Below are 55,155 nucleotides of genomic sequence, written 5' to 3'. Positions count from 1 at the left end.
AAAGCCTGGGTTGTCATTACTTCGAAGGCTCCTTATTACCCCCTAGTACTTGACTTTAAACTGAGACCTTTCGCTTTGTAACACAATTGTAATATTAAAACTTATTGCCTATTCATTTGATAGAATATACAATTAACTACACACAAAGGATTCAGGATTTTTTTACTATATTCAGACAAATAATGTTCTAAAAGGAGATAATAATGAAGAAGATTGCTTTCTCGCTACTCGCCACCAGTTCTTTAGCCTTATTTATTGGAGTTTCAGATGTTGATGCAAGTTCATACACGATTAAACCTGGTGATACGCTTTGGAAGGTCGCTTCAACGAATAACGTTTCGGTGGCCAATATTAAAAAGTGGAATAACTTAACATCTGATACTATCCGCCCAAACCAAGTTTTAAAATTAACAGCTCAGGCGCCGGCAAAAAGTTCCACTTCCATCAGCAAACCAAGCACTTCTTCACCAACTGCGAGTGCCGCGAATTCTTACATAGTGAAATCCGGAGATACACTAACCCGAATTGCAACTTTACATAAGACCACTGTGAAAAATCTTCAAAAACTAAATGGCCTTTCAAATTTCTTGATTTTCCCAGGCCAAAAGTTAAAAGTAAGCGGAACAGCGACAGCGCCAGCTGCTTCAAAAACGCCGGCTCCCGCAAAAACAGCAGCTCCTGCAGCACCCGGCGGCACATACAAAGTAGCAAGCGGCGATACACTGACCAATATTGCACATCGCCATGGCATCTCAGTTACACAAATCATGAATTGGAATAACTTGAGTTCAAGTTTGATTCGCGTTGGCCAAGTGCTGAAAGTGAATAATTCTTTGGTAGCAGCACAGCCAAAAACGACCCCTGTTTCCAAACCGACCGTAACGGCAACAGGAGCGGCAGGGAAAGTGGTTTCTACAGCTACTTCATTGATCGGTATACCATATGTCTGGGGCGGCGCTACAACTAGCGGTTTCGACTGCAGCGGATTTATCTATTATGTATACAACAAAGCTGGCATCAACCTTCCCCGGACTAATACAACCGGCTATGATGCCCGTTCATATGATGTCAGCAACCCGAAAGTCGGCGATTTGGTGTTCTTCAGCAATACTTACCGTGCAGGCATCTCCCACATGGGAATTTACTTGGGAGACAATAAATTCATCCATGCCGGTGGAGACCGTGTGCAAATTACAAGCTTGAGCGACAAGTATTGGGGCAAGCATTTCGACGGCTTCAAGCGCTTGTATGCAATGGATTAACAGTTTCCCCCGCACTTCTTTCCTTAAACGCAAAGAAACAACACCAGACAAGTAATCTGGTGTTGTTTCTTTGTTTTTTATCGGGTTGATCGGAAGAAGCCGGGCACCTTTAGTAAATGTGCCTTAATCGGTTCATCCAAGGCTTGCCGCACTTTCCTCATACTCCGCTATTAAAGTTTCAACAATTTCTTTGGTAGTTTCTCTTTTTGTAATTGTTGTGACACCATGTCCTGCTGACCAGATATCCCGCCATGCTTTGGCATCAACCAAATGAGACAAATCGATGTCTTCTCTTGGCTTGAGGGTTTTTGGATCGATGCCTTCCTTAACAAGGCTTGGCACCAGCACATTCACCGGCACACCGCTAAACGAATCCGTGTAGAGCACATCTTCAATCGTTGAATCGATGACCATTTGCTTGTATTCTTCCGGCGCGTCGCTTTCTTCTGCAGCCAAAAACCGTGTTCCCATATAGGCATAATCGGCACCCATTAATTTTGCCGCCGCAACATCTGCTCCTGTTGAAAGTGCTCCCGACAAGATAATTGTCCCGTTGTAGAACTTTTTTACCGCTGCAATAAACGCAAATGGATTTAATGTACCACCATGTCCGCCGGCTCCGGCACTCACCAGCACAAGACCATCAACGCCGCTAGCGGCAGCTTTTTTCGCATGGCGCACATTCGCCACATCTGAATAAACGAGGCCTCCATAGGCATGGACAATATCAATGACATCCGCCGGCGACCCTAAAGAAGTAATGACAATCGGAGGTTCGTATCGGCGAATCATTTCCAAGTCGTCGCTGTATCGTTTATTGGAACCTCTGTGGTAGATAAAATTGACTGCCCAAGGTTTATCTGCAAGTGCCTCTTTTACTTCAAGCAGCCAATCAGCACAAACTTCAATCGGCCGCGCATTCAATAACGGAAATGAACCAATGACCCCTGCATTGCCTGCTTCGATCACCATTTTCGGTGTAGATACCAGGAACATAGGAGAAATGATGACGGGCAGTTTAAGCATATGAAATTTCCTCCCTTAACTTTTCGCCGAATGGCTCACAATTCTCATTTTCCAGATACGCATTGTTCATTCTTTATGATCTCCTCTCTTTTAGCTTCTTAAATTTTCCGATACACGCAGCGTATGTTTCAGCACTTTGCCAGAAGCATTGCGCGGCAATTCTTCCATAAACTCCACTTCCAGCGGCACTTTGTATTTCGCCAGTTTTGTAGCACAGTACGCTTGGATCTGTTCTTCTGAAACATCCTGCCCCGGCTTTTTGACGGCATATGCTTTCGGCACTTCTCCGTAAACTTCATGGGGCACACCGACAACAGCCGCTTCAAGCAATTCCGGGATTTGATACAGCACTTCTTCCACTTCCACCGGATAGACATTTTCTCCGCCGCGAATAATCATATCTTTTTTCCGGTCCACGATATACAACAAGCCGTCTTCATCGAACTTTCCAAGGTCTCCGCTGTATAACCAGCCATTTTTAATAGCTTGGCATGTTGCTTCTTCGTTTCTCAAATAGCCTTTCATCACTTGCGGGCCTTTAACGACGATTTCGCCGACTTGACCGGTTGGCAGCGGCTCTCCGAATTCATCCACTACCCGGATTTCTGTCTGAGGCAGCACTTCGCCGACTGAACCAATTTTATCCAGCGCAAAATGATCTTTTAACGACGAAGCAGCAGGCGCATTTTCAGTTTGCCCATAGCAGTTTTGGACACTTACATTCGGAAATGTCTCTTTCAATTTCTTCACAAGCTCATATGGCATCGGTGCTGCACCATAACAGAACAGGCGCAGAGACGGCAATTGAACTCTCTGGATATCTGGAAGGTTCAAAATGATACTGTACATCGCCGGCACGCCGAAAAACATTGTCGGCTTGGCAGATTCGAGCATCTTCATGGTCTTATCGGGCGAAAAAGCTTCTTCTATAACTAAAGATCCCCCTTTATGCGTAACCGGTACTACGAAGACATGGGCTGCAGCACAATGAAATAGCGGAGTGGAAATCAGCATACGGTCTTGTTCTGTAATGGCCATCGCTTCGGACCAGATTTCGGCGCACGCTTGGACATTGGCATGGGTCAGCATAACTCCTTTCGGCTTTCCAGTTGTCCCGGAAGTATACATGACAACAGCCGTGTCTTCTCCTTCTAATGACACCGGAGCAAACTTCAATAATTCATCGGCAATTATCTGACCGACTGCATCTTCTCCGCCAATCGTTAAGATATCTTGAAATTCATAGGATGTGCCGTTGATCACTTCTTCAATCCGCACATCATAGATTAAAGCTTTCGCCTTTGAATTCGAAAAAATATATTCTACTTCAGGCGTAGCTAGTTTAGTATTGACCGGCATCACCGTGAAACCGCCCAATTGAATGCCGAAATAACAAACAAGGAATGTATCAGAGTTCAGGGCATATAAAGCAATGACATCATCTTTTTTATAGCCTTTCTGCTGAAAGTAAGCAGCAATCCGCTTGGCTTTTCCATAGAACTCACTGTACGTCCAGTCTCGTCCTTGGTAAGAGGTATACATTTTCCCCGGCTGATTCTTCGCGTAATTGCTTATGCTTTCCGTTATCAACATTTCTCTCTCCCCTTTTCAGTATTTTGCTTTTATTAAAATGCTTTACCTTTAAAAACTGAGAACAATCAAAAGCTCCATTCAGCTGCTTAAGTTTGAAACCACCTTTTAAAAGTTTTACTTTTCAGAAAATTTATAATTAAATTTTATATTATCCATTTTTATTTTTAAATGCAATCTCTTTCTATATAAGGTTCAAAATTCAAACGAAAGTTTAAAATTGAATTCTGCCTCCTTTTCCTTCAAAGTAAAAATAAAGATCTTTCGTTTCTTCTTTCCAATTGAGAAAGTCTAATAAATACAAAAATATTTTATCTCTACTCCTTATTGATCTTTCTCTTATTTATAATGATTATCATTAAGTATTGATTTTAATTTGATAACTGTTATGATAGTGAATGTAGTCTTTTACATAAATAATGAAAATGAGGTGTTCGATTAATGAGTACAGACAAAAAATCTCTAACAACAAGTTGGGGTGCCCCGGTAAGTGACAACCAGAACTCACAGACAGCTGGACAGCGCGGACCCGTATTGCTTCAAGATGTTCATCTTCTTGAGAAATTAGCGCATTTCAACAGAGAACGTATTCCTGAACGCGTGGTTCATGCTAAGGGCGGTGGCGCTCACGGTTACTTTGAAGTCACACAAGATGTCACCAAATATACCAAAGCTGCTTTCTTATCAGAAGTTGGCAAGAAAACTGATATGTTCGCACGCTTCTCTACAGTTGCCGGCGAACTTGGATCTGCGGATACACTTCGCGACCCACGCGGTTTTTCTTTGAAATTCTATACTGAAGAAGGAAACTATGACTTAGTCGGAAACAACACACCAATTTTCTTCATTCGCGATGCAATCAAGTTCCCTGATTTTATCCATACACAAAAACGCGACCCAAAAACCCACTTGAAAAACCCTAACGCAGTGTGGGACTTCTGGTCGTTATCACCCGAATCACTGCACCAGGTTACCTACTTGATGGGCGACCGCGGTATCCCTGCAACATGGCGCCATATGCACGGATTTGGAAGCCACACTTTCAAATGGACAAACGCTGAAGGCGAATCTGTTTGGGTGAAATATCATTTCCTGACTGAACAAGGCATCAAAAACATCACACAGGAAGTAGCTGACAAGATTGCCGGTGAAAATCCGGACTTCCACACAGAAGATCTTTTCAACGCAATCGAAGAAGGCGACTTCCCAGCTTGGAAATTATACGTTCAAATCATGCCATTGGAAGATGCGAACACATACCGCTTTGACCCATTCGATGTAACAAAAACATGGTCTCACAAAGACTATCCATTGATCGAAGTTGGACGTATGGTGCTTAACCGCAATCCCGAAAACTATTTTGCAGAAGTTGAGCAAGCTACATTCTCGCCTGGCACATTGGTTCCTGGTATCGACGTGTCTCCGGACAAAATGCTTCAAGGCCGTTTGTTCGCCTACCATGATGCACATCGCTACCGCGTAGGCGCTAATCACCAAATGCTGCCGATCAACGCAGCGAAAAACCAAGTCAACAACTACCAGCGCGATGGCCACATGAACTTTGGCAATAACGGCGGCGGTTCTGTTTACTACGAACCGAACAGCTACGGCGGCCCTATTGAAACTCCTGCTGCGAAACCGGCTCCGCTTGCAGTTGAAGGCTTCACGGATGCCGTTCCTTACCGTGAAGAAGATCATTACACACAACCAGGTGACCTTTACCGACTGCAATCTGCAGAAGAACAAGAACGCCTGGTAGCAACTTTCGTCGGCGGCTTGAGCGGGGTTACGAAAGAAGATATCAAACTTCGCCAAATCGCTCATTTGTATAAAGCGGATGCTGATTTCGGAACACGTGTCGCAGAAGGCCTCGGCCTTCCAGTTCCAGGCCTTACTGAAGTTAAATAAACAATTTTAAACAGCCGCTCCTTTGGGGACGGCTGTTTTTTCATTAATCTTGTGAGTTGGGCATATCCGAGGGGAAGTTAGGTATAAATTGTTGTGAGTTGGGCATATTCGCAGTCCAGTTGGGCATATCCACGGGCGAGTTGGGCATAAAGGCTAATTGCCCGAAAACAAAAAAACAGGAAAGCGGCCCATCAGCCGCTCTCCTGTTTTTCATTTACTTTTTCGCTAATAGCTGTTCTGCAATCTTTTCCGCTAAATCTTTGCCGTTTTGGATACAGGCACCGATGCCGACGCCGTAATAAGAAGCGCCGGCCAGTTGGATTCCGGGAACAAGCTCAGCCATTTTCACTTCTAATGCATTAACCGCTGATTTATGCTGCATCGTGTAATTCGGCATCAGGTTTTTCCAGCCCGTCACTTCAACTGACGTTGGGTCAGCCTTGATTCCCAGGCTCTTCTCGATATCGTGTAAAGCAACCTTTGCCAATTCCGCTTCCGATAAATCCTTCAGCTGTTCATAGGACGGATTCGTACTCTTGTAGAACAACCGGACCAGCAAATTGTTATTGCGGGAAGTATGGCTCCACTTCCGGCTTGTCCAAGTGCAAGCGTTGCACAATAAATCACTTTCCTGAGAAACGATGAAGCCGGTGCCGTCTTCCGGCAATTGTGCATCCGGCAATTCAAAGCCGATATAGACGCTGATTAACGAAGAATTTAGCAGCCGTTCAAATTCTCGATCGAGCTCTTTTTCATTCAGCAATTTCTGCGCCGTTTCGTGCGGCGTTGCCAGTATGACAACATCAGCCATCACCATTTCCCCATTGGCCAACTCCACTTCATATTGGCCATCTTTTTTCTGGAGCTCTGTCGTTTCCACGCCTTTGAAGATGGTGACTTCGTCCAACTCTTCTTCCAAGCGATCGATCAGCACCGACATGCCTTCATCGAAAGAAATGAATTTTTTATTGGCAGCGCCTTGGAAATGCGCTTTATTGTCCTCGAGGCCCTTGATAATGCTGCCATACTTGTTTTTATACTCGACCAAGTAAGGCAAAGTCGAAGAAAGTGTCAATTCATGCAAGTTCCCAGAATATACACCCGATAATACGGGGGCAATCTGGTTGTTCACCAGTTCTTTTCCAAGAAACGCTTCAAGAAACTCACCAATTGAACTGTCACGCGTAAAGGTCTCGTTCTTAGTGTCAAAATCCCGCAGAGCCGCTTTTTTTCCTTCTTCTGAGACAAGCGTCGAACTGAACAAAGCTTCTTCACTCATAGGAATGCCGAAAATCGTATCCGCCGGAATGGCATGCAGCTTATTATTGGCATATAAATAGGAAATGCCGGTTCCGTTATAAACCACTCGGTCCTTCAAGTGCAAGTCTTCGATTAAAGGCATCACACTGGCATGGCGGGCTACAATCGAATCCGCTCCGGTTTCCATGATGAACTCAGCATCTTTTACCGTCCGGATTTTGCCACCCAGCATCTCGTCTTTCTCAATCAATACCAATTCCAAATCAAGGCCCTGTTCTTTTTTCAGCTTCTGCAAATAATGCAATGCAGAAAGACCAGTAATGCCCCCGCCTACTACTGCCACTGTCGTCATTGTATATCCACTCCTTATTATTACTTTCATTTTACCAACATTTCACCGTTAAATCAGAGTAGAATATGTCATTTTTTATACGCTTCGGCCAATGTACCAAGGATTATTTCCCGGGGAATAAAAGCTCCAATGATTGCGTTTCATTGTCGGGTCTGGTTTGATAAAGAGAGAAGCAATATTGTGTGATAAAAGGAGAGAATATAGATGCAGAATCCAATAGATCAAAACATCATGGAACGCCGGACCATTAAGAAATTCAAGAAAGATCCGGTTGATGTAGAAGAAATTATCGAGTTGTTGAATATTGCGAAATGGGCACCGAACCACAAAGTGAATCAGCCTTGGCGTTTTCAGCTGTATACGGGCGCCGGCAAAGAGAAATTTGTTCAAGCTTTTATCGATTCCATGCCAAAAATAGATGGGGCGATTTCACCGAAAGTATTAAATAAAGCCCAGTACTTCCGTGACATTCCCTTGCATTTGGTTGTCATCATGCCGGAAGATCCTCGGCAAAGACGATGGGACGAGGATTACGGCGCGATTTCTTCGCTCCTCCAGAATTTCCAGCTTGCTGCTTGGGCCCGAGGCATCGGCATGATTTGGCGTTCTAATGACTGGATTTATGATCCGGTATTCCGGGAAGCCATCGGAGTAGCACCTGGAGAAAAAATTGTTGCCACCATGATGATCGGCTATCCAGATCATATTCCGGAAAAACGCGAACGCATAGACATCCGGGAAAAACTTGATATTATCAGTGAGTAAACGTAAAAAAGATGGCGCATGGTGCGCCATCTTTTTTATTTTAAGCTGATCATCGCGCCAACTGCACCTGAGAATTCTCCATTCTCGAGGAACAATGGTTTTGAACCTCTTAAAATTGTATAGGTCTCCACCACTTCTTTTAATAACGGATTGTGGATAAAAGACGAGCCAATATAAATAACAGTCGAACTCTGGCACTGGCGAGCTGCTATGACACTTAAAGTACTCACAGTTTCCCCGACAAGCCCGACAACCGTTGCTAGCAGTTCTTCTTTGGATAACTCTCCGGCAACAGAAAATAAATCATTGCCAAAATTGCTGGCGGTCAGATCGCCCGGTATCGGCGGTTCTTTGTCTTCATAAATGTGTTTTACTTTCAAATCGATACGATCTCTCGAACCTTTGCTTGCCAATTCCACAATTTCTTCAAAATCAGTTATACCTGTCAGCAAATGGCTCAGCCCGACTAACGTTCCACCGCCGACTCCAGTGCCTCCAAGGCGCTCCTGTGCGTTGTTTTGGATGCAATGGATGGATGTTCCTGTGCCAACGTTTGTGACTACGTAGACCGCTTCCTCGCGGCCCATTTGGTCAAGCAGGAATTGGACGCCTTGGTGTGTAGCTTCAAACTCCACCATTTCCTTTGCTTCTTTAGTTAAAAGGGAACGCAATACACCAGATTTCCCTCCAGTTAAACAAACTTCTGGATTATCCAACGCATTAACCCAAGCGGCAACCTGCTCAATTTCTGCAATTGGATACTTTGTAAATTGCGACGAGCCGTTCTCCGTGTACGCCACTTTAATCAAAGTTCCGCCTGCATCTATACCGACAATCATCTTTGCACCTGCTCTTTCTAAATAAAAGCTCGTATTAAACGCATATGAAGAAATTCTACCATAATATTTTATTGAATGGGCTGATTTTATATCAGTTCACCTTGGAGAAAGTTAAGAGATATACTGCCATTACCAAATATTTTATCCTGGAGGAAGAATTAGGGCTAAAGGAACGATTATTTTATAAAATGGATATACAGCTCCGGTAAAACGACTTTATCAAAAGAGCTGATTCTGCAACTGCCAAACTATTTTGCTTTAAGCACCGATGATTTTGACTGGGTTGTCAAGCAGCTGGAAGACCTTCAGAACGTCAGCTTGCCCCCCTTCCCCAACAGAACATTATTTCCATAGAGTGATTGCGATGTTTTCAGGCAGCGCCATTAAATTTGCCGAACCTCTAGCTGATGCTGGCTTTTAAGCAATCGTTTTGTTTCGAAACTTCAATAGACGGGGTATAAACTTGTACCACCCGTAAAGTGGCTTAATAAGCCTGTCTTTCAATCATTCCGCTTATGCCTTTACCCTATTTTATAATAGAACGGAGCCTGCCAATGCCATATGCCACAATTGAAGACTCAGTGTCCTTGTACTACCGTATACAAGGCGAAGGAGTGCCCATTGTTTTCATCCATCCGCCTGTGCTGGGTTATAAAGTTTTTAAACACCAGGAAAAACTGGCACATTCCTGGCAAACCATTTTTTATGACCTTCGGGGCCATGGCCAAAGTTCACGTGGAAATATGCCGCTGTCGATTGATCTTTTAGCTAATGATTTAAAGAAATTGCTAGATAAAATCGGCATCTCCAAAGCGGTGATTTGCGGATTTTCCAATGGCGGGACGATTGCCCAGGAATTCGCTTTGCTTTATCCGGAGCGTACCTCTGCCTTGATTTTGTCCGGAGGCTATCCAAAAGTCGATCACCTGAGCTTAAAAAGCAAAGTTTATTTTGGAATGGTGATGGCGAAACTTCGCCGAATTCCGACAGTCGCTAAAATGCAGGCAAAAACTCATAAATACTTTGAAAGGGATGAACAAGAACTTTTTGATTATGCCAAAAATGCGGATGGTGAGAAAGTATATGAATACTGCAAAGCCGGGTTGCATTACAATGCCACGCCTTTCCTCCATCGTTTGACTATGCCGATTCTACTCATATACGGCGATTTGGAAAAGACGATGCATCGCCATCGCAAACCTTATCTCAAAGCGGCTCGCAACGTCGAAGTTATCTATGTCAAAGGGATATCCCATGAAGTACCCCCAAAGAAATTTCCGGAATTTAATGAAATCGTCCATAATTTTCTGCAAAAAAATAAACAAGCCGGCTTCCTGGATTAACAGGAAACCGGCTTGTTTTTTATTAAAGCTGTCTAAAGCCGCCTGTATTGGCACGGACTTTAACTTCTGCAAATCTCTTGATGTCGCTTTCTTTAGAGACAAGCGTGCCGACCAAGCCGCCGATAAAGCCAAGCGGGATTGAGACAATCGCCGGATTCGTCAATGGGAAAATCGGGTTGCCAGTCAGAATTGCAGCTCCTGCTTCCGGACTCATAACGCTCGGGCTGATTGATACTAGAACCAGCGCTGAAATCAAGCCAGTTAGGATGGCAGAAACAGCTCCAGTAGTATTGAATCTCTTCCAGAAAATCGTGTAGACAATAACCGGCAAGTTTGCGCTCGCTGCAATACAAAATGCCAATGAAACTAAAAACGCCACATTCAAACTTTGCGCAAAAATCGCCAGCAAAATGGATAAAACCGCCACTCCAACTGATGCATAGCGGGCAGCCAGCATTTGCTGGCGCTCGGTCGCTTTTCCTTTTTTAATAATCTGGCCGTAAATATCGTGAGCAAATGCTGAAGCACCCGATAGTACTAACCCGGCTACAACCGCTAAGATGGTAGCAAATGCAACCGCTGAAATAAAGGACATCAAAATGTCTCCGCCTAATGCTTGGGCCAGCAGCGGTGCCGCCATATTTCCGGCAGCATTTGTGCTGATGATCTTTTCTGACCCTACAAAAGCAGCAGCACCGAATCCAAGGAAAATCGTCATAACGTAGAAGATTCCGACAATCCAAGTTGCCCACATAACGGAACTTCTGGCAGTTTTCGCATCCCTAACGGTAAAGAAGCGCATTAGGATATGCGGCAAGCCTGCTGTACCAAGCACCAAAGCCAGCATTAGAGAAATCGTGTCTAACGGAATTTTGTATTTTACTCCAGGATTTAAGAAAGCTTCTCCATGCGGAGTTGCCGTTTTCACTTGAGCAAACATTTCCAGGATACTGAAGTCGAAGCGCTGCAGCACCAAGAACGACAGGATGACCGTACCAACCATCAAAAGGACAGCTTTAATAATTTGAACCCAGCTTGTAGCTGTCATACCTCCGAAAAGGACATAGATTGTCATCATAATACCAACGAGCAGGACCGCCCATAAATAATCGATTCCAAACAACAATTGAATAAGTGCACCGGCCCCTACAAGTTGGGCGATCATATAGAAAATAACAATGGTAATTGAACTTAATGCAGCAGCGCCGCGAACTTTCTTGGCATTAAAACGCGCATTGATCATATCCGCCAAAGTAAATTTCCCCAGGTTTCGAAGTGGCTCTGCCACAACGAACAAAACAACTAAATAAGCAACTAGATAACCGATAGAAAACAGGAATCCGTCAAAACCGAACAATGCAATAGACCCGGCAATCCCCAGGAATGAGGCAGCTGATAAATAATCCCCTGCAATCGCCATTCCGTTTTGCCAGCCCGTCAAGCCGCCGCCTGCCGTATAAAAGTCGCTGGTAGTGTTGGTGCGCTTTGCGGCAAAGTAAGTAATGACAAGGGTCATGCCCACGATGATTAAAAAGATAATGATTACTGTAGCATTCATCGATTTTCCTCCTTGTCATAATTGAATTCTTTTAACGTTTCCCAAGCCATTTCATCAAACTTTGCCGCTCTCTTCATGTATACGGTTACAAGAATCCAAGTCATAGCGAATAATCCAAAGGCAAATACCCACACCCAAGAAATATCGCCGATAAACTTAGCATCCAGGAGATTGGTATATGAAATAATAATATTAAATAATAGATATAGTCCTAAGAACAATATAGTGGTTGGAATAAGAAAAGCTTTTTTCTTCTTCATCAAATCTTTGAAACCTGCTGATGATTCGATTTCTTCAAAATCGGGGACATGCCCTTCCTCCCTTGCTTTTGAAGAAGCTTTCCCGTCTTTTGTCTGAGTCTTCCCTTTCGACTGAGCAATGCGGTCTTCACTTCCTGCTATCGTCTTTGCCAAATTCAACACCCCTTTGAAGTTTTATTTTTCTGAATCTAAAAACAATTAAATCATTTAAGCAAGGGAGCGTCAATACAGAACAACCATTAAGTGGTATAAAGTCCCAGATTCTGGGCGGTATTCCCCCAATATCTCCTGACACAATAAAAACTTGATCTCTCATATAGAAGAGACCAAGCTTTTCTAAGCACAATGCCAAAGAGAGAGAGGAATAGCTGTTCTTTCTTACTGCGGCTCGCAGGCTCCAAACCCTATACAAGTGAAAAACGGAACCATCAGCCGCTGTTTTTCTGATCTGCCCGAATGTTAGATGAGTTCACTTGTTTAAACAGCTGCTCAAATTTTTCCAGCGCATCCAAAGCAAGCAGCCCGTTTCCTTCGGCTGTTTTCGGATAGCCAAGCGGAACCGTCCGGCGCACAAGCTGAGCGTAAAGTTCGGCTTCCGTCAGTTTTCTGGCAAACTCTTCTTCCGCTATATTTTTAATCAAAGCCAAGGCGCCTGTCACATGGGGGGTAGCCATCGAAGTGCCTGACAGCGTGGCATACTTGCCGCCCAGAAACGTGGAATAAATACGAACGCCAGGCGCAACTAGATCGATTTCATCGTTGGAGTTGCTGAAGGAAGCAATTTTTCGGTTAAAGTCGACTGCTCCTACTTGAATCACTTCTGGGTACGCACCCGGATAGGCATATTCATCCGTCGCCGGACTATCGTCTCCTTCGTTGCCTGCTGCGCATACAATTGGGATTCCCGAATCAACCGCCCGCTTCACCGCCCTGTGGAGTTCCGCAACATCTTCCGGCCCTCCTAGCGACATGGAAATCACGCTTGTCTTTTCTCCACTCGGCCCCTCCCAATCGATTGCATAATTGATGCCGTTGATAATCCCTGCATAATCTCCACTTCCTTCGCTGTTTAATACTTTTAAAACCAATAGCTTTGCTCCAGGTGCAACTCCAGTGATACCGCCTTCCTGCCGCAAAGATGCTGCAGCGGTCCCGGCAACATGAGTGCCGTGGCCATGATTGTCTTCAAAATTCGCTGTATCGCCGCGATAATCCGGTGTAAAGTTTCTGCCATCAATAATCTGGCCCTGCAAATCCGGATGATCGCGCTGGCAGCCGGTATCTAAAATGGCAAGCACATTGCCTCTGCCATGCCTTGCCTGCTCCCAGACAGCTGGCGCTTGAATCATTTGCACTCCTTGTGGAATCTGCGCAGCCGCAATGGTGATTTCTTCAACACGGTAAGGAATTAAATGAACATTACCCATCGGTACGCCTCCTTTTGAAAAACGCCGCTTTTTATCATTAGCATGCCCCTTTTTGTTTCTTAAGAAACATTAGGCGAAAAGCTCGCAATTCCACTGGAGAAATGCCACTATATTCACTAATACGATGTCATTATTTAAGTCTTATTACGGAATACTTTTGTTGCATGCCGCTATGTGCGGGACTTTCACCTATACAAAGAAAAATATTATTAGATCAACTTAAAATAGGGAGAACATCTTTTAAGACACAAATTTGCCTGTCCGGAGAATTTTATAAACTCTGAGAAATGAAAGGCTCAAGGAGGAAAATTGGATGAAGAAAAATTGGCTGCTTTATGGAGCTTACGGTTATACTGGCGAACTGATTGCACGCGAGGCGGTAAAGCGCGGGATGAAGCCGATACTTGCCGGACGAAATCTGCAGAAGCTCAAGCCCCTGGCAGAAGAATTGAATCTTGAGATGCGCGTATTTGCAATCGACGAAAAAATCGCAGACAGCTTATCCGGCATCGATGCCGTGCTTCATTGCGCCGGCCCTTTCAGCGAAACAAGCGCTTTGATGATTGAGGGCTGTCTTTCGGCCAAGGCACATTACATGGACATCACTGGAGAAATCCCCGTGTTCGAACATACGCACGCTCAGCATGACCGGGCGAAAAGAGCCGGAATTGTCCTTTGTTCAGGCGTCGGTTTTGACGTCATTCCAACAGATTGCACAGCGCTGAAACTAAAAGAGCTGATGCCTGATGCCACCCACCTTGCTCTTGGTTTTGAATCAGACTCCGGCATTTCTCCAGGAACTTATAAAACTATGATTCAAGGGCTTGGCTCCGGCAGTGCCGAGCGCAAAGCAGGCAAACTAACAGCCGTGCCGCTCGGCAGCCAGCGCCGGACCATCGATTTTGGCAGAGGACGGCGCTCTGCGATGGGCATTCCGTGGGGAGATGTGGCAACCGCTTTTTATACCACCGGAATCCCAAATATTTCAACATGGGTGCCGTTTCCTAAAGCGCTTGCTGCTGGAGCCGGATTAACGGCTGGCCTGCAGCCGCTGCTGGCATCTTCCTTTTTGCAAAACCTACTCAAGGATTGGGTGGAACGGCGGGTAAGCGGACCGGATGAAATATTCCGTGCAAACTCACCCGCTTATATTTGGGGAGAAGTGCGAAACAAAGCGGGAATAATTAAAGTAGCCCGGATACAAACTGCCAATGTTTACGATTTAACCGTTTACGGAGCTCTTGAAGCTGTCAGTCGTTTGATGGCCGGGGAATTTCCCGGCGGCAGTTCCACCCCCGCACTGTTATTTGGATCTTCTTTGCTTGAAAAGTTGCCTGGGTCAGAAAAATTTGAAGTTGATACTTTCTTTCCTTCTTAACGATACGAAAAAAGCTGACCTGAAATTCAGGTCAGCCTTTTCTCATTTCGCTCCAGGTGGGACGCTTTTAGAGACTCTCTAAAAGTGGGACGGTTTAAGAAATTCCTCTCTTGCTTATTCCTACTCACCTAGATATGAAGCCAACCAGCGGAGACGCCTGCGGGATAGCGAGACAGCCGAGATCCTGCAGGAGCGTAAGCGACGAAGCGGCTTGGCGCTCGCCCGCGGCAAGCGCAGCTGGTTGGCTTCATATCGGTTAAGGAAAGATTACTAATACAAATATCAACTTTCTCAACAAGCTTAAAAGCTGGCCTAAAAATTCCAGGTCAGCTTTTTAAGAATTGCATGCGTTGGTTAAACAATGTCGGGTAAGACAAAAACCCAAGAAAAACACTCGTTACCGCAGCTGTCGTCAACAACAGGAACATAATCAATAATTGAAATTGTACCGCTTGAATCGGATCGGCACCCGCAATGATTTGTCCGCTCATCATACCGGGCAACTGGACGAGCCCAACGGTCTTCTGGCTTTCAATCGTAGGAATCATACTGGCTTTGATCGACTGGATCAATTGTCTATGAATCGCTTGTTTCGGTGTTCCGCCAAGAGACAAAATCAATTCAGTCTGGTCTTGATTTGCTTCTACTTCTGCAGTAAAGCGGTTCAGAAACAGGATAGACAGCACCATTGAGTTACCAATGACCATACCGCTAATCGGGATGATGTACTGGGCGGTTGGCGGTGTAATATTAAAGCCGATTAAAATGCTTTGAGTCAGCACTTCCACAAGCACTAACGTGGCTGCAATCTTTACAACAATGCCTTGTATAGCCGCTCCTTTTTTCTGTGCATTATGCGTTGCCGCGACGATCATCAATGTCACCATCAGGAAAATATAGATAAGGCTATCGGAATCGAAAACGAACTTCAATACATAACCGACTGCCAGCAATTGAATAATAGAACGAATAGTGGCGATCAGCGTATCTTTTTCGAGCCCCAGATTAAAAGTCTTGGACAGCACCAGCGGAATCAATACAAAAATCAGCGTCAGCGATAAAGTAAAATAACTCATCCCGCTTCCCCCCTAACGAAGCGTTTGACTTGGTCATTAACGGGGTTTTTCAGCAATTCACTTTCACCGGTTTCAATCACTTCTCCGGCCATCATCACCCATGTGTAATCGCCAATTTCCAGCGCTTGCTGGAGATTATGTGTAATCCAGATAATAGTCGTCTTATATTTCTGGTTGATTTTTGCAATCAGTTCTTCAATTTCCTTTAAAGAAGTACGATCCAAAGACGATGTAATTTCATCGAGCAGCAGCACTTCCGGGTTGTTTACAAGTGTGCGGGCTATTGAAACTTTCTGGCGCTGGCCGCCGGACAATTCTTTTACATTGCGGTTCAGAAATTGTTCTTCTAAACCGACATCATGCAACAAAGCCGCTGCATCTTTTTCTGCCAGCTTTTTTCCCTGCAGCTCCAGCGGCAAGTTTAAATTATCATAAACCGTTCCGCTCACCATTGGGGCCCCTTGCAAAGCCATTCCAATAAGCCGGCGCAGTTCCACCGGTTCATAATTTTCGATCGCTTTGTCTTTTATATAAATTTCTCCAGACTTGGGAGATAATAAGCCATTGCATAATTTCAATAAAGTAGTCTTTCCCGCCCCTGACGGCCCTACCAAAGTGGTGATTTTACTTTCGGGAAAAGATCCAGTAATCCCTTTTAATATATGTATATCGCCAACCGAATAATGTACATCATTAAAATGGATAGCTGGTTTGTACGGGATGGTCATACCATTCACTTCCTTTAAAAATAAAACAGCACACAGTCAGCCGTGTGCTGTTTTAAACTAATCATTCTTCCAGTCTGCGTGCTGCAAAGTCATCATTCATTTTCAAGAAGTATTCTCCGCCTTCTTCAATGTGGGTCATACGGGTGATGATGTCACGGAACATTTTTTCTTCTTCCATTTGTTCTTCAATAAACCAGTCCAGAAACGACAAAGTTGAATGTTCCTGCAGTTCGTCAGCCAACGTCACCAATGCATAAATATTGCTGGTCACGTCTTTTTCCTGAGCCAATGAACTGTGCAGAACATCCATGGCATTGACGTAATCATTTTTCGGTTCTGTTAATGCCTGCAATACCGGTTTTTCATCCATCGTCACTAAGTAATCATAAAATTTCATGGCGTGTTCATGTTCTTCTTTTGATTGCACTAAATAAAAATTGGCAAATCCGTGATATCCTTTTTTCGAAAAATACGCCGCCATTGCGGTATACGAATGAGCCGCTTGTAATTCATTGTTAAATTGATCGTTTAACGCCAAAGTGAGTTTTGGTGGCAACATCATAAATCCCTCCACTTTCTTATTTAGAATCATTCTAATGTAGACACTATACCATACCCGCATTTTAAATGCAAAACACATGAGAATACCAATAATTAATTGAGAATTAAAATCAATAAGAACTCAAAGTCTCTACCTTTAATTGATAATAATTATTGTTTAATGGATAATGGTTTTATGTTCGAATATCTTACAAACTAATTACTTACTATTAGTAACTAATTGTAGTATAATAACTTCATGATTTAAAGAAACTCTTACTATAGGGGGAATAGAAATGACATCAATTAAACTTGAGCCGAAAGTGTTCGACGTTCTAAAAGATAAAATTAATTTGATTACAATGGAAAATGAAGCGATATATGTAGTCGGCCCAATCCGGCTGCCAGTGAACTTATATGGAGAAACAGTGGTATTCCAGTGGTATAGCTGGTTAAAACAAGATGAAATAACTAGCGACTACGAGAGCATTATCGAAAAATTATCGTCTTCCAACCTAGCTGAATATCAGCAGTCCAGTGTATTGGTATATGGGGATTTTGAAAACAGCGAAGAAGCTTTGATCCGTATGCATTCCATTTGCCACACCGGGGATATTTTCGGCAGCAAGCGATGCGATTGTGGCTTCCAATTAAAGCAATCGATGCAACAGATTGCCGACCACGGAACCGGTGCGCTATTTTACTTGGCGAACCACGAAGGCCGCGGCATCGGTCTGTTCAGTAAAGCGATGGCTTATGTTCTCCAAGAGAACGGCTATGATACCGTTGAAGCCAATGAAAGCCTCGGGTTTGTTGATGATTCACGTAATTATGAAGACGCCATTGCGGTATTGAAATCATTGCGTACAAAGCCGGTTACCTTGATGACTAATAACCCGAAAAAAATAACAGCACTGGAAAATTCGGACCTTGAAATAGCCGGACGTATTTCACTTTGGGGAGATACATCCGAATACAATTCCGAGTACTTGCAAACAAAAATCAATCGCTCAGGCCACTTGAAAGACGAGGAGGATGCGGTCCATGTCAAACCATGAATTTTATATGGACTTGGCGTTGAATAATGCACGGACCATGAAAGGCCAAACAGATCCTAATCCGTTAGTCGGCTCGGTCATTGTCAATGACAATCGCATTGTCGGCATTGGCGCCCATTTGAAAGCAGGAGAGCCGCATGCAGAAATCCATGCGCTGCGCATGGCTGGAGATGCTGCACGCGGAGGGACAATTTATGTCACATTAGAGCCTTGCTCCCACCACGGCCGCACCGGCCCTTGTGCCGCTGCCATCGTTGAGGCAGGCCTCAAGAAAGTGGTCATCGCGACTCTTGACCCAAATCCGATTGTCGCTGGAAACGGCGTAAAAATGCTGGAAGCAGCCGGCATTGAAGTGGTTGTCGGAATCCGTGAAGAAGAATCTAAAAAAATGAATGAAGTCTTCAATAAATACATCGTCACGCAACTTCCTTTCGTAACCTTAAAAGCAGCCGCTACATTAGATGGCAAAATCGCATCGCATACACTCGACAGCAAATGGATCACATCGGAAGAAGCGCGTCATGATGTCCATGTGCTGCGCAGCGAAAACCGGGCCATATTGGTAGGAGTCGGCACAGTTATTGCAGATGATCCCGAATTGACTTCCCGCATCCCGAATGGCCGCAATCCGATTCGGGTTGTCCTGGATTCTACATTACGGATTCCTCTTGATGCCAAGCTGGCAACAGATGGCTTGGCGGAAACCTGGATTTTTACCAGCAAACAATACGACCAGGGAAAACGCCTCGCGTTGGAAGCATTAGGCATCAAAGTTTTTGAGACTGGCGGTGAAACCCGTGTTGATGTCCGTGATGTCGTGCGCGTCTTAGGCGAGCAATCCATCTCTTCGTTATTCATCGAAGGCGGTGGCACAATCAATGCTGCATTTTTGGAAAATGATTTGATTGATAAAGTGGTTTTGTATTTTGCACCCAAATTAATCGGCGGCAAAAATGCACCGACCTTTTTGGAAGGTTCCGGATTTGACCTGATGAAAGAAGCGGTTGAATTGGAAGACGGGGAATTCTTCAAAATGGGGAAAGATTTTAAATTCACCGGATATCCGGTGAAAAAAGGAGTTTAATCATGAGATTTGGATTTGATATTGACGATACATTGATCAACTTACGCGAATTTGCTTTTGGGCTGTACCAAAAGAAATTAGGGCGAGAAGTGGCCATCGATCTTTTCCACGCACTTGACCGCGTGGAAATCCATGAACTTTTTGATATGAGTGATGAAGAAGGCTCTGTCATGTGGAACAGCGTTTTAAATGAACTGTACTATACCGACTGCCCTACTTATCCGGGAGCCGTTGAACTCTTGCAGCAGCTTGACCGGGAAGGCCATGAAATCTTCTACATAACGGCCCGTCCAGCAATACATGCAGAAAAAACAAAAGCTTGGCTGAAGCAGCAAGGTTTCCCTGTCCATGACGATCGGTTTTACTGCGGCATGAAAGACAACGAAAAAGTGCATATTATTGAAGAATTGCACCTTGATTATTATTTCGACGATAAGCCCGCAGTGGTTGATACATTGTCACGCAAAACGCTGAAAGTGATGGTCAAAGACCAGTCCTACAACCGCCACGTGGAATTGCCGCGCATCAAACAATGGGCGGATTTAAACGAATTGATACAGAATGAAATAAAATAAAATTCACTATCAAGCCGGCCTATCATATTAGGCCGGCTTTTTTCACTCTTAAAAGAACATTGCAAATAGCAAGATGGATAGTGTGCCATCAAACTCTTTAAATTTCACCTGCTTCACGAATCTGTTGTGCAGCTTTTTTTGGATCTTCACTTTTTGTAATGGCACTTCCAACAATCGCTGCTTCAATCCGGCTATTTTTTATATTCCGGATAACTTCATTGTCAATTCCCCCGGCTATTGCTATTTTGATGGAAAGTAAATCTGAAAATATTTCTAACCCTTCTTTCCCTGCCCCTTCTCCTTGCGACTGCCTGTCCTTTCCGATGTGGAGGCAAAAAAGCGTGGCTCCTAAACCCGCTATTTCCTTTACTCTTTCCGGGTTCTTGATTTCCAACAAATCAATCATCACTTCTTTGTCATAATTATGGGCTACTTGTAAAGCGTCAAGAATCGTTTGGTTATTGGCAAATCCCATAACGGTTATTACGTCCGCTCCAGCCTTAAACGCCTGTTCAGCTTCATAGCGGCCGGCATCACAAGTTTTCATATCAGCTACAAGTACTTTCGAAGGATATGCCGCTTTCATTTCTTTGACGATAGCCATTCCATATTCTTTAATCACGCCCGTCCCCACTTCAATCCAATCAATAAATTCAAAAGTTTCATCAACAATCTGATAACACTCTTCTTTTGTTAATCTATCCAGTGCAAGCTGAATATTCATTGAGTTCCTCCTTATGAAAAAACCACATCCCAAGGAATGTGGTTTTAATTTATACGCCTGAATATGCCAGGAATCCACCGTCTACGGGTACTGTGATACCCGTAACGAATCCAGAGTAGTTTTCATCGAGCAGCCAAAGCATGGTTCCTATTAGCTCTACCGGCTTACCAAAACGCTTCATCGGCGTACTGGACATGATTTTATCGGAACGCGGCGTCAATGATCCATCCGGATGCGTCAACAGGCTTTTGTTCTGTGACGTCAAGAAAAATCCTGGGGCAATTGCATTGACGCGAAGGTTCTGTTCCGCGAAGTGAACTGCCATCCACATGGTGAAATTATTGATTGCTGATTTAGCCGCACTGTAAGCAGGAACTTTTGTCATTGGTGAATACGCGCTCATGGAAGATACATTCAAAATCACTGGGGCTTCCTGTTTCAGCAATTCCTTGCCGAATACTTGGCTTGCAAGGAAAGATCCAGTGAAATTGCTGGCGAACACACGCGAAAAACCATCCTCTTGTAGGTCAAAGAAAGTTTTTCCTTGCGCTCCGTCCTCGTGTATCTCTACATCCGTTATAGCATCCGGATGATTCCCTCCAGCGCCATTAATCAGAATATCAATGCGCCCAAAAGCTTCTACTATTTGCTCTTTCGCCTTTTCCAGAGAAGCACGATCTAAAACATCTGCCGCGACAGCAATAGCATCACCGCCTTGAGCCTGTATTTCATCTGCTACGTCTTTGCCTTTTTCGGCTGTTCGATTCAAAATAGCGACTTTTACTCCTTGCACTGCTAATTGACGCGCCATTTCGGAACACAAAACACCGCTGCCTCCGGTAATGACCGCTGTTCGTCCAGCAAGATTTTTATGAGAAGAAAACATAGCGTCCTCCTTTATTTTGATTGATGGGCATCCCATAATCCTAAAAGATACATGATACCCAGTGCCCGGTCATAGAGTCCGTAACCTGGTCTGCATTTTTCATTCCATATATGGCGTCCATGGTCTGGCCGTGCATAGCCTTTGTAATCCTGTTTTGAAAGCTCTTTAACAACGCCATTCAAATCAATCGAACCATCCTGTGTATAGTGGGAAGTTTCGATGAAATCACCGTTTTCAAATATTTTCACATTGCGCAAATGAGCAAAAGGAGAATACTTGGCAAATTTTGATGCCAAATCCACCATATCATTTTCAGGGTTTGCACCCATTGACCCTGTACAGAACGTTATACCATTAGAAGATGAACTGGAAATGGCAAGCAGCCGTTCCCAACTTTTTTCTCCTGTCATAATACGCGGCAAACCGAAAATTGACCAAGGCGGATCATCTGGATGGATAGCCATCTGTATTCCGCTAGCTTCTGCAGTCGGCAATATCGCGTTTAGGAAGTAATCAAGATTCTCCCATAGTTGCTCTTCGTCTATGCTTTCATAAGCAGCAAATAATTCCTGAATACGGGCCATTTTTTCAGGTTCCCAGCCTGGCAACGTCAAATCAGAGGCAGAAGCCACCGTTTCGATTAATTCCGCCGGATCCAGAGATTCGATTTTCTGCTTTTCAAAAAACAAGGCCGTTGAACCATCAGGCAGAGGATGATACAGGGATGTACGTGTCCAGTCAAAAATCGGCATGAAATTATAGCAGATAACTTTTACTCCTGCTTCCCCTAAATTTCGAATCGTTTCCTTATAGTTCTCGATATAATGGTCGCGTTCAGAATTTCCAAGTTTGATGGACTCATGCACATTGACGCTTTCTACTACTTCTGCATGGAAACCAAACGATTTAATATAGTCTACTTCTGACCGGATTTCTTCTTTGCTCCAAACTTCTCCAGCCGGCGTATGGTGAAGCGCCCATACAATCCCTTTCGTTCCAGGGATTTGCTTGATCTGCTCTAACTGGACACTGTCATTATCGCGCCCATACCAGCGGAACGTAATATTCATACAGATTCTCCTTCTTTAGTTAATTTACCAAGATAACTTTTAACTAATTGAATCACCTCTTCTTCACCTGAAGAACGGTAAGCCTTTGTCAAATCACTACTGATTCCGACTGCTACAGCCCCTGCGTCCAGCCAAGCATTCATATTGTTGATATTGATGCCACCCGTCGGCATTATTCGAACATTCGGCAAAGGGCCATTGACAGAGCCGATAAACGAAGGTTCGAATCCATTAGCTGGGAACAGCTTTAAAATATCACAACCCCATTCCAAAGCCTGTACCATTTCTTTGATGGTCATGCAGCCTGGCAGATAAGGTACGCTGTACCGGTTGCATATTGCCGCAATCGCTGAGTCAAAGTGAGGACTGACAACAAACTTCGCTCCGTGGAGTATCGCATGGCGCGCTGTTTCTGCATCAAGGACGGTTCCAGCCCCAATTAATGCATCCGAATCACTAAGTTGTTCAAACACTTTAGACACATTTGGCGTAGTATAAGTTAATTCGATAGTTCTTAGTCCCCCAGCAATAGCTGCTTCCGCTATTGCCGTCGCTTCCTCTGCATCTTTCCCCCGGATTACTGCAACTATTTTTGATTCGAGTAATTGTTGATAAACTTCCACTTTAGGAATCATTTTATTACTCCTCATTCAAAGACAATCAACGCTTTGCGTACTTTGTCCGGATTTTTTTCAACAAAAGTAAAGGCTTCCTGTATATCACCCAATGCAAACTTGTGAGTGATAAGCCCATCAGATTTAAGTTCTCCGCTATTCAGTAAACCAACCACTTTGCTAAATTGATCTGTTTGAAGTCTTGAACCCACAATTGTGATTTCTTTCTTCGTAATAGGCAATTGCGGAATCGCCGATGGTCGTTCATCAAATCCTAGAATGACTACATATCCTGCAGGAGAAACTAAATCAATACTCAGTTCTACCGTAGCAGGCATTCCCACTGCATCAATGACCACATTTGGTCCTTGCCCATTTGTTAGCTCCAGAATACGTTCTTTTACGGACTCTTCCCTAGCATTGATGACTTCATCCGCACCGCTTTCTTTAGCAAAAGCTATGCGTTCTTCACTTAAATCAGTCATATAGACGGTAGCTCCCGCAATTTTTGCCAGCTTTAAAATGCAAATGCCGATGGGGCCACAGCCTTGGATTAAAACAATGTCCCCAGTTTCAACGTTACCTCGCCATACTGCTTGTGCCCCAATTGTATAGGGTTCAGCTAATACTATTTCATCCCAGCTCAAGTCCTTGTTTACCGGATGCAATTGCTTCTCAGGCAATACAGCATATTCGCGCATGCCACCGTCTTCATGGACACCGAACACCGATAATTTCTCGCAGACATTAGGACGGCCTTTACGGCAGGCATAGCACTCACCGCAATAATTGATTGGCTCGATCACTACATGATCACCCTTCTGCACGCTCGTTACTGAACTGCCGGTTTCGATTACCTCACCCGCGACTTCGTGCCCCACAATCCGGGGATAAGTAGCCAGTGGGTTGGTACCGTGATAAATATGCATGTCTGAACCACAGATTCCTACACGTTTAATCTTTACTAAAACTTCATCCGCGTTCTGGATTGTTGGATGTTCTTGTTCAATTATCCGTAATTCATGTGCGTTAGGAACTTGGACAGCTTTCATTTTATAACCTCCTATTCAAATAGACTTGGCAAGAACAATGTAATTTGCGGGATGAATGCAACCATCATCAAAACTACTAAGCTTACACCGATAAATGGAACAAGCTCCCTGGCTGTTTTTCCAATGGATACTTTTCCAATTTGGGAAGCAACAAAGAGACAGACGCCCACCGGGGGAGTTACTAAGCCAATAACTAAGTTCAGCACCATCATGACCCCGAATTGGATGGGATCCATGCCGACTGTTATGGCGACCGGAAGCAATACTGGGAACAAAATAACCAAAGCCGCAATTGTTTCCATAAATGTTCCTACAAACAATAGGAGTAAATTGATCAATAAAATAACGATGATAGCATTTGTCGAAATGCCTAAAATGGATTCTGCTACTAATTGTGGGATTTGTTCACGCACCATGATCCAGCCGAATAAATTGGCAAATCCGACAAGTAACATAATAGAAGCTGTTGCTGTCATAGAAGATAGCATGATTTCTGGAATCTTTTTAACCGGCAGCTCCCTGTAAACAAAAATACCAATGACGAAAGCATAAAGAACAGCAACAATTGAAGCTTCAGTCGGTGTAAAAAATCCGCCTAAGATACCGTAAAGAATAATAAATGTCATTAAGATTGCCCAGAAAGCACCGGTAAAGCTATTCCAAATTGTTTTTACTGTTTGGCGTTCACCTTTAGGGTAATTTCTTTTCACTGAAATGATATAGGTAGGAATCATTAAACCGAGCCCTAAGAGAATTCCAGGAACAGCACCAGCTAAAAACAAATCCCCTATTGATAAGGATGCGAGCGTGCCTACGATGATCATTGGTAATGAAGGCGGGATAATTGGACCCACAGTAGAAGAAGAGGCGGTTACGGCAGCAGAAAACCCGGATCCATACCCTTCTTTTTTCATTGCAGGAATCAAAATCGATCCGATACTCGCTGTGTCAGCAAGAGCAGTGCCTGAAATCCCCGCAAATCCCATCGAAGCTCCAACATTCGCAAGGCCTAGTCCTCCACGGATATGCCCGAATAAATCATTGGCGAATTTAATGATGCGTTCTGTGATGCCGCCCGCATTCATCAAATTACCTGCCAAGATAAATCCGGGTATACATAAAAGCACAAATGAATTTAACCCCCCGAACATGCGCTGCGGAATGATATTAAGAGGAATTTCAGCAAGGAAGAGATACAGTAATGATGCCAACCCTAAGCTGAAAGCGACCGGGACACCAAGGAAAATCAGAACAATAAATGATATGAACAATAGGGCTGCCATTAGAAATCCTCACCTCCATAATGTTGGCTATAATCTTGTTTGTTCTTCACAAGATCTATTATTTTAAGAACTGCGTAAAATACTAAGAAAACACTCATAATCAGCAGCGAGGCATGTACGACTGATAATTGGAAAGGCATAGTTGCAGAAGTTTGATTATTTCCTAGCAAAGTGAAATTATAGCCTTCAATTACCATAACCATACTTAGCAAAATAATTGTTAAATATATCAGCACTTCATAAAATCTCCGGAAATTATTGGGCATTTTATTCAACAGCATGTCTACATTGATAAATTCATTACGCATTAACGCTAGAGGTGCTCCAAAGCAGATGGAGTAAAGGAATAGATAACGTGTTAATTCCTCCGTCCAGATAAATGAGAATGGGGCAAAACGTGAAATAATTTGTACCGTTACAATGATAATGACTCCCGAGAAACTGGCAATGGTCAAGAAAGCGAGTGTCCGATCTATCAATTTCCGAAACAATGACATCCTATTTTCATCCTTTCCTAATGGAAAAGCACATTTGGCCTTACAGCCAAAAGTGCCTTATTCATATATTATTCAACTACTAAGATTTGCTTATACAACTCCAATTGCTCCGGAGATAAAGAAGCTTCAACCGCAGGAGTCATCTTTTCACGGAAAGCGTCTTGGTCGACATCGACAAATTCCATGCCTGCATCTTGCAGCTCTTGTTCTATGGTTGAAATTTCAGATTCATATAATTCATCGCCCAATGCTTGCGCTTCTGCAGCAGCATCTTGTACAACTTGCTTCAATTCATCAGAAAGTGCATTGTATTGTTCATTTCCCACAAGGATGTAAATCCACGAGTAAACGTGCTCAGTACGGTTCACGTAATCTTGAACTTCTGCTAATCCACCGCTTTGAATCAAATCTACTGGATTTTCCTGGCCTTTAATAACACCTTGCTGTAGCCCTGTGAACACTTCATTGAAATCCATTACTTGCGGAGACGCTCCTGCAGCTTGCCAAACATCCAAGAACAAAGGAACGTTTGGTACACGCATACTGAACCCTTTTAGGTCCTCTGGAGTTTTGATCGGTTCATTTGACGTTAAGTTCCGTGGTGCACGTGTATGGTAATAAAGAGCAGTTAATCCCGCTTTATCACTGATTTCCTGTTTAATTTGCTCACCGATTTCACCTTCTACAACAGATTTAACATGATTTAAATCACGAAAAGCATAAGGCACTGCCATTAAAGCTGCGTTAGGAGCCCAGTTTTGCAATGTTTCCCCTGAGATAACCATATCTGCTGTTCCTGCCTGAATGGAGTTGATGGTATCCGTTTCCCCGCCAAGCGAGTTGTTTGGATAAATTGTGATTTCCATTTGCCCGTCTGAATTTGCTTCAACCAATTCTTCAAATTTCAGCGCAGTTTGGTGCCAAATATGATTTTCATCTGCCAAGTGGCCAAACCGCCATTCGATTGTTTCTCCTGACTCTGAACCGCCTCCGCCTTCACTAGCATTGTCTGAACCACATGCCCCTAAAACCAAAACCGACGCAAAAATTCCTGTTAACCATTTCTTCTTCATCTTCTTCTCCCCTTTGTTTCTTAGTTTTTTTGCTTTATCATTTCTTGAAAACTTATGCTTTCAAGTAATCATACGTTGTAGCAGCAATCTCAATGCCTTCAACTAAATTGCGTTCTTCGTTCTTCTGCTCGATTTCCCCTGGGACAAGCACTCCGGAAAAACCTTCTGCCGGTGGAATTTCCCGCACTTCTTTCATCATTTGGTCCATCTGCTCTAAAAATGTATCCATTCCTGTAAAAAATGATGGATTGATGACACAGAAATAGTGGCCCAGTTTTCTTTTCTTATCCAAATCTCCATACATTTGATTGATATGGGGACCGAACGCCATCCCAGCAAGCAAGCCAGAGAAAATGTCTACAACCATAGCCAACCCATATCCCTTCGGACCTCCAAATGGAGTCAGTGAAACCACTTTTGAGGGGTCGGTCACATAACTCCCTGTTTCGTCCACCCCCCATCCTTCCGGGATGCTCTTTCCTTCTTCTTTATGCTGCAAAACCTTTCCTAAAGCTACGTTTGAGGTAGCCATATCCAAGATAAACGGTTTCTCGTTTTTTGCTGGAATTCCATAGGCAATGGGATTCGTTCCAAGAAATGGTTCTTTTCCGCCGAACGGAACCATTATTTTATCGGTATGGGACATGGCAATTCCGATTAAATTTTGTTTAGTGGCTTTTTGGACAAAATAACTAAGTGCTCCGCAATGGCTGCTATTCATCGCTGTAACCATACCAACACCGTTTTCTTTAGCCATTTCTATAGCCTGATCCATGGCAGCATCTCCAACCAAATGACCGAACCCATCATCGCCATCGACAATCCCTGTAACAGGGCCAGTAGCTTTAAATGCAATTTCAGGACTGGGGTTAATTCCTCCTGCTTTCAAACGGTTTATATAATGTTCTGTACGAAGAGCACCATGTGAATTGACTCCCCGTAAGTCTGCATGTACAAGGATCTCTGCCACCTTTTCGGCATGCCTAATGCTTATCCCGGCTCCAGCCAATTTATTCTTGATCAGCCCTTTCACTTCTTGATGGGAAACAATAACAGCGGACACATAATCCCTCCTATTCTAAGTTTGTATGATTTTCCCTCAAGGTTTCATGAGAGTTTCCTGTATAAGGTCCATCTATTATTGCGGAATCCAGCACAAGATGAACAGCCTGATCAAACTGATTTCCGAGAGGCTGGATGGTAGACGGCTCTCCTTCAGCACGTTTCTTGGTGGCTGCCGGAATTACTAGTCCGCTGGTACACCAGTCTTCTTTAAGTTTTGCTTTGTTCGTCGTCACTAAAGCGATATGGGCACCTTGTTTTGAGGCATTTTGACAAATTCCTGTTAACTGCAAAGAACTCCCTGAACCTGAAATAATTAAAAGAATGTCGCCATTTTGAATTGATGGTGTGGTCGTTTCACCTACTACATGAACAACTTTTCCACAGTGCATCAAACGCATGGCGATTGCCTTTCCGATTAAACCGGAACGCCCTTCACCAAAAATAAAGAAGCGGGAATCTTTTTGGAGTATATTCACAAAATGTCTATATTGCTCTTCGTCAATCCCGATTATTACTTGTTCCATCTCTTTCAAAACAAGGAAAGGCGTTTTCATCTGCAAATTCCCCTTATCTTTCCACAACTTTTGTATTGCCTATAAAACCATATACTTCTTCCAAGTAAGGCAGCCCCTCGTTGTCTCCAGAAACGGTTGTCACTAAGGCTCCGACACCATTTGCGAAACGCAGCAGCTCTTCGGGCTTAAAATTATTTAAAATGCCATAAATATAACCGGCATCAAACCCATCTCCAGCACCTACTGTATCGACTGGGTTTACAGAAAAACCTTCAGCAATTGTCCACTTCTTATCACGGTATAGTCTTGATCCATTCGGGCCGTCCTTAATGACAAAATCCGTTATGCCAAATCCTTCAATATAAGAAATTAGATCTTCCATCGATTCTTTACCGGAAATCATTTGGATTTCATCTAACCCTGTCAATAAAACATCTACTTCCGGAAAGATCGACTCGTATGCCGCTCTGGCTTCTTCAATCGTCCATAACTTGAGCCGTATATTCGGATCGAATGAAACAACGATTCCTTTTTTCTTAGCAATTTCAATTATTTTCTTTGCTATTAAAAGATGCTGTTTGTTAATAGCCAGGTAAACTCCTGTAAGATGTACTGCATGAATATCATTGAACAAATCATCCTTAATGTCTTCCGCTGTCAAACTGGTAACAGGGGAAGGTTCCCTATAATAAAATGTTTTTCCGGCTCCTCCTTCATGGATTTCTTTAAAGTTTAATGATGTCGGAATGTTACTCACAAATTCGACTGCTGAAACATCAATACCCTCACCACGCGCAAAGTTGTAAATAACCCTTCCAAATTCATCTTCTCCAAGCCGGCTAATCCATTTACTGTTTAATCCAAGCCTTGCGCAGCCTATGGCGAAATTCATTTCTGCGCCTCCAACTTTTCGTTCGAATTGAGTCACGTATCTCAGCGGTCCAGTCGTACTCGGATTCATTGTAATCATCGCATCCCCTATCGTTAATACACCAAAATCTGTAGACAATTCACTACAACTCCTCTTTTGCATTAAATGGATTCTCGTTGAACTAAAACCGGTGGATATCTTTGTTCCTCGTAACTTTCTTCAAACAATTTATTTTTAATGAGGTCCAATAAGATAGTTGCAGCATCCTTTCCAATCTGGAATGTCGGTTGTTTAATCACTGTAATAGGTGTAGTGGCAATTTCAAGGAAAGGTGAATCATCAATAGAAATAACTCCGACATCCTTTGGAACTGACAAATGATTCGCTTTGATAAACCTTAATAATTCAATCAAAGCCAAATCATTGGTGGCAAAGAAAGCACTTGGCCTATTCTTCGTTCCCCAAATTTCTGCCAGTCTTTTGCCAAGCTGTTCCCGTTCATCTGCAACTATCCATTCTTCTTTAACAGCAAGGCCGTTCTTTTCCATAGCTTTTTTAAAACCCGTAATGCGCTCGATTCGCGGGGTCACTTTTTTTGCAATGGAAGTAGAGACGAGACCTATTTCTTTATATCCTTTCTCAACCAATAACTTTACCGCCATTTCTGAAGCGCTTTCATTATCAAGCAAAAGTGTCGGGAAAATAGGCTGTTTAATCTTTCTATCGACAAAGACAATTGGTAAGTTCTCGGTTTTTAACTGCTCATATAGATCGTCGTTTCCTGCTATCGGGAAGATTATTAACCCATCAACTTGTTTAGCTTTTAGCATGTCAATATATGCCCGTTCCTTTTCGGGTTGATCATCTGCATTGCAAACAAACAGATGAAAACCATTTTTTTCGCATACATCTTCTATTGCTCTAATAATTTCTGTTGAAAAAGTGTGAAGGATATTAGCCACTATTACTCCTATAGTAGCTGATTTTTTTTGCTTCAACCCTTTCGCTGCATAATTCGGAATATATCCCAGCTCTTTAATTGCTTGTTCAATTCTCAACTTTGTTGGCAATGCCATGTACTCAAAACGGTTATTGATGTACTGGGAAACTGTGCTCTTTGATACTTGAGCTCGTTCCGCTACATCTTGCATTGTTTTTTTTTTCACTCAAACACCTCATAACTAAATCGGTTTAGTGTACCGGTTTAGTAAAATTATAATTGAAAGTGTTTTCAAAATCAACATTAAATTCTGAAAACTTAAAATAAAAAAAGTTCTTATCCAAATAGGAAAAGAACCATTAATAATAATTATTTAATTATATCTTCTTCTCTCAATCCGCTGTCGCCAAATGCATCATCCAATGTGTCAAACCGGGAAATCCGCACCACTTTACCGTTTTTGACCTCCATAAATGTGAAGACTGTGACTTTGCCGTTTTGGTCTTGCCATGTGCCTTCTTGTTCAAAAACCACTTTATTGCCTTTTGCATAGCGGGTGACGGTAGTCAAATGAATGCCGGATTCCTCTGCCCACTGCTGCAATGTGTCATGTCCGACTGCCGATCCCCTTGGCCCCATCAGTTCGATATTGTGATCTGAAACTTCCAGCATGCCTTCAATGTCTTTTGCATTTACCTTGTCGACCCATGCATCTGCAGTCTTGATGGTTTCTGTCATGTTCATCGGCTCCCTTCATAAGGCAATTTTTTAAAAACAATCAGCACCAGTGTAGCAAACGGGCCCATTAAAGGAGACAACAAAAACCAGTTGAGTCCGCTCCGGTTTTCCCCTTGCGCAATGCCTGCATTAATGAGTGCCAGCTTACCCAACCGATTGCGTAATCATTATCCATTCATTCAGCCCCCTTTTTTCTAAATTTTAACACAAAAGAAGACAAGCTAAGAGCTTGTCTTCTTCAGTAATGCGCATTTTTTAATTTTTTGAAGGTCGTCACAAATCGCCCGGGATCTTCGTACACTTTATACGTCACTAAGCCTTGATGCGTGTGCAGATAAAGCAAATTAGCATCTTCGGAGAATGATTTATATGAAATATCCCACACATTCTTCAAATGGTAGTGAGTGGTGGAAGTGACCAGAGTATCTTCATATAAATGGAGGTCATACTTTGTATGGATGAGTTTCATTTCACCGGCTTCGATTGACCGTTCCGTGTCAATGTAAGTGATAGAGGACAATAAATTTTCACGGTCCATATCTATTCGCCTCCTGTCTTACGGTTGAGTAAAGTTTAACTTATTTTTAATTCAACAAGCAAAGGTTTGGTATTCCGAAAAAAGTTAGACGAAAAAACGCATCAGGTGCTACAATTTCCATATAATAGTTATATGCTTAAAGGAGGATCCATATGGACAACTGGTTTGGTGCCACGTCTACTTCAATTTTCCATCCTTTTTCGATAAGCCATTTACTCATGCTTGCGATAGCTGCTTCCGGCCTTTTTTTCCTGATTGTCCGAAAAAAACAGCTCCGAGAATCCTCTTCCTTCTTCTCACAGTTGCGCTGGGCTTTGTTTATGCTGCTGCTTTTTTCCGAAATCTCTTATCAGACTTGGGCAATCTCAAATGATGTTTGGAGTGTTAGCAGACACATTCCTCTCCATTTATGCGGCATTGCATCGATCACGGCAATGATCGGACTTGTGACACTGCACCGTACATGGATTCAAATCTCCTTTTTCATCGGCATTTTCCCAGCGTTTCTAACACTCATTACACCCGATCTCCCTTATGATTTTCAACATTACCGGTTTTGGAAATTCTTTATCCACCATATGTCCATTCCTTGGGCTTGCTTGTTTTTGGCGCTATGGAAGCCATCCTCTATCACACTTCGTTCCGTTTTTATGGTCTATTCCCTGCTTCTCCTTTATGCAATGATAATCGGCTTTATCGTCAATCCGCTTACCGGCTCTAATTATTTATATCTTTCCCGGCTGCCTAATGCCACAACACCGCTAAATTTCTTCGGCAGTGGAATCTGGTATTATCTAAACCTAGGATTTACTGCGCTTCTGCTGTTTTTAGGCCAATATTTTCTTTGGAGAAAATTTTTTATCAACCAGCAAAAAAAGGCTGCCACATAGGCAGCCTTTTTACGTCCTCGCTCTTATAGCAAAAAGAAGCTATCGCAAAGTAGAGATTTGCTTTATTCTTCTGTATCAAAGTATTCATTCGTTAAATCGCCATTCACACCGATGGCCGCTGCACTTCCTTCGCCCGCTGCAATGACCAGCTGGGCCGGAACAATGAGCGAAGCATCTCCTGCGGCATACACATTCCAAACATTGGTGCGGCCGTACTCATCGGTTTTGATGCCGCCATACTGGTTTTCTTCGCAGCCCAGCTCTTTGCCGAAGTCAGCAGCGTGGTTCCAAAGAGGCGTGACAAAGCCGCCTACCCGGTCAACCAGCGTGCCGTCTTCAAGTCTGACGCTGCGTAATTGCCCATTTTCTCCTTCCAGCCCATCTATGATATCTTCACGGACTTTAATGCCTTTAGCGATAAGCTTGTCGCGGTCTTCCAGTTCAAGCCGCCCTTCCCCGTTCGTGAAAACCACTAAATCCCGGCTCCACGTATAAACTTTTTTCGCCAGTTCAAAGACGCTTTTATCTGCGATAACCGCCAGCGGCTGGTCGCGCAATTCCCATCCATCACAATACGGGCAGCTGAACAAAGAAGTCCCATAAAACTTTTCAATATCCGGTATATTGGGCTGCTGTTCTTTTAAGCCGGTAGCCAAAATAATTTTGATGCTATGGTATGTTTTTCCGCTCGAAGTGGTTAATTCGTAATGGGTTTCCGTGATGCGATTAATTGTCATAACCCGGTCTTCCTTTATTTCAACGGAATCGTATTTTGCAATGTCTTCATGCGCCAAGCGTTTGAATTCAGCGGGTTTAATCCCGTCTCGTGTAATAAACCCATGAGATTCCCTCGTCACCAGATTCCGGCCGCTGTCATCATCAAATAGGATCACATTCCTTCTTGATCTTCCAAGTACCAATGCCGCATTCAATCCAGCTGGTCCGCCACCGATAATAGCGCAGTCATATCGCATAGTAAATCCATCCTTCATTTAGTTGTTTTTCTCCTACACCTTCCCGATTCATCACTTTAATAAACGCCTGTAATCAAGTCGAATGCGAGTAATAAAGACACTTGGACTTTTCAAAAAAAGAGCTGCTTCCATTTTTGGAAGCAGCTCTTTTTTATACTTGTTTAGCTAATAATCCTGTCAAAACTTCGATAAAAAATTCGTTTTCTTCCGGAGTTCCTACAGTGACCCGGATATATTCCGGAAGACCCCAAGTTTTTCCGTAACGGACGATGACGCCTTTGGCCATTAATGCCTTGTAAATTTCTTCGCCTTTAGGCCCTATATGAACAAGCACGAAATTCGCCATGCTCTCCGTGTAGTTCAAATCAAGCTCTTTAAAAGCTTTGTATAGCTGCTCCCGTCCAGCTTTATTGGCTTCTTGGGAAGCGCGGACATGTTCTACGTCGGTAATCGCAGCCGTCGCAGCAGCTTGCGCCAATGCATTAACGTTAAATGGCTCTTTCACTTTCAAGATCGATTGGATGACTGATTCCGGTGCTATGCCAAAACCAACGCGAATTCCTGCAATTCCATAGATTTTCGAAAAAGTCTGCAGCACTACAACTGGGTATCCCGCCTTCACAAACTCAATGCCATTTGTGTATTCAGGCGCATCGGCAAAGTGGCTGTATGCCCCGTCGATAACAATTAAAACGTCCGAAACGGCATTCAGCACTTTCTCGATGTCAGACTGCGAGATGATTGTCCCAGTCGGATTATTCGGCGTGCAAATGTAAAGAATTTTTGTTTTTTCGGTGACTGCTGCAATGATGGCATCTACATCAAACTGAAAGTTTTCTGCAAAAGGCACAGGTACAACAGTGGCTCCCATGATATGGGCGCCGAAATCGTATTCGCTGAAAGAAGGAGAAGGAACGATGATTTCATCCCCTTGTTCCAGGAACGCTTCAGAGACCAGCGTGATTAATTCGTCAGCGCCGTTTGTCGCAATCACTTGCTGTGGGTTTACATCATATGCGGAAGAAATCGCTTCTTTTAAAGCAGTTGTATCTGCATCCGGATAGCGGTTCAATTCCGTTAAGCTTGCTTGAATGGCTGCCACCGCTTTTGGAGACGGCCCAAGTGGATTCTCGTTTGATGCTAATTTAATAACACGGTCTAAGCCTAATTCTTTTTGTACTTCCCAGATTGGCTTGCCCGGAGAATAAGGTTGGATCGTATCCAAAGTTTTGCGTGGTTGAATGTTTTTATTGTTTCCCATATAGTAGTCCCTCCAACAGTTTCGTTTCAATTGCATGAATTTTTATTTAAATACATATATAACTATACCAGTCATCTTACGAAATCGGCACTTTAAATTGTTACATCTATGTTTCTTCTGTTCAATCAGACGCTTTTTTTCGTAGGAATTAAACCAGCTGCATTCGCAGGCTTGCGATTGACCAGATAAATGCTTAAGACGATCAACACCAACCCTACAGCCAGTGTGGCCGTTACCGGTTCATCCATAAATAAGGTACCGGTCAAAACCGCAACCAATGGCACAAGAAACGTAAATGCCGCCACTTTGCTTGCTTCGCCGTTGTTCAGAAGATGGAAATAGATGACAAACGCAATCGGCACTCCAAGTGTCGCTCCAAACCCTAAGCCGATCCAGTACGGAAGGTTCCATGCAATGTCGGACCAGCTTTCAAATGCACTGCCTCCTGCCAATAAAACTGCTCCTCCAATGATAAACTGCATCGCCACCATCCACATCGAATCGACTTTATTGCCCACTTTCTTCACGTAAATAACCCCAAGCGCCCAACTGAGCGCAGCAAAAAGCGCCATGACAATACCGGTTATTGAAATATTTCCGGATAAGCTATCGGCGCTGATGACCAGAATTCCCAAAAATCCTATGAGCAGCCCAGATATTTTAAAAGCGGTCATTTTCTCACCCAGCCACATCCAAGCGAATATACCGATTAGCACCGGCTGAAAATAAATCAGGACTGAAAACAGCCCACCCGGCAAATATTCCAATCCCGCAGTCTGCAATCCATAGAATAAGACGGCATTTAATAAGGCGGAAATCGTGTAAGCCTTCCAATTTTCCTGCCAGCGGATACGCCGCCACGCTGGCAGCAGCACAAGTGCAAGCAATATCCCTCCAATGAAGGAACGAAGGCCAGCAAATAATATGGGCGGTGTATAATCGAGCGCCATTTTATAAATGGACCAGCTGACTCCCCAGATGACCACTAACAAAAGCAACAATCCCATCGGCCGTGTCATATATTTATTCATTATTATCTCCTTCAATAGCTTTTGTTGTAGATACCGTTTCATTATACAGAATTGCGATATTATTGAAACAACCTCGTCGAACTATTTGTATCGGATCCTCAAGTATGGTTTACTGTAACGAGACTAACCAAAGAGGAGTTTACATATGATAAAAAAAATGAAATATGCAGCAGCCCCCCTTCTATTAGCATTGGCACTCGGAGCTTGTTCCGACAACGAAGAAGCGGCCCCAAAAGAAGAACCAGCAGAAGCGGCTGAACAAGCAACTGCAGAGCAGCAGACAAAACTTAAACTGCCAGCCGAAGAAGATGTGGTCGTCGTCGTAAACGACGAAGACATTCTAGGCAATGTCTATAATAGTGTTGCCCGCCAGTTGGAATCTTCCCTTGCTACACAAGGGAAAGATACAGCGGAAGCTGAAAATGCCGACTTGGTGAAAGAACAAGCGATCACCGTTATTGTCGGCAATAAGCTGATTTTGCAGGACGCTGCCAAAAAAGGATATGAAGCAGAGGATGCAGCAGTTGAAGAACGCCTTGAGGAGTTAAAAGGTCAATTCGAAAGCGAAGAAGCTATGAACGAAGCTCTCAAAAAAAGCGGATATACGATGGAAGATATGGAAAGTCAGCTCCGCGAACAAATCACTTATGAAAACTATGTTGCCAAAGAAGTGAAACCAGCTGAAGTGACCGACAAAGAAGTCCAAGCAGCATATGATGGTTTTGCTGAAACAGCAAAAGAAGAAGCTCCGGCTTTCGAAGAAATGGAACCTACCATCCGCCAGTCTTTGGAACAGCAAAACACACAGCAAGCAGTTGCTGACCGTATTGAAGAATTGAAAAAAACTGCCAAAATTGATGTGAAAATCTAAATAAAAATCCCAGCCGAATTCGGCTGGGATTTTTATCTTAATCACCTTATAGTTTGTCGTGGCAGAAAGCTGATACTTCCGCCTCTTCATCTTCTTCAAGGCCGAATTCCAAGGTTTGCCGAGTCGCTTTGTCAGCGAAATTATAATGGGCAATCCTTGCTCCATTTTCTTCTACTGCCAAAATAACACGCAATTCCAGGCCGCCTTCTGTGAATAGCTCGTCATCTTCATCCACTTCCACGTCCAGCAAAAATTCATAGCGGTCTCCGACTATAATGCCTGTCGGATCTTTTATTTGGTGAAAGCTAAAATTTGTAATTTTCATTGTTACACCTCCGTTTCTCCATTCTAGCCTTTCCTAAAGATTTTTGGTAGCATCTGCCTAAAATTGCTTGCACGTTTAGTCTGGAAATTAACGGGAATATTAAGTAAATCGTTACTTTAAAGGAGTGGACATGATATGAAAGTATTAGTTATCGGCGCAAACGGACAAGTTGGGCGGCGAGTCGTCCAGGAATTAGCGGAATCCCAGCACGAGGCAGTCGCCATGGTCCGCAAAGAAGAACAAGTGAATCATTTAAAAGAGCTCGGTGCCGAAAACGTGGTATTAGGTGATTTGGAACAAGATTTTAGTGAAGCTTTTGAAGGTATAGATGCAGTTATTTTTGCTGCCGGTTCCGGAGGTTCTACAGGAGCGGATAAGACCTTAACCATCGATTTATGGGGTTCTGTAAAAGCAATGAGATACGCCGAAGAAAAAGGTGTGAAACGTTTTGTGCAGCTGAGTTCCGTGGGCACTCCGGATCCCGATCGAGGAGGCGAAAAGATGAAGCCTTACCTTGTTGCAAAAAGAGTGGCAGATGATCTGCTGAAAACAACGGATCTCGATTATACAATTGTGCGCCCCGGGGCTTTATCAAATGATGGTAAATCCGGCAAAATCGAAGTCTCTGCTGAAGGCTTTGCTTCGCTAAAAGACCGGTCGATTCCAAGAGCCGACGTGGCTGCGCTTTTGGTAAAAGTCCTGGATCAGCCAAACACTTATCATAAAACCTTTGAAGTCCTGCAGGGACAAGCTTCGTTTGATGATGGGTTGGCTTCTTTATGAAAGCCATTCTTGTTCATTAACAAAAAGAGCGAATAGATTTCCGCTCTTTTTTATGGTAAGATAAGCAATACGATAATAGAGGACGTGATAAGCATGATTAATATTCAACCACCTAAAGCCGATATCACCATTACACAGCGTAAACAGGAAGTTACAGGCGATGAGGCGATCATTAAGCCATTATACGGTTTTATCGACTTGCATGAAATTCCGCGCGATAAAGGCGGCATCATTCAATTCTTCAACCATAGCGGCGAATTACTGTTTGTCGGCAAAGCTCGCAAACTTCGCCAGCGCGTGAAAAAGCATTTCGAAGATAGCGTGTCACCATTGAAAAACCACCGCGATGAAGTTCACCGCATTACGGTTTCGATTGTAGAAGATCCGATGGAGCGCGATATTTACGAAACATATTTGATTAACACGCATAAAGCAAAATACAATATCGACAAAGTATTTTATAAAGAACAGGACTGATTTAAAAAGGACGCCTTTTGGGCGCCCTTTTTTTATTGCCTTTAATCCATCAACCGTTTTTCAAAATAATGTTTGCTATGCCCTTTTGGATGATTTTCCAATACGCCGAATTCACAAAATCCTTGTTTCTTGTAAAACCCCGGCGCCTGGAAACTGAATGTCTCCACTACCATCAGGTTGTATGCCTGGCTTCGCGAATAATGTTCCAGCTGCTGCATCAGCTCTTCAGCAATCCGTCTGCCGCGGGCTTCTGGATCTACCCAGAGAAAATCGATATGCATGTGCTCCCAGTAAGCGGTGCCAGTGATTCCTCCAATTATTTCCCCTTCATCATTGCGGGCAATAAAGCTGACTTGTTCTTTCGGTGACTTCTTTTCGCCAGGCAAACTGGCCACATTATGCTCAATCACCTTATTCCGGATAAAATCGCGGTCTTCTGGAACTTCTTGTTTGACGATATTCATATGATTCCTCCTATCCCTTGAATGGACTGCAGTTTTCAGTTGCTTCTCTGTTAATTGTACTTTATCTCTATGTTTTATTCTGCCTTCCAGCAGGGAATAGGTATATAACTATGAGGTTTTTTTGGAGGAGAAAATATGACATCTTATGCAAAAGAAGCACCGTTTGCCTGGTGCAGAAGCGAATACGATACACTTCGATCGGTTTTGTTATGCTCTCCGCATTACATGGAAATCAAAGAAGTGATCAACGATGTGCAAAAACGTTATCAAAAAGAAAATATTGATACTGAAAAAGCCATGCAGCAACACGAACAGTTTGTAAAAGCTTTGCAAGAAAACGGCGTTGCAGTAGAGATGCTTGAATCGGCTGAGCATTTCCCTGAACAAGTTTTTACGCGTGATATCGGATTTACAGTAGATGATACTGTCTTTATCGGTGGAATGGCTTCAGCTATCCGGCAAGGCGAAGAAGCTGAATTGGAGAAATGGCTGGAAAGCCGGCACATCCGCTTCAAGCCGCTCGGCTCTAACCGAGTAGAAGGCGGAGACGTTATCATCGACCAAGATACGCTTTATGTCGGCATCAGCAGCCGGACATCTAAAACCGCTATTCAGGAACTGCAGGAAAAATTGCCGCGCTTTAATGTGGTGCCCATTTCATTTAACGAAAAGTATTTGCATCTTGATTGCGTTTTCAATATCCTTTCCCCGACGGAAGCGTTGATTTTTCCGGAAGCTTTGGATGCAGAAACCATAAAAATGTTAGCTAAACGCTATACTCTGATGAAAGTGAGTGCTGAGGAACAATTTGCACTCGGCACCAATGTGCTATCGATTGGAAACCGCCGGGTCTTCAGCCAGCCGCAGAACAAGAAAGTCAATCATCTGCTCAAAAAAAGTGGATTCGATGTAATTGAAGTGGATTTTTCTGAGATTATCAAATCCGGTGGGGCCTTCCGCTGTTGCACGATGCCACTCGTTAGAAAATAGAAAAAGAGAGCGGTCTGGAATCAAGTCCAGGCCGCTCTCTTTTCTTTATCGCTTATTTAACAGCAGTTTCTTGCTCAATCTCTATAAAAAAACGTTCTAACAACCGAACTCCTTCAGGGGTTCCAATTGATTCGGGATGGAATTGCATACCGTATACCGGGAAACTTTCGTGCCGGATAGCCATTATGGTATTGTCATCCGAAGCAACTGCGTCGATATTCAAGCATTCCGGAACAGTCTCCGCATCGATTACAAGCGAATGATAGCGCATAACAGGCAATGGCTTTGGCATTCCAGCAAAGATTCCTTGCTGATTATGCGTTATGGTAGAAACTTTGCCGTGCCGGATTACTGGCGCTTGGATGATATTCCCTCCAAAAGCTGCGCCAATCAATTGGTGGCCCAGGCAAATCCCAAGAATCGGAATGGTTTGGTAAACCTGTTGGATCAATCGGATTGAATCCGGCAAAGCTTCCGGATGCCCCGGTCCCGGAGACAAAATGATGGCTTCGGGGTTTTTCGCGATAATTTCTTCAAGTGATAATACACCATAGCGGACAACTTCCACGTCTTTGCCGATTTCCGCTGTTGCCTGATAAATATTATAAGTAAAAGAATCGTAATGATCGATTAAAAGAATCATCCGAACACCTCCGTAAGTGACCGTGCTTTGTGCAAAGTTTCTTCAAATTCTGCCTGGGGATCCGAATCATAGACAATTCCTGCGCCCGCTTGCACATGAACATGCTGGTCCTTGACCACAAATGTCCGGATGGCGAGAGCCACATCCAAATTCCCGTTAAAGCCGAAGTAGCCGATTGCCCCTCCATAGACTCCACGCCGCTCTTCTTCAAATTGCTGGATCAGCTGCATCGCACGCACTTTTGGAGCGCCAGAAACGGTTCCTGCGGGCAAGCATGATACCAGCGCATCTAGCGGATGCATAGTGGCATTCAACTGCCCCGTCACTTCCGACACGAGGTGCATAACATGCTGATATTTCTCAATAGCCATGTATTTCGGGATTTTCACAGAACCAATTGCTGCCACTCTGCCCACGTCGTTGCGGCTGAGGTCGACCAGCATCTGATGTTCTGCTCGTTCTTTTTCATCGTTTGCCAATTCATCCGCAAGAAACTCATCTTCTTCTTCCGTGCGTCCGCGTTTTCGTGTTCCTGCTATTGGATTTGTCACCATATGGCCATCCCGTATCGTCAATAAACTTTCAGGTGACGCCCCAACTACAGCATAGTCGCCAAAATCGATGAAAAACTGATAAGGCGAGGGATTCTGCTTGCGCAGTTTCCGGTACAACTGGAATGCATCTCCTCCATAACCAGCGGACAAGCGCTGCGACAATACCAATTGAAAAACATCGCCGTTTCGGATATGGTCTTTGGCTTGCTCTACTTGAGCACGAAACTTTTTAGCATCGGTTTTAGAAGAAAATATGAGCGGCTGTTGTTTTTCCTGCTCTGCAACAGTCTCCGGCAAGTTCAGCTGCGCTTCTACGTCTTCCAATTTATCTTCAAAGGAAATGATCGTAATATCATTCTTAACATGGTCAAAAACCACAATCGTCTCATACAGATGGAGATGGATATCGGGCATCTGAAGGCTATTCTTTACAGCTGCTTCAACCGGTTCATAAGCCTGGATGGCGTCATATCCTATGTAGCCGAGCGCTCCTCCTGTAAACGGCAGTCCTTCCACTTTTGCATCATAAACAGGCAAAAGTGATTTCAATAATTCGAGCGGTTTGCCTATATGATTCGTTTCCTGTCCAGTGCGGAAATCTACTTCTTTTAACGCATCTCCATCTCCAATAAACGTTTTCGATGGATCAGCCGCAATGAAAGAATAGCGGCCGGTAACACTTGTCTTCAAGGAACTTTCCAATAAACATTTCCGTTCGCCTTGCAGCCGGTTGAACACCATAATCGGCGTCAAGGAATCTCCATCAATTTTTCTCATCTTCATCTCTGCTCATCTCCTTTGATTTAGAAAAGCGGAAGCGCCTGTGTAGCCCCGACAGGCTTAAGGCAGAACACGCCAGAAATCCTGATTTCCAGAGTGGGCTGACTTAAGACCCCGGGGGGGCTAGGCGCTGCAGCTAGACATTTAGAAAAGCGGAAAGAGCCGTTTTGCTTCGACAGGCATAAGGCGGGTTGCCGAAGCGGCGTTTTTTGCCGCACAGGCAGAACGACTTATGACCCGAGAAGCAGGCTCTTGCAGCTAGACGCCTCTGAAAAGCGGAAGCGCCTGTGTAGCCCCTGGTACCCCAGACAATAAAAAAGCCCCCTGCAAGGAACAGAAACATTCCTTGCAGAGGACGGATTGACCGCGGTACCACCTCTTGTTAAAGCTGAAACAGCTTTCCCTTAGCCCCCTGTAACGCGGGAGAAACGGACTCCTCTACTCTTGGTTCAAGGAATCTCTCATAAGCCCATTCACGCACAATCCCCGCCAGTTTCCACCTGCCACTGGCTCTCTTTGAGAGGAACTCTATACGCTACTCTTCTTATTCATCGATTTGCTCTGCTATGCTCAGCTCTACTGTACTGTGGCGATGCCGCTCCCGACATCTTCTGCCATTTTCCGTACAAAAAGGTTGAACTTATCTTATGAGACTTTTCTTCTTTTGTCAATGAAAAAATGGCTAAAATTCGATAATTCAGTATTATTTGTGTTTATTAGTACTTTTACGGTATAACTAATAATAAGCAGTTCTATCATTATAAAAAAGGGGTGGGCACAGGGATGTCAAAAAAGTATATTTCAATGATTGCTGGAATTTTAGCCGTGTTATTAATTCTTTCGGGGTGTGCCGGTGAAAGCAATAGCAGCAACGAAAGCGGCGGAGAAAGCGGCGAGCAGACCCAAATCAGTTTTATGCATTGGCGCGGGGAAGATAAAGCCGTCTTTGATGAAATTATCACGGAGTTTGAAAAAGAAAATCCTGACATTTCTGTAGAAATGAATATTTATCCTTCCGATCAATACCTCGGCACTGCTCAGCGCATGCTGCAGGAAGGTTCTACGGGAGATGTCTTCGCTTCATTCCCTGGGGCACAATTCCAGTCACTTCAAGAAGCTGGAATTTTTGAGGATTTAAGCGGTGAAGAATTTGTTTCTAATTTTGATGACAACTTAATCAGTGTCGGCCAAGTAGACGGCAAACAGTATGCTCTTCCATATCAGCTTGTTTTCAATATGCCGGTTTACAACAAAGGCATGTTTGAAGAACTCGGGCTTGAAGTACCGAAAAGCTGGACTGAATTCCAGGAGATGTGTGACACGCTGTTGGAAAATGGCATTACGCCTATCGCCTTTCCTGGAGCGGATATTGGCCCTAACCAATTCATGAACAGCATGGTGATGAACAACGCACCTGATGAGGAGATTTTTGCCAAACTGTTAAGCGGTGAAGAAAAGCTGACGAACGAATGGTGGGTAAAAACACTGGAGGATTTCCAATTACTTGAGCAAAAAGGCTATATCCAGGAAAACGCACTCGGCACTAATCAGGATGCTGCAATGGCTATGGTAGCGAACGGTGAAGCAGCAATGCTTGCGACCGGCTCATATCATATGGCATCTTTATTGGGCTTGAACCCAGACCTTCAATTAGACTTGCTGGCGCCGATTACAGTTGAAGAAAGCGAAGCAGTATATGAGGGCATCAACACCGCTACATTCATGCTTGCCGTGAACAACAATTCAGAGAAAAAAGAGCAAGCGAAGAAATTCATTGAATACTTGAGCCAGCCGGAAGTAGCTTCAAAGTACGCCAATGAAACTGGTCAGCATTTGACTATTAATGACGTTAACTACGAATCAGAAGCTCTAAAAAATACCGCATACTGGATTGATGAAAGAAAAACGAGATTCCAGCCGCGCTATTTGATCACCAATGCGCAAGTTGAAGATGCTGTACTCAGCTCGATTGAAAATGTTTTAGGCGGAGAAGAACCGATGGCAGCTGCAGAAGCTGCACAGAAAATCGTAGACGAAAACAGGGAATGATGTTATGAAAAACTCAAAAACTATTTTTCTATTTTTTGTACCGGGATTTCTCCTGTACAGCATTTTCTTCCTCTATCCAACAATCAGTGCGTTGTTTTATTCATTCACTGATTGGGATGGATTTAGTGATGCCTTCGCATTCATCGGTTTCGACAATTTTGAACGAGCTTTTACCGGTGATTCGATTTTCAGGAAAACAATTGGCAATAACTTAAAATTCATGCTAGTAGTAGTTATCTTCCAAACACTAGTGGCGCTCGCTTTTGCAATGATTTTGTTAAAAAATACAAAGACCACCATTTTTCTGCGGGCTTTGTATTTTTTCCCTACCATTCTGTCATCTGTTTCCGTGGCGTTTATCTGGGCGTTTGTTTACGATCCGTCTTTAGGCATCCTGAATCAAATCCTGGAAGCGATCGGCCTTGGATTCATCGCGCAAAACTGGCTGGGGAATGCCAATATCGCGATCTACTCTCTAGCTATTACACAGGTTTGGTTCCATGCAGGCCAAATGCTCATCGTCTTTGTCGCCGGCCTTCAAGCCATCCCGCAGGAAATGTACGAAGTGGCTAAAATTGAAGGGGCTTCAAAATGGCAGACGTTTCGGGCGGTTACGTGGCCGTTGCTGGCTCCTTCCGCTACGATTGTTGTTGCTTATACAACCATTCAATCGTTCAAAGCGTTCGACCTGGTATTTGCGATGACAGGCGGCGGACCTAATAACTCAACAGAAATCATCGCCACTTATATCTATGACATTGCTTTTAGAAGTTACCAGTTTGGTTACGCAAGTGCCATTTCCGTCATTTTTATGGTTATTATCGCGTTTATCACGTTCCTGCAATTCAAAGCATTGCGATCGGATCGGGTTTCCTATTAATGAAAGGAGGAAAACAGTGTGCTTTTCCGAAGGTTTTCTCTAATCGTTTATGCTTTGCTTATCTTGATTCCTTTGCTGGTGGTTGTACTGACATCAATGAAGACTTTGCAGGAAACTTTTGCCAATCCACTTGGACTTCCTGCAAATGGTCTAAATATCGATAATTACGTAGCTATTTTCCAAGAGCAGACGATGGCCGGCTATTTTATGAACAGTGTAATCGTCACATTGTTTTCCGTAACATTCACTTTGCTGTTCGCTTCCATGATTGCTTTTGGCATCACACGCCTCAGCAGCTGGCTCGGAAACATCCTGTTTACATTGTTTACGCTTGGCATGATGGTGCCGGCACAAGTGATCATGGTGCCGCTTTACTCATTAATGCTGGACTTGGGGCTTACAAATAGTTTGGTTGGGCTGATTCTCGTCAATGTCTCCACCACATTGCCGATTGCCGTATTTATTTTGACCGGCTTTATGAAAACATTGCCGAAGGAATTGTTTGAAGCTTCAACAATTGATGGTGCTGGAAACTGGCAGATGTTCACGAGAGTAGCCATACCTTTGTCGTTGCCTTCCCTCTCGGCAACTGCCATTTTCCTGTTTGTGATGCATTGGAACGATTTGCTGTATCCATTGCTATTCATCACAGACAACGCGTACAAGACCTTGCCGCTCGCTTTACTCGAGTTCCAAGGCCAATATTCCACAAACTATCCAATGCTCTTCACAGGCGTCATTATCGCTTCTGCTCCAATGGTAATCGCGTACGTCTTCCTGCAGCGTTTCTTCGTTGCCGGCATGACAGCTGGTGCTGTGAAAGGTTAATAGTATAGAAAAAAGCTGATGTCTCAGGACATCAGCTTTTTTCAGGCTGTCGAGAAACTCTCGACAACCTTTAGCGCCTCTTTAAAAGTGTGACTGTTTGAGCAAGTTCTCTTCTGTTGCTTCCTGCTTTTTAGATATGGAGCCAAACGGCGGAGAAAACCGTACTGCTCCTGCAGTGCTGCGCACTTCGTCGCAAAGACTTAGCCTCGCAAGCTTCGGCTAATGTCTTGCCTGCGGGATAGCGAGACAGCCGAGACCCTGCAACGCCCTTTCATGTTTCGAAGCTAGCGCAGCGATGCAGAAACAGGAGCGTAAGCGACGAAGCGGCTTGGCGCTCGCCCGCGGCAAGCGCAGCTGTTTGGCGGAATATCAGTTAAGGGATGATAGCTAATACAAGTTTAACTTTTTCATTTTCCTTATTACCACAGCTCAGGTTTAACTACCATCAACCAAAGCATGGCCACCAGCAAGCCAATATACAGCCAGACGGATCGGTTTAATTTATTAATTAAAGCAGCCCGGTCTGCATGCGGTTCATCAAACTTTTGCAAGATGGGCTTAAAGGCACGCGCCAGGAAAAAAATCGACCCAAACATGATTACAAGTGTCATCACGATCCACGGTGTCGTCCATTGCCAGTAACTTTGCCATATCAATAACACACCAGTCGTCACCAGCACATGTCCCGCATGTTTAACGAGCCGGGTAGCTGAACGAAATGTCGAGATTTGTGATTGCAGCACTGCATCCGGAACATCCCTCATCTGTTTGACTAAGGGCACCAGGACAAAAAAAGGGCCTATGGATAAAACGGCGCTCATGATATGAAGGAATAAAATCAACGTGTACATAACTTACCTCAATATCGGAGTAAATTCATGAACCCAAACGGTCATATGCGGGAGCCAAGGCATACCTGGATGAAACTTTAGAATCGATTGCTTATATTCTTGAACACTGTCATACCCTTCTTGCCGGGCGAATTCATCGGTTAAATCGCCAAGAGTTTGCAGATAGACATTTTCCACTTTAAATTCTCTGTCTTCCAGCACCATTATTTCGCCAACATCTGCATAGCGTCCATTTCGCCGAGTTGCCGTTTTTTGTCCGGACAGCACTTTCGCTACATCCTTTTTGTTTGTCACCAATTTTTCGACGCTGCATGTTTTTGGTGGTAATTCATTGTTGTGTAATTCAGCCATTTTCATTCCGCCTTTCTGTGATTCCTTCTTCATTATATACAATGCAGTGAAACAGCATACTCTTTCTTCCAAAGGCAATTGCATCTTTTGACGCTAATTTCCACCTATTCCACAATTATACCAGCTATAAAAAAGAGTCTTGGAAAATCCCAAGACTCTTTTCTCTATTTCGCAAAATAATGTTTACCGATTTTTGTAATGACTGTACGCGAGTAAATCCACTTATCGCTGACGCCCGCTGGATTGTAGTAATACGTGGCTCCTCCAGAAGGATCCCACCCTAAGTAAGCATCACGGACCGCCTGGTAAGCGGAAGCGTTAGGTGCAAGCCAGTACTGTCCATCATTGACTGCTGTAAAAGCATTGCGCTGGAAAATGACGTTGTATGCACTGTTAGGAAATTGGTTCGAATCCATACGATTCAAAATGACTGCCGCTACCCCTACTTGGCCTTTGTAGCTTTCGCCTCTTGCTTCTCCGTGCACTACACGTGCCATCATTTTAACTTGATCAAGCTTGCTGCGTGTCAATGAACCCGTATACCCTGTAGATGGAACATTGAAATCGCGCTGGAACTGGCTCACTGCAGTTTTTGTCAAAGAACCATAATAGCCTGTTGGATTGACTTGTAAATAGCCGAGTTTCTGCAATGTTGACTGCAGTTCTGTAACTCCTTGTCCAGTAGAGCCTTCATGAAGATCAGGTGAATGTGCTTCAGCCTCTGTTTGAGAAAAACTTAAGAATAGTACAACAAACAATCCGAATGCTAATGTTTTGATGCTTTTCATGCTTTCTCTCCCTTCTATCAGCGGAATTGTTAAAACAATCCCTTCCCTTAGTATAGGTTTAGTATAGTGTACATTAAATCCAACAGACCTACTTAATTTCCATTTAATAAAAGTTCAAAAGTCGTATGTAACTTTTTTATGGAATAAAATTCTACTCTATAAGCAAAAAATATGAGAAAATATGCTTAGATCCTGCAAGGAAAAAGGGTTCAAGCCTCATTAAAGCGAATAAAATAACCATGACAATGTTTCGAGGGGGAAATACTTTGTTCATCCAACAGCCTTTTGATGAATTTCTAGAAATCAAGTATGAACGGATAGCCGAAAATAGCGTTAAAGTGACCTTACCCATTAAGCCGTTATTCGTTAATAGTGTAGGGGTGATTCATGGCGGCATTATTTCCACATTGGCAGATATAGCACTTTGCAATACGGTAGCCCCTGATGAAAACGGCAGGCAAAAAGTGGTGACGGTCGAATTGAATGTCACTTTTTTAAAAGGAGCCAAATCTGAGTTTTTAACGGCTCGGGCTTTTGCCGTAAAAGAAGGGCGCCATCTGACGCATGCTGACTGCATTATTCACGACGATGAAGATCAAGTAATCGCTAAAGCAAGAGCCATTCTCTTCAGCCGCTAAGCAAAGCCAAAAGAAAAAGGACCTATTAATGGTCCCTCTCTTGTGGCTTCTTCTATTTGATTGCAATTATTGTTTAATATGGGCATCCGGCGCTTTATCTGCAATAAGATTTAAAACAATGCCATGTTCTAGATAAGCCTTTAATCCGCATAACACGATCGTAAATCCTCCCATAGAGTCGATGGCTTGACCAACCATATCATCACCATCGCCTTTAAAGCCCGAGTTCGTAATCTCTACGATAGTTTCCTGCGCTGTACGTGGAGTAAACGTCCAGTGCACAGTAGAATAGCCGTAAGGTTCTTCCCATTCTATCAGGATGCTTTTGTTTTCCTCTATTTGTTTCACATAGACATTGGTAGAAGCACCATACATCTCCCATTCCCATCTGACGTGCTTGCCGAACTCCAACTTCCCGCTGCTTTTAGTAAACCAGAATTTCGTCGTGATTTCAGGGTCGACAAATGCCGCAAATACTTCTTCAACAGGTTTTCTAATGTTCATTTCCGTCTTAACAACCGGTTCTTGGTTTAAGCTAATCATCATCATTTCCCCTTTCACTTGCGGACTAGATGCATTTGCGTAAACTGTCCTGATTGCTGGGCGCTTTTTAATGTGAATTCTGTCTCAAAATCAAGTTCTTGAAAAAGTGGAATGCCTTGGCCGATCATTATAGGAGCAATGGAAATCAGAAATTCATCAATCAGTTTTTCCTTCAGAAAACTATGGAGAAGATTTCCTCCTCCGACCACCCAAATATCTTTGCCCGGTAGACTCTTTTCTCTTTCTACAAAGGATTTTACATCTTCATTGGTAAAAATAACATTCTCAGCCTGTCCACTTTTCGAATTTGAAAATACATAACATTTTTTATCTGGATATGGAACTTTTCCTTTTTCCATTTCTACTATCCAATCATATGTGCGGCGTCCCATGACAACCGTATCAATTGTCTCTATGAATTCCGCATAACCGGCATCTCCTTCCATTTCCACTTTGAAGAGCCAATCCAGCGAGTCATCTTTTGTAGCGATATAGCCGTCTAAACTGATAGCTATATAACACGTGACTTTCCGTTCCTGAACCATTGTATCCCTCCTCTTTTTTGGCATCGAAAGCTTTTTCATTTATTTCTGCTTAAGGATCAGCGGGGTAGAAGAACCCCACTGATTGCAGTTTCTCTTTATCCCGCTTTAACGGGCAGTAAGATCCCCGCTCTTCAAGCGGGAGATCAACTGTCCGTAAAAGTCCGATTGGATCAACTAGCAATCAGCGGGGTAGAAGAACCCCACTGATTGCAGTTTCTCTTTATTTTCCCCGCTTTTTCACTCTGTTAATCATTTCGACAACCACTTACTTTTATCCAGAATGAGACGCAATCAGAATTTTTTGTTAAAGTGAAGGAAAGTCGAAGAATGGGAGGCGTTTACATGCAAAAAATCGTTATTGTTTCTGATACCCATATCCCGGCCCGCGCCAAAAAGATTCCCCAGCGTTTGGCAGATGAATGCCAAACTGCAGATTTTATCATCCATGCTGGAGACTGGCAGACGCTGGATGTCTACCACGAATTGGCCGCTTACACGGAAACAGACGGAGTCACAGGCAATGTGGATCCATGGGAAATAGCAGACCGGTTTGGCAAAAGAAAAATTTTTACTTTCGGAGATGTGAAAGTCGGAGTCATCCATGGGGACGGCATTCGGAAAACGACCGAACAGCGCGCTTTTGAAGCTTTTTCAAACGAACAAGTTGATATCATCGTTTTTGGCCATTCCCATGTTCCAGTGATGCGTGAAGTAGATGGCATTACATTGTTTAATCCAGGTTCTCCCACTGACAAGCGTACGCAGCCGCAATACTCATTCGGCTTGCTCGAAATTGATGAGACCTGGGAGCTCAAACACGTCTTTTTTGATAAAGAAGAATAAAAAATGAGCCGGTTTTCTCATCGGCTCGTTTTTTTATCACATTCTTTTATCAATACAAATCCGAGTTGCTTCAAAGCCATTTCAAGATTTGCTTCCATCATAATGCCTTTTAAAGCTGTGGCAAAATGCGGCACTTTTAAAGCCATGAAAGGTTGGATGCCGGTAATCACTGGGATTACGCCAATAATTTTTAAAATATTGACCAGCTTTAGCAAGTACTCTCCGACGACAGCGTTGATTTGGGAAACACCGGAAACATCGATGACCAAATAATCCAGTGCATTTTCCCCGCATTTTTGTAAAACATGATCGATGATGGTTTGGGCACGCTCTGCTGTCACTTCTCCAATGACCGGCAAAATAGCGACTCCTTGAGTAACTGGAACCAATGGGGATGAAAGGGATTGAATTTGTTCGTTCGCTTTTGCAAGTTCCAAAACATACGTCAGCAAAGATGACATGGTAGCAAACGCTTGTTCATGCTCTTCCGTAAACTCAAAAGGCACTTGGTCAAGACCGCAAATGGTGCCGTAGACTTCGCCGCTTTCGTACAAAATCGGTATGCCGATAAATGAACCACTTCCAAAACGGGGTGCAATCTCTAATTTATTGGCACGTACGTTGCTGGAAATATCTTTGATAACCAAAGGCTCTTTTCCAAAACCAATGCTTAAATTGCAAAAAGTCTGTTCCAGAGGAGATAAGCTGCCTTGTACGACCAGTTCATCACCTGCATTCAAAGCCTTAATAATTTCATTGGTCTGCCCATCATTTTTCGCAATAAATAAGGTATTGATTTCTAGCTGTTGACTGAGCAGTTTTAAAATTTGCTCCGCCGCATCATCAAAACTTTTAAAGCTGCCTGCTTTTTTAGTTTCCGCAAAAGCCATTCCCCAACCTCCCGTTGTCGTTTTTCTCTTTAAACCGTGATCCATATTCTTTCTTTAACGTACTATTTGTGATGCAGCATTGCAAATCTATCAACAGCAAAAGCCGGCCCTCGATAAGGACCAGCATTCATTCAATTTAACGGGCTGTCAATTTTGTTAAGGCCATTCAATTGAAGAAAATCCATGAACTCCTTAATGTTTCCTCTTGAAATATAAGCCATCCCCGCATAACAGCCATTAAGCAAAAGGCAGCTCAGTTTTGTATGCCCTGCTATACCGGTTGATATGGATTCTATTTCACTGTAATCAACTGACCACTCCGAAGAGTCCTCCATTTTGCCAGTAAAAAAGAGCACCTGGCATCAGTAGCGACTAATATGCCTTTCTGATTGGCAGCTATATGGCTGCAAGTGGTATTGAATAATCCGTAAATCCATTGGCGGATAGGTATCTGCGGCATTGCTTTTTCAAACTCGGCAATTATGCGGGCGGGATGAGCCATAGAAAACGCCTCCTGCTTTCATTCTTTTCCTATATTATACATTTAATTTTTTAATCTATTATTTTAATTATGTAACAAATATATCGTGAATTAGAAAGAAGGGTTCAGGAATTTTAAGAACCGGGTATAGCTTAACATACCCTTGTAAGGAGATGATTCAATGGCTGCGTTGGAGAAACGCCTGGAAATTGATTTGTTGCAGCAGACAGATACAATGATTTACTTTAAATGGTCCAATATAGGAGATACTTGTGTAGTAAAAAGAGATGCGGATGCCATCTATACTGGCATAGAAAACAGCTTAAAAGATGAAAACCTGCAAAGTGGTGAGCTGTATACCTATACAGTCGAGCGCCTTGACGAAGAGGGAAAAGTAAAAGAGCGGATCAAAATGCAAACCAGCACAGAAGACCATACGGAAGACAGCATCAATTATCTTCAGCAAATTGCCTTTACGACAATTGTTTCGGATTCAAAAATCATTTTGGCATGGGGAGCCATCGATGGTATTGATGAGTATGAAATTTACCGGGACGGCGAATTTTTGGACACAATCACAAAAACCCAGTTTACTGATCGCGCTGTAGAAATGGACCAGGAATATTCATATTGGATTCGGGCAAAGCGTCCGCTGGAAAAGTCTGAAACGGGTTTCAGTGAAGAGAAGTCGGTAGCTGCCCATCTTTTTGGGTTTTTTAATATTAAGTCATCGCAAGAAGCAGCTTCCATGGAAGAATTCTGGATCACTAAAAAGATTGCTCCTCTGGAGCGATTGCTAGCTGATTCTCCACACGTTAACGTATCGGAGTTTAATAGAGTCTGGGATTTCCGCTATACCACTTTCCTGACTGATAAGTTTCTAGCCAACCCGAACCTGTTGTCGCTCAACCGCTATTTTGCTGGAGATAACCGAACGTTCACTCCTGATTCCTCTCATTACCGTACGCAAGTAAATTTTTCACTGCAACTCGGAAAAGAGGATTCTGTCTTAGAACTTCAAAAGGACGTGGGCATGAGCGTTGCCTACGATTGGCGGAAAAAATTCCGGAAAGCAGATGTGGCTTCTTCTGAAGGCATTCAGCTGGAAAAAGTGAAAGAAGACGAACGAAACGTTAAGGTTATCCTGAAACATAGTGTCGGCAATCCCTTAACAACTTCCCCCAATATTGACTATGACGTATCTGCAACATTTTATCGGGATGGCCATTACGATATCGTAGGGCTGCATGACCAAGCACCCAATCATGAAGTTTACTTGAAAAACGACAAAATGGATGAATGGCTTCAAATTCACGAAGCGGAAAGCAAAGGATTAGCGTGGATGTCCCGTTCGATTGCGAGCCAATACTGGCGGATTTCCAATTTTGAATAGGAAAAGCGAAAGCGGCCGTTTAGCTTTGACAAGCGCTGTAAGAATTGCCGACGAGGGGTGAGGCTCTGCAACTGGACAATGAACAGCGGAAGCAGCACAACGCACAAAAAGCTCTGATACGCCTAGGCGCATCAGAGCTTTTACTGTTTATCAAGAAATCTTTTTCGGATATGCGGAGGCGGCAGCATACAGCTATTGAGTTTCCCGAATACCTTGTAGCGATTTTTTGCGACCACATCATAAGCGCCATCGCGCAATGGACGAGGAAATGATTTTAGATAAAACGCCAGTTTCCATAACCCAGTCAAGTGGCGGGAAATCATCAATGCCCCTTCGGATTTAACATAGGCTTTGCCGTCTTGTATCAATACCAGGCTGTCTACGTCCTCCGGCACTTGATGCTTTCGTCTAAGCTCCCGTCCAATATCGCTTTGCAGTGAAGCAAATTGATAATATCCTGCAGGATCATGGTTTATGATGAACTGGACACTGCTATCACAGAAATTACAATCGCCGTCAAATAATACAACCGCATGTTCCATCTGAATCCTCCTTCACTTTAAAAAGTACTAGTTATTCCATATCCTCTTTTTCTTCAGCATAAACACTTTCATTCTGAAAGCGTTCCTTGATGAAAAAACAGCTTCCAGCCACTTCCCCGATTTTTCCAAATGGAACTGCGAATGGATGCTTTTCCGCTTGTTTGATTTTGGATGCGGTACGTTGCCAGTACAGCTTCTGGTCCCAGAATATGTAAAGCAAATTCTGAAATCTCCAACCAGTCCGGGGTTAACGAATGATCTGTGTCATAATCCCTCCGCCTCCAGACTTTCCCTGAACTCCCAAACTCAAAAAATTCCTCATCGAGCACTTCTCCAAGTTTTTGTTTTGAAACCCGGACATCCGGTTGAAGGTGGCTGCATTCCAATTCAAAAATTTCCTTCTCTAATCCCTCCAATACCTTCTCTCCCTATCTGTTATTTCTTTTACTGTAGGCATCTGCCAATCCAAGGTCCATCGTATTTTAGCCAAAGAAAACCCCATGCTTGGAAAAGCATAGGGTTGAGGATCAACCTTTTTCTTCGTAGAAATCTTCCATATCTTCATCTTTGCCAGGCTGGTCCTGTGGACTGTCCGAAGAACCAAAATCTTCGACTTCCTGAAATGTATCTGTGTAATCCCGAAGCCTGCTGTCTTCTTTTTCCACTGGCTGGCTCGTGGATCCTCGTAACACGTCTTCTTCAGGAGGGCGTGACGTCATATCAGTGTCTTGCTGAGCATGGTCAACACAAGTTAACGCAGTCGGCAATACTTCTAAACGCTCGTACGGGATTTCTTTGCCGCACACTGTGCATTTGCCGTAAGTCCCGTTCTCAATTGCCTCAAGAGCAGCATTGGCATCATTTAATTCATCTTCTTTAAATTGGTTTAGCGCGAGACCGCGTTCCTGATCAAATAAGTCTGTTGCATTATCAGCTGGGTGATTATCATAATTAGACAGTTCAGTTGTATCAAACTCTTCCGTATGCTCAATACGTCCTTCAAGAGAATTCTTTTGTTCAATCAATTGGTCTTTCAATTGCTTCAATTGTTCCTCTGTCATCCGGGTTCCTCCTTAAAAACTTGCTTGTTCTGTATATTTCCTTTTTCAGAGAAATCAAACCTGATGAAATGCAGCGCACTTGTATCGCATTAATAATCGTCAAAACGATCAAGCAAGCTGAGCAAATAATTCTCTAATCGATGCTTCATCAAGTCGTCTGTTAAACCGGGCATCCCAAAAAGGTTGATATGTAAAAGACGTAAAGGTAAATAGCTGCAGCTGCCGAGGCGTCATAAGCGACATAAAAAGCTGCTTACCGTGCTTATGTCCTTCATCATCCATCGTCTGTATGGCTTTTTCTCCAATCAAGCTTTTTTTGTATCCTTTTTGGAACGGCTCTTCTCCGCCGAAACTTTGTTTCATCATAAAACACACAAGCCACTTCTTCTCCAACCACGCAATTCGTTGTCTGGCCAAGCAATCGTGTTTGGAAAATGTCCGAATTCAGTTCTCTTGCACGATTCCGGATGAATCGATAACTTTCTGTCATCAATACTAATGTGTTGTCCATGCTTTTATCACGAAGAATTGGTT

The 55,155-nt window shown here is 43.5% G+C and carries 61 protein-coding genes and 1 other annotated feature (1 of these 62 cut by a window edge); of the genes, 19 read left to right on the top strand and 42 right to left on the bottom strand.

Annotated elements, in window-relative coordinates; translation table 11 throughout:
* The first annotated feature begins 203 nt into the window (after positions 1-203).
* The gene (locus ACSFXN_RS13305) at positions 204-1,262 is read left to right on the top strand and encodes a LysM peptidoglycan-binding domain-containing protein (RefSeq protein ID WP_437150589.1); all 1,059 of its coding nucleotides are present in this window, start codon (positions 204-206) and stop codon (positions 1,260-1,262) included.
* A gap of 132 nt (positions 1,263-1,394) precedes the next feature.
* Here the strand turns inward: ACSFXN_RS13305 and ACSFXN_RS13300 are convergent, their stop codons facing one another.
* Positions 1,395-2,288 (bottom strand): NAD(P)H-dependent flavin oxidoreductase, encoded by an 894-nt coding sequence (locus tag ACSFXN_RS13300; RefSeq protein ID WP_437150588.1) that lies wholly within the window; start codon positions 2,286-2,288, stop codon positions 1,395-1,397.
* Positions 2,289-2,378: 90 nt separating this feature from the next.
* Positions 2,379-3,881 (bottom strand): class I adenylate-forming enzyme family protein, encoded by a 1,503-nt coding sequence (locus tag ACSFXN_RS13295; protein ID WP_437150587.1) that lies wholly within the window; start codon positions 3,879-3,881, stop codon positions 2,379-2,381.
* 438 nt (positions 3,882-4,319) lie between these two features.
* On the opposite strand from ACSFXN_RS13295, the gene katA reads away from it, so the two are divergent.
* Positions 4,320-5,786: a catalase KatA gene (katA, locus tag ACSFXN_RS13290; protein WP_437150586.1), complete on the top strand. Its 1,467-nt coding sequence runs from the start codon at positions 4,320-4,322 to the stop codon at positions 5,784-5,786.
* A gap of 214 nt (positions 5,787-6,000) precedes the next feature.
* On the opposite strand, the gene ACSFXN_RS13285 is transcribed toward katA, so the two are convergent.
* Complete coding sequence (locus tag ACSFXN_RS13285) at positions 6,001-7,398, bottom strand: protoporphyrinogen oxidase (protein ID WP_437150585.1); 1,398 nt, start codon at positions 7,396-7,398, stop codon at positions 6,001-6,003.
* A 204-nt stretch (positions 7,399-7,602) separates the two neighbouring features.
* Between ACSFXN_RS13285 and ACSFXN_RS13280 the strand changes: the two genes are divergently transcribed.
* Complete coding sequence (locus tag ACSFXN_RS13280; RefSeq protein WP_437150584.1) at positions 7,603-8,163, top strand: nitroreductase family protein; 561 nt, start codon at positions 7,603-7,605, stop codon at positions 8,161-8,163.
* Between the two features lie 35 nt (positions 8,164-8,198).
* Here ACSFXN_RS13280 and coaW read toward each other — a convergent pair whose 3' ends face one another.
* On the bottom strand, positions 8,199-9,002 hold the full coding sequence (gene coaW / locus ACSFXN_RS13275; RefSeq protein ID WP_437150583.1) for a type II pantothenate kinase: 804 nt from the start codon (positions 9,000-9,002) through the stop codon (positions 8,199-8,201).
* 554 nt (positions 9,003-9,556) lie between these two features.
* Here coaW and ACSFXN_RS13270 point away from each other — a divergent pair.
* Positions 9,557-10,345 (top strand): alpha/beta fold hydrolase, encoded by a 789-nt coding sequence (locus ACSFXN_RS13270; protein ID WP_437150582.1) that lies wholly within the window; start codon positions 9,557-9,559, stop codon positions 10,343-10,345.
* A gap of 22 nt (positions 10,346-10,367) precedes the next feature.
* Here the strand turns inward: ACSFXN_RS13270 and ACSFXN_RS13265 are convergent, their stop codons facing one another.
* The 3 genes from ACSFXN_RS13265 to ACSFXN_RS13255 all read right to left on the bottom strand — a co-directional run bounded on the left by ACSFXN_RS13265 (position 10,368) and on the right by ACSFXN_RS13255 (position 13,590).
* On the bottom strand, positions 10,368-11,903 hold the full coding sequence (locus ACSFXN_RS13265; protein ID WP_437150581.1) for a solute symporter family protein: 1,536 nt from the start codon (positions 11,901-11,903) through the stop codon (positions 10,368-10,370).
* Entirely contained in the window at positions 11,900-12,316 is a 417-nt protein-coding gene (locus tag ACSFXN_RS13260) for a DUF485 domain-containing protein (RefSeq protein ID WP_437150580.1), read from the bottom strand. The genes ACSFXN_RS13265 and ACSFXN_RS13260 overlap by 4 nt, the downstream gene beginning before the upstream one ends.
* Before the next feature lie 275 nt (positions 12,317-12,591).
* Positions 12,592-13,590 carry a S8 family peptidase gene (locus ACSFXN_RS13255; protein ID WP_437150579.1) on the bottom strand — a complete coding sequence of 333 codons (999 nt, stop codon included), beginning with the start codon at positions 13,588-13,590 and terminating at the stop codon, positions 12,592-12,594.
* A gap of 313 nt (positions 13,591-13,903) precedes the next feature.
* Between ACSFXN_RS13255 and ACSFXN_RS13250 the strand changes: the two genes are divergently transcribed.
* On the top strand, positions 13,904-14,968 hold the full coding sequence (locus ACSFXN_RS13250; RefSeq protein ID WP_437150578.1) for a saccharopine dehydrogenase family protein: 1,065 nt from the start codon (positions 13,904-13,906) through the stop codon (positions 14,966-14,968).
* A gap of 326 nt (positions 14,969-15,294) precedes the next feature.
* Here the strand turns inward: ACSFXN_RS13250 and ACSFXN_RS13245 are convergent, their stop codons facing one another.
* From ACSFXN_RS13245 to ACSFXN_RS13235, 3 genes are all read right to left on the bottom strand, one after another.
* The gene (locus ACSFXN_RS13245; protein ID WP_301857187.1) at positions 15,295-16,044 is read right to left on the bottom strand and encodes an ABC transporter permease; all 750 of its coding nucleotides are present in this window, start codon (positions 16,042-16,044) and stop codon (positions 15,295-15,297) included.
* Positions 16,041-16,772, bottom strand: a complete 732-nt coding sequence (locus ACSFXN_RS13240) for an ABC transporter ATP-binding protein (protein ID WP_300991066.1) — start codon at positions 16,770-16,772, stop codon at positions 16,041-16,043. The genes ACSFXN_RS13245 and ACSFXN_RS13240 overlap by 4 nt, the downstream gene beginning before the upstream one ends.
* A 61-nt stretch (positions 16,773-16,833) precedes the next feature.
* The gene (locus ACSFXN_RS13235) at positions 16,834-17,331 is read right to left on the bottom strand and encodes a ferritin (RefSeq protein ID WP_437150577.1); all 498 of its coding nucleotides are present in this window, start codon (positions 17,329-17,331) and stop codon (positions 16,834-16,836) included.
* A 277-nt stretch (positions 17,332-17,608) separates the two neighbouring features.
* Between ACSFXN_RS13235 and ACSFXN_RS13230 the strand changes: the two genes are divergently transcribed.
* From ACSFXN_RS13230 to ACSFXN_RS13220, 3 genes are read left to right on the top strand one after another with little or no spacing between them, the layout of a single operon-like run.
* Complete coding sequence (locus ACSFXN_RS13230) at positions 17,609-18,370, top strand: GTP cyclohydrolase II (protein WP_437150576.1); 762 nt, start codon at positions 17,609-17,611, stop codon at positions 18,368-18,370.
* Complete coding sequence (gene ribD / locus ACSFXN_RS13225; RefSeq protein ID WP_437150575.1) at positions 18,357-19,454, top strand: bifunctional diaminohydroxyphosphoribosylaminopyrimidine deaminase/5-amino-6-(5-phosphoribosylamino)uracil reductase RibD; 1,098 nt, start codon at positions 18,357-18,359, stop codon at positions 19,452-19,454. Before ACSFXN_RS13230 ends, ribD begins: the two co-directional genes overlap by 14 nt.
* Positions 19,455-19,456: 2 nt before the next feature.
* Positions 19,457-20,029, top strand: coding sequence for a 5' nucleotidase, NT5C type (locus ACSFXN_RS13220; RefSeq protein WP_437150574.1), 573 nt, complete (start codon positions 19,457-19,459; stop codon positions 20,027-20,029).
* A gap of 97 nt (positions 20,030-20,126) precedes the next feature.
* On the opposite strand, the gene hxlA is transcribed toward ACSFXN_RS13220, so the two are convergent.
* The 14 genes from hxlA to ACSFXN_RS13150 all read right to left on the bottom strand — a co-directional run bounded on the left by hxlA (position 20,127) and on the right by ACSFXN_RS13150 (position 31,895).
* The gene (gene hxlA / locus ACSFXN_RS13215) at positions 20,127-20,753 is read right to left on the bottom strand and encodes a 3-hexulose-6-phosphate synthase (protein WP_437150573.1); all 627 of its coding nucleotides are present in this window, start codon (positions 20,751-20,753) and stop codon (positions 20,127-20,129) included.
* A gap of 49 nt (positions 20,754-20,802) precedes the next feature.
* Complete coding sequence (locus ACSFXN_RS13210) at positions 20,803-21,639, bottom strand: SDR family oxidoreductase (RefSeq protein ID WP_437150572.1); 837 nt, start codon at positions 21,637-21,639, stop codon at positions 20,803-20,805.
* An 11-nt stretch (positions 21,640-21,650) separates the two neighbouring features.
* Positions 21,651-22,709: a mannonate dehydratase gene (gene uxuA, locus ACSFXN_RS13205; RefSeq protein ID WP_437150571.1), complete on the bottom strand. Its 1,059-nt coding sequence runs from the start codon at positions 22,707-22,709 to the stop codon at positions 21,651-21,653.
* Entirely contained in the window at positions 22,706-23,344 is a 639-nt protein-coding gene (locus tag ACSFXN_RS13200) for a bifunctional 2-keto-4-hydroxyglutarate aldolase/2-keto-3-deoxy-6-phosphogluconate aldolase (protein ID WP_437150570.1), read from the bottom strand. Before ACSFXN_RS13200 ends, uxuA begins: the two co-directional genes overlap by 4 nt.
* 11 nt (positions 23,345-23,355) lie before the next feature.
* Complete coding sequence (locus ACSFXN_RS13195; protein WP_437150569.1) at positions 23,356-24,375, bottom strand: zinc-binding alcohol dehydrogenase family protein; 1,020 nt, start codon at positions 24,373-24,375, stop codon at positions 23,356-23,358.
* An 11-nt stretch (positions 24,376-24,386) separates the two neighbouring features.
* Positions 24,387-25,658 (bottom strand): TRAP transporter large permease, encoded by a 1,272-nt coding sequence (locus ACSFXN_RS13190; RefSeq protein ID WP_437150568.1) that lies wholly within the window; start codon positions 25,656-25,658, stop codon positions 24,387-24,389.
* On the bottom strand, positions 25,658-26,155 hold the full coding sequence (locus ACSFXN_RS13185) for a TRAP transporter small permease (protein ID WP_437150567.1): 498 nt from the start codon (positions 26,153-26,155) through the stop codon (positions 25,658-25,660). Before ACSFXN_RS13185 ends, ACSFXN_RS13190 begins: the two co-directional genes overlap by 1 nt.
* Before the next feature lie 68 nt (positions 26,156-26,223).
* The gene (locus ACSFXN_RS13180; RefSeq protein WP_437150566.1) at positions 26,224-27,228 is read right to left on the bottom strand and encodes a TRAP transporter substrate-binding protein; all 1,005 of its coding nucleotides are present in this window, start codon (positions 27,226-27,228) and stop codon (positions 26,224-26,226) included.
* 52 nt (positions 27,229-27,280) lie between these two features.
* The gene (gene allD, locus ACSFXN_RS13175; RefSeq protein WP_437150565.1) at positions 27,281-28,291 is read right to left on the bottom strand and encodes an ureidoglycolate dehydrogenase; all 1,011 of its coding nucleotides are present in this window, start codon (positions 28,289-28,291) and stop codon (positions 27,281-27,283) included.
* Between the two features lie 10 nt (positions 28,292-28,301).
* Entirely contained in the window at positions 28,302-28,847 is a 546-nt protein-coding gene (gene hxlB, locus ACSFXN_RS13170; protein ID WP_437150564.1) for a 6-phospho-3-hexuloisomerase, read from the bottom strand.
* A 13-nt stretch (positions 28,848-28,860) separates the two neighbouring features.
* A complete protein-coding gene (locus tag ACSFXN_RS13165) occupies positions 28,861-29,817 on the bottom strand; it encodes a sugar kinase (protein ID WP_437150563.1) in 957 nt (318 codons plus the stop codon).
* Between the two features lie 23 nt (positions 29,818-29,840).
* A complete protein-coding gene (locus ACSFXN_RS13160; RefSeq protein WP_437150562.1) occupies positions 29,841-30,845 on the bottom strand; it encodes a LacI family DNA-binding transcriptional regulator in 1,005 nt (334 codons plus the stop codon).
* A 143-nt stretch (positions 30,846-30,988) separates the two neighbouring features.
* Positions 30,989-31,357, bottom strand: coding sequence for a nuclear transport factor 2 family protein (locus ACSFXN_RS13155; protein ID WP_437150561.1), 369 nt, complete (start codon positions 31,355-31,357; stop codon positions 30,989-30,991).
* A gap of 238 nt (positions 31,358-31,595) precedes the next feature.
* The gene (locus tag ACSFXN_RS13150) at positions 31,596-31,895 is read right to left on the bottom strand and encodes a hypothetical protein (protein WP_437150560.1); all 300 of its coding nucleotides are present in this window, start codon (positions 31,893-31,895) and stop codon (positions 31,596-31,598) included.
* Positions 31,896-32,047: 152 nt separating this feature from the next.
* On the opposite strand from ACSFXN_RS13150, the gene ACSFXN_RS13145 reads away from it, so the two are divergent.
* On the top strand, positions 32,048-32,785 hold the full coding sequence (locus tag ACSFXN_RS13145; protein WP_437150559.1) for a YwaF family protein: 738 nt from the start codon (positions 32,048-32,050) through the stop codon (positions 32,783-32,785).
* A gap of 62 nt (positions 32,786-32,847) precedes the next feature.
* Here ACSFXN_RS13145 and ACSFXN_RS13140 read toward each other — a convergent pair whose 3' ends face one another.
* The 3 genes from ACSFXN_RS13140 to ACSFXN_RS13130 all read right to left on the bottom strand — a co-directional run bounded on the left by ACSFXN_RS13140 (position 32,848) and on the right by ACSFXN_RS13130 (position 36,051).
* A complete protein-coding gene (locus tag ACSFXN_RS13140; RefSeq protein ID WP_437150823.1) occupies positions 32,848-33,759 on the bottom strand; it encodes an NAD(P)/FAD-dependent oxidoreductase in 912 nt (303 codons plus the stop codon).
* 151 nt (positions 33,760-33,910) lie between these two features.
* Complete coding sequence (gene hisC / locus ACSFXN_RS13135; protein ID WP_437150558.1) at positions 33,911-35,020, bottom strand: histidinol-phosphate transaminase; 1,110 nt, start codon at positions 35,018-35,020, stop codon at positions 33,911-33,913.
* A gap of 125 nt (positions 35,021-35,145) precedes the next feature.
* Positions 35,146-36,051, bottom strand: coding sequence for a DMT family transporter (locus ACSFXN_RS13130; RefSeq protein ID WP_437150557.1), 906 nt, complete (start codon positions 36,049-36,051; stop codon positions 35,146-35,148).
* Between the two features lie 145 nt (positions 36,052-36,196).
* Here ACSFXN_RS13130 and ACSFXN_RS13125 point away from each other — a divergent pair, with 145 nt between their 5' ends.
* Entirely contained in the window at positions 36,197-36,922 is a 726-nt protein-coding gene (locus ACSFXN_RS13125; protein ID WP_437150556.1) for a SurA N-terminal domain-containing protein, read from the top strand.
* A gap of 46 nt (positions 36,923-36,968) precedes the next feature.
* Here ACSFXN_RS13125 and ACSFXN_RS13120 read toward each other — a convergent pair whose 3' ends face one another.
* A complete protein-coding gene (locus ACSFXN_RS13120; protein WP_300991054.1) occupies positions 36,969-37,247 on the bottom strand; it encodes a DUF6509 family protein in 279 nt (92 codons plus the stop codon).
* 135 nt (positions 37,248-37,382) lie between these two features.
* Between ACSFXN_RS13120 and ACSFXN_RS13115 the strand changes: the two genes are divergently transcribed.
* Positions 37,383-38,030, top strand: a complete 648-nt coding sequence (locus ACSFXN_RS13115) for an SDR family oxidoreductase (RefSeq protein ID WP_437150555.1) — start codon at positions 37,383-37,385, stop codon at positions 38,028-38,030.
* Positions 38,031-38,123: 93 nt separating this feature from the next.
* The gene (locus ACSFXN_RS13110) at positions 38,124-38,507 is read left to right on the top strand and encodes a nucleotide excision repair endonuclease (RefSeq protein WP_437150554.1); all 384 of its coding nucleotides are present in this window, start codon (positions 38,124-38,126) and stop codon (positions 38,505-38,507) included.
* A 41-nt stretch (positions 38,508-38,548) separates the two neighbouring features.
* On the opposite strand, the gene ACSFXN_RS13105 is transcribed toward ACSFXN_RS13110, so the two are convergent.
* Positions 38,549-38,971 (bottom strand): GNAT family N-acetyltransferase, encoded by a 423-nt coding sequence (locus ACSFXN_RS13105; RefSeq protein WP_437150553.1) that lies wholly within the window; start codon positions 38,969-38,971, stop codon positions 38,549-38,551.
* Positions 38,972-39,106: 135 nt separating this feature from the next.
* Here ACSFXN_RS13105 and ACSFXN_RS13100 point away from each other — a divergent pair, with 135 nt between their 5' ends.
* The gene (locus tag ACSFXN_RS13100) at positions 39,107-39,961 is read left to right on the top strand and encodes a dimethylarginine dimethylaminohydrolase family protein (RefSeq protein WP_437150552.1); all 855 of its coding nucleotides are present in this window, start codon (positions 39,107-39,109) and stop codon (positions 39,959-39,961) included.
* 52 nt (positions 39,962-40,013) lie between these two features.
* On the opposite strand, the gene ACSFXN_RS13095 is transcribed toward ACSFXN_RS13100, so the two are convergent.
* Both ACSFXN_RS13095 and trpE read right to left on the bottom strand, forming a co-directional pair.
* Positions 40,014-40,604 carry an anthranilate synthase component II gene (locus tag ACSFXN_RS13095; protein ID WP_437150551.1) on the bottom strand — a complete coding sequence of 197 codons (591 nt, stop codon included), beginning with the start codon at positions 40,602-40,604 and terminating at the stop codon, positions 40,014-40,016.
* Entirely contained in the window at positions 40,601-41,941 is a 1,341-nt protein-coding gene (trpE, locus tag ACSFXN_RS13090) for an anthranilate synthase component I (RefSeq protein ID WP_437150550.1), read from the bottom strand. The genes ACSFXN_RS13095 and trpE overlap by 4 nt, the downstream gene beginning before the upstream one ends.
* Before the next feature lie 345 nt (positions 41,942-42,286).
* Positions 42,287-42,499: a binding site (T-box leader), on the bottom strand.
* 222 nt (positions 42,500-42,721) lie between these two features.
* Between trpE and ACSFXN_RS13085 the strand changes: the two genes are divergently transcribed.
* The 3 genes from ACSFXN_RS13085 to ACSFXN_RS13075 are packed head-to-tail and all read left to right on the top strand — an operon-like array spanning position 42,722 to position 45,695.
* Positions 42,722-43,987: an ABC transporter substrate-binding protein gene (locus tag ACSFXN_RS13085; protein WP_437150549.1), complete on the top strand. Its 1,266-nt coding sequence runs from the start codon at positions 42,722-42,724 to the stop codon at positions 43,985-43,987.
* A 4-nt stretch (positions 43,988-43,991) separates the two neighbouring features.
* Positions 43,992-44,867, top strand: coding sequence for a carbohydrate ABC transporter permease (locus ACSFXN_RS13080; protein ID WP_437150548.1), 876 nt, complete (start codon positions 43,992-43,994; stop codon positions 44,865-44,867).
* An 18-nt stretch (positions 44,868-44,885) separates the two neighbouring features.
* On the top strand, positions 44,886-45,695 hold the full coding sequence (locus tag ACSFXN_RS13075) for a carbohydrate ABC transporter permease (RefSeq protein WP_300991046.1): 810 nt from the start codon (positions 44,886-44,888) through the stop codon (positions 45,693-45,695).
* 419 nt (positions 45,696-46,114) lie between these two features.
* On the opposite strand, the gene ACSFXN_RS13070 is transcribed toward ACSFXN_RS13075, so the two are convergent.
* From ACSFXN_RS13070 to ACSFXN_RS13060, 3 genes are all read right to left on the bottom strand, one after another.
* Positions 46,115-46,546 carry a DUF2269 family protein gene (locus ACSFXN_RS13070; protein ID WP_437150547.1) on the bottom strand — a complete coding sequence of 144 codons (432 nt, stop codon included), beginning with the start codon at positions 46,544-46,546 and terminating at the stop codon, positions 46,115-46,117.
* Between the two features lie 3 nt (positions 46,547-46,549).
* Positions 46,550-46,897, bottom strand: coding sequence for an ASCH domain-containing protein (locus ACSFXN_RS13065; protein WP_437150546.1), 348 nt, complete (start codon positions 46,895-46,897; stop codon positions 46,550-46,552).
* Between the two features lie 164 nt (positions 46,898-47,061).
* Positions 47,062-47,685 (bottom strand): cell wall hydrolase, encoded by a 624-nt coding sequence (locus ACSFXN_RS13060; RefSeq protein ID WP_301857204.1) that lies wholly within the window; start codon positions 47,683-47,685, stop codon positions 47,062-47,064.
* A gap of 266 nt (positions 47,686-47,951) precedes the next feature.
* On the opposite strand from ACSFXN_RS13060, the gene ACSFXN_RS13055 reads away from it, so the two are divergent.
* Positions 47,952-48,323 carry a PaaI family thioesterase gene (locus tag ACSFXN_RS13055; RefSeq protein ID WP_437150545.1) on the top strand — a complete coding sequence of 124 codons (372 nt, stop codon included), beginning with the start codon at positions 47,952-47,954 and terminating at the stop codon, positions 48,321-48,323.
* A gap of 66 nt (positions 48,324-48,389) precedes the next feature.
* Here the strand turns inward: ACSFXN_RS13055 and ACSFXN_RS13050 are convergent, their stop codons facing one another.
* Both ACSFXN_RS13050 and ACSFXN_RS13045 read right to left on the bottom strand, forming a co-directional pair.
* A complete protein-coding gene (locus ACSFXN_RS13050; protein ID WP_437150544.1) occupies positions 48,390-48,866 on the bottom strand; it encodes an SRPBCC family protein in 477 nt (158 codons plus the stop codon).
* A 14-nt stretch (positions 48,867-48,880) separates the two neighbouring features.
* Positions 48,881-49,411: a dihydrofolate reductase family protein gene (locus tag ACSFXN_RS13045; RefSeq protein WP_437150543.1), complete on the bottom strand. Its 531-nt coding sequence runs from the start codon at positions 49,409-49,411 to the stop codon at positions 48,881-48,883.
* A gap of 342 nt (positions 49,412-49,753) precedes the next feature.
* Here ACSFXN_RS13045 and ACSFXN_RS13040 point away from each other — a divergent pair, with 342 nt between their 5' ends.
* Positions 49,754-50,254, top strand: coding sequence for a metallophosphoesterase family protein (locus ACSFXN_RS13040; protein ID WP_437150542.1), 501 nt, complete (start codon positions 49,754-49,756; stop codon positions 50,252-50,254).
* A gap of 17 nt (positions 50,255-50,271) precedes the next feature.
* Here the strand turns inward: ACSFXN_RS13040 and ACSFXN_RS13035 are convergent, their stop codons facing one another.
* Positions 50,272-51,144, bottom strand: a complete 873-nt coding sequence (locus ACSFXN_RS13035; RefSeq protein ID WP_437150541.1) for an STAS domain-containing protein — start codon at positions 51,142-51,144, stop codon at positions 50,272-50,274.
* Positions 51,145-51,436: 292 nt separating this feature from the next.
* On the bottom strand, positions 51,437-51,646 hold the full coding sequence (locus ACSFXN_RS13030) for a hypothetical protein (RefSeq protein ID WP_437150540.1): 210 nt from the start codon (positions 51,644-51,646) through the stop codon (positions 51,437-51,439).
* Between the two features lie 160 nt (positions 51,647-51,806).
* Here ACSFXN_RS13030 and ACSFXN_RS13025 point away from each other — a divergent pair, with 160 nt between their 5' ends.
* Complete coding sequence (locus ACSFXN_RS13025) at positions 51,807-53,018, top strand: DUF3238 domain-containing protein (protein ID WP_437150539.1); 1,212 nt, start codon at positions 51,807-51,809, stop codon at positions 53,016-53,018.
* A gap of 140 nt (positions 53,019-53,158) precedes the next feature.
* Here the strand turns inward: ACSFXN_RS13025 and ACSFXN_RS13020 are convergent, their stop codons facing one another.
* The 4 genes from ACSFXN_RS13020 to ACSFXN_RS13005 all read right to left on the bottom strand — a co-directional run.
* Positions 53,159-53,560: a thiol-disulfide oxidoreductase DCC family protein gene (locus tag ACSFXN_RS13020; RefSeq protein WP_437150538.1), complete on the bottom strand. Its 402-nt coding sequence runs from the start codon at positions 53,558-53,560 to the stop codon at positions 53,159-53,161.
* 68 nt (positions 53,561-53,628) lie between these two features.
* Positions 53,629-53,976 (bottom strand): DUF4440 domain-containing protein, encoded by a 348-nt coding sequence (locus tag ACSFXN_RS13015; protein ID WP_437150537.1) that lies wholly within the window; start codon positions 53,974-53,976, stop codon positions 53,629-53,631.
* Positions 53,977-54,087: 111 nt separating this feature from the next.
* The gene (locus ACSFXN_RS13010; RefSeq protein WP_437150536.1) at positions 54,088-54,621 is read right to left on the bottom strand and encodes a TraR/DksA C4-type zinc finger protein; all 534 of its coding nucleotides are present in this window, start codon (positions 54,619-54,621) and stop codon (positions 54,088-54,090) included.
* Between the two features lie 274 nt (positions 54,622-54,895).
* Positions 54,896-55,155, bottom strand: the 3' portion of a protein-coding gene (locus ACSFXN_RS13005; protein ID WP_437150535.1) for a hypothetical protein. It continues 13 nt past the right edge of the window; 260 of the gene's 273 nt are visible here — the last part of the coding sequence; the start codon falls outside the window, past its right edge; its stop codon occupies positions 54,896-54,898.

This window comes from Planococcus sp. 1R117A (assembly GCF_051417975.1).
Lineage (GTDB): Bacteria > Bacillota > Bacilli > Bacillales_A > Planococcaceae > Planococcus > Planococcus shenhongbingii.
This window is presented reverse-complemented; position numbering and strand designations above follow the sequence as displayed.

Excerpts from the sequence above, each read along its gene's own strand:
- ACSFXN_RS13250 (WP_437150578.1), top strand. The coding sequence starts at position 13,904 with ATGAAGAAAAATTGGCTGCTTTATGGAGCTTACGGTTATACTGGCGAA.
- ACSFXN_RS13040 (WP_437150542.1), top strand. The coding sequence starts at position 49,754 with ATGCAAAAAATCGTTATTGTTTCTGATACCCATATCCCGGCCCGCGCC.
- ACSFXN_RS13255 (WP_437150579.1), bottom strand. The coding sequence starts at position 13,590 with ATGGGTAATGTTCATTTAATTCCTTACCGTGTTGAAGAAATCACCATT.
- ACSFXN_RS13230 (WP_437150576.1), top strand. The coding sequence starts at position 17,609 with ATGACATCAATTAAACTTGAGCCGAAAGTGTTCGACGTTCTAAAAGAT.
- ACSFXN_RS13180 (WP_437150566.1), bottom strand. The coding sequence starts at position 27,228 with ATGAAGAAGAAATGGTTAACAGGAATTTTTGCGTCGGTTTTGGTTTTA.
- ACSFXN_RS13060 (WP_301857204.1), bottom strand. The coding sequence starts at position 47,685 with ATGAAAAGCATCAAAACATTAGCATTCGGATTGTTTGTTGTACTATTC.
- ACSFXN_RS13295 (WP_437150587.1), bottom strand. The coding sequence starts at position 3,881 with ATGTTGATAACGGAAAGCATAAGCAATTACGCGAAGAATCAGCCGGGG.
- ACSFXN_RS13300 (WP_437150588.1), bottom strand. The coding sequence starts at position 2,288 with ATGCTTAAACTGCCCGTCATCATTTCTCCTATGTTCCTGGTATCTACA.
- ACSFXN_RS13065 (WP_437150546.1), bottom strand. The coding sequence starts at position 46,897 with ATGGCTGAATTACACAACAATGAATTACCACCAAAAACATGCAGCGTC.
- ACSFXN_RS13100 (WP_437150552.1), top strand. The coding sequence starts at position 39,107 with ATGACATCTTATGCAAAAGAAGCACCGTTTGCCTGGTGCAGAAGCGAA.
- ACSFXN_RS13125 (WP_437150556.1), top strand. The coding sequence starts at position 36,197 with ATGATAAAAAAAATGAAATATGCAGCAGCCCCCCTTCTATTAGCATTG.
- ACSFXN_RS13285 (WP_437150585.1), bottom strand. The coding sequence starts at position 7,398 with ATGACGACAGTGGCAGTAGTAGGCGGGGGCATTACTGGTCTTTCTGCA.
- ACSFXN_RS13025 (WP_437150539.1), top strand. The coding sequence starts at position 51,807 with ATGGCTGCGTTGGAGAAACGCCTGGAAATTGATTTGTTGCAGCAGACA.
- trpE (WP_437150550.1), bottom strand. The coding sequence starts at position 41,941 with ATGAAGATGAGAAAAATTGATGGAGATTCCTTGACGCCGATTATGGTG.
- ACSFXN_RS13145 (WP_437150559.1), top strand. The coding sequence starts at position 32,048 with ATGGACAACTGGTTTGGTGCCACGTCTACTTCAATTTTCCATCCTTTT.
- ACSFXN_RS13110 (WP_437150554.1), top strand. The coding sequence starts at position 38,124 with ATGATTAATATTCAACCACCTAAAGCCGATATCACCATTACACAGCGT.
- hisC (WP_437150558.1), bottom strand. The coding sequence starts at position 35,020 with ATGGGAAACAATAAAAACATTCAACCACGCAAAACTTTGGATACGATC.
- ACSFXN_RS13265 (WP_437150581.1), bottom strand. The coding sequence starts at position 11,903 with ATGAATGCTACAGTAATCATTATCTTTTTAATCATCGTGGGCATGACC.
- ACSFXN_RS13050 (WP_437150544.1), bottom strand. The coding sequence starts at position 48,866 with ATGATTAGCTTAAACCAAGAACCGGTTGTTAAGACGGAAATGAACATT.
- ACSFXN_RS13080 (WP_437150548.1), top strand. The coding sequence starts at position 43,992 with ATGAAAAACTCAAAAACTATTTTTCTATTTTTTGTACCGGGATTTCTC.
- ACSFXN_RS13150 (WP_437150560.1), bottom strand. The coding sequence starts at position 31,895 with ATGGACCGTGAAAATTTATTGTCCTCTATCACTTACATTGACACGGAA.
- ACSFXN_RS13240 (WP_300991066.1), bottom strand. The coding sequence starts at position 16,772 with ATGACCATCCCGTACAAACCAGCTATCCATTTTAATGATGTACATTAT.
- ACSFXN_RS13035 (WP_437150541.1), bottom strand. The coding sequence starts at position 51,144 with ATGGCTTTTGCGGAAACTAAAAAAGCAGGCAGCTTTAAAAGTTTTGAT.
- coaW (WP_437150583.1), bottom strand. The coding sequence starts at position 9,002 with ATGATTGTCGGTATAGATGCAGGCGGAACTTTGATTAAAGTGGCGTAC.
- ACSFXN_RS13140 (WP_437150823.1), bottom strand. The coding sequence starts at position 33,759 with ATGCGATATGACTGCGCTATTATCGGTGGCGGACCAGCTGGATTGAAT.
- ACSFXN_RS13280 (WP_437150584.1), top strand. The coding sequence starts at position 7,603 with ATGCAGAATCCAATAGATCAAAACATCATGGAACGCCGGACCATTAAG.
- ACSFXN_RS13130 (WP_437150557.1), bottom strand. The coding sequence starts at position 36,051 with ATGAATAAATATATGACACGGCCGATGGGATTGTTGCTTTTGTTAGTG.
- ACSFXN_RS13115 (WP_437150555.1), top strand. The coding sequence starts at position 37,383 with ATGAAAGTATTAGTTATCGGCGCAAACGGACAAGTTGGGCGGCGAGTC.
- uxuA (WP_437150571.1), bottom strand. The coding sequence starts at position 22,709 with ATGAATATTACGTTCCGCTGGTATGGGCGCGATAATGACAGTGTCCAG.
- ACSFXN_RS13105 (WP_437150553.1), bottom strand. The coding sequence starts at position 38,971 with ATGAATATCGTCAAACAAGAAGTTCCAGAAGACCGCGATTTTATCCGG.
- ribD (WP_437150575.1), top strand. The coding sequence starts at position 18,357 with ATGTCAAACCATGAATTTTATATGGACTTGGCGTTGAATAATGCACGG.
- ACSFXN_RS13020 (WP_437150538.1), bottom strand. The coding sequence starts at position 53,560 with ATGGAACATGCGGTTGTATTATTTGACGGCGATTGTAATTTCTGTGAT.
- ACSFXN_RS13085 (WP_437150549.1), top strand. The coding sequence starts at position 42,722 with ATGTCAAAAAAGTATATTTCAATGATTGCTGGAATTTTAGCCGTGTTA.
- ACSFXN_RS13245 (WP_301857187.1), bottom strand. The coding sequence starts at position 16,044 with ATGAGTTATTTTACTTTATCGCTGACGCTGATTTTTGTATTGATTCCG.
- ACSFXN_RS13120 (WP_300991054.1), bottom strand. The coding sequence starts at position 37,247 with ATGAAAATTACAAATTTTAGCTTTCACCAAATAAAAGATCCGACAGGC.
- ACSFXN_RS13195 (WP_437150569.1), bottom strand. The coding sequence starts at position 24,375 with ATGAAAGCTGTCCAAGTTCCTAACGCACATGAATTACGGATAATTGAA.
- ACSFXN_RS13190 (WP_437150568.1), bottom strand. The coding sequence starts at position 25,658 with ATGGCAGCCCTATTGTTCATATCATTTATTGTTCTGATTTTCCTTGGT.
- ACSFXN_RS13200 (WP_437150570.1), bottom strand. The coding sequence starts at position 23,344 with ATGATTCCTAAAGTGGAAGTTTATCAACAATTACTCGAATCAAAAATA.
- hxlA (WP_437150573.1), bottom strand. The coding sequence starts at position 20,753 with ATGAATATTCAGCTTGCACTGGATAGATTAACAAAAGAAGAGTGTTAT.
- ACSFXN_RS13270 (WP_437150582.1), top strand. The coding sequence starts at position 9,557 with ATGCCATATGCCACAATTGAAGACTCAGTGTCCTTGTACTACCGTATA.
- ACSFXN_RS13030 (WP_437150540.1), bottom strand. The coding sequence starts at position 51,646 with ATGGCTCATCCCGCCCGCATAATTGCCGAGTTTGAAAAAGCAATGCCG.
- ACSFXN_RS13045 (WP_437150543.1), bottom strand. The coding sequence starts at position 49,411 with ATGGTTCAGGAACGGAAAGTCACGTGTTATATAGCTATCAGTTTAGAC.
- ACSFXN_RS13305 (WP_437150589.1), top strand. The coding sequence starts at position 204 with ATGAAGAAGATTGCTTTCTCGCTACTCGCCACCAGTTCTTTAGCCTTA.
- ACSFXN_RS13010 (WP_437150536.1), bottom strand. The coding sequence starts at position 54,621 with ATGACAGAGGAACAATTGAAGCAATTGAAAGACCAATTGATTGAACAA.
- ACSFXN_RS13185 (WP_437150567.1), bottom strand. The coding sequence starts at position 26,155 with ATGTCATTGTTTCGGAAATTGATAGATCGGACACTCGCTTTCTTGACC.
- ACSFXN_RS13070 (WP_437150547.1), bottom strand. The coding sequence starts at position 46,546 with ATGTACACGTTGATTTTATTCCTTCATATCATGAGCGCCGTTTTATCC.
- hxlB (WP_437150564.1), bottom strand. The coding sequence starts at position 28,847 with ATGAAAACGCCTTTCCTTGTTTTGAAAGAGATGGAACAAGTAATAATC.
- ACSFXN_RS13095 (WP_437150551.1), bottom strand. The coding sequence starts at position 40,604 with ATGATTCTTTTAATCGATCATTACGATTCTTTTACTTATAATATTTAT.
- ACSFXN_RS13235 (WP_437150577.1), bottom strand. The coding sequence starts at position 17,331 with ATGTTGCCACCAAAACTCACTTTGGCGTTAAACGATCAATTTAACAAT.
- ACSFXN_RS13220 (WP_437150574.1), top strand. The coding sequence starts at position 19,457 with ATGAGATTTGGATTTGATATTGACGATACATTGATCAACTTACGCGAA.
- ACSFXN_RS13155 (WP_437150561.1), bottom strand. The coding sequence starts at position 31,357 with ATGACAGAAACCATCAAGACTGCAGATGCATGGGTCGACAAGGTAAAT.
- ACSFXN_RS13210 (WP_437150572.1), bottom strand. The coding sequence starts at position 21,639 with ATGTTTTCTTCTCATAAAAATCTTGCTGGACGAACAGCGGTCATTACC.
- katA (WP_437150586.1), top strand. The coding sequence starts at position 4,320 with ATGAGTACAGACAAAAAATCTCTAACAACAAGTTGGGGTGCCCCGGTA.